This is a genomic window from Brevibacterium sp. HMSC08F02, from assembly GCF_001807555.1.
GTDB classification, from domain to species: Bacteria; Actinomycetota; Actinomycetes; order Actinomycetales; family Brevibacteriaceae; genus Brevibacterium; species Brevibacterium ravenspurgense.
Genome location: NZ_KV789361.1, coordinates 1 through 57,671 on the forward strand (window position 1 = coordinate 1; position 57,671 = coordinate 57,671).

The 57,671-nt window shown below is 61.5% G+C and carries 49 protein-coding genes and 1 tRNA gene (1 of these 50 running past the window's edge); 27 read left to right on the forward strand and 23 right to left on the reverse strand.

Annotated features, from left to right (window positions below):
* Nucleotides 1–55 precede the first annotated feature (55 nt).
* Together HMPREF3172_RS06265 and HMPREF3172_RS06270 are read right to left on the reverse strand one after the other, a co-directional pair.
* A complete protein-coding gene (locus HMPREF3172_RS06265) occupies nucleotides 56–727 on the reverse strand; it encodes a TenA family protein (protein ID WP_070516255.1) in 672 nt (223 codons plus the stop codon).
* A gap of 77 nt (nucleotides 728–804) precedes the next feature.
* Nucleotides 805–2,241 (reverse strand): L-lactate permease, encoded by a 1,437-nt coding sequence (locus tag HMPREF3172_RS06270; RefSeq protein ID WP_070516257.1) that lies wholly within the window; start codon nucleotides 2,239–2,241, stop codon nucleotides 805–807.
* Nucleotides 2,242–2,363: 122 nt separating this feature from the next.
* On the opposite strand from HMPREF3172_RS06270, the gene dusB reads away from it, so the two are divergent.
* The 3 genes from dusB to dnaG all read left to right on the forward strand — a co-directional run bounded on the left by dusB (nucleotide 2,364) and on the right by dnaG (nucleotide 6,885).
* Nucleotides 2,364–3,527: a tRNA dihydrouridine synthase DusB gene (gene dusB / locus HMPREF3172_RS06275; protein ID WP_370919342.1), complete on the forward strand. Its 1,164-nt coding sequence runs from the start codon at nucleotides 2,364–2,366 to the stop codon at nucleotides 3,525–3,527.
* Between the two features lies 1 nt (nucleotide 3,528).
* Complete coding sequence (locus HMPREF3172_RS06280) at nucleotides 3,529–4,812, forward strand: deoxyguanosinetriphosphate triphosphohydrolase (RefSeq protein ID WP_082791045.1); 1,284 nt, start codon at nucleotides 3,529–3,531, stop codon at nucleotides 4,810–4,812.
* Between the two features lie 93 nt (nucleotides 4,813–4,905).
* On the forward strand, nucleotides 4,906–6,885 hold the full coding sequence (gene dnaG / locus HMPREF3172_RS06285; RefSeq protein ID WP_070516261.1) for a DNA primase: 1,980 nt from the start codon (nucleotides 4,906–4,908) through the stop codon (nucleotides 6,883–6,885).
* Nucleotides 6,886–6,894: 9 nt separating this feature from the next.
* On the opposite strand, the gene HMPREF3172_RS06290 is transcribed toward dnaG, so the two are convergent.
* Together HMPREF3172_RS06290 and HMPREF3172_RS06295 are read right to left on the reverse strand one after the other, a co-directional pair.
* On the reverse strand, nucleotides 6,895–7,503 hold the full coding sequence (locus HMPREF3172_RS06290; protein ID WP_070516262.1) for a response regulator transcription factor: 609 nt from the start codon (nucleotides 7,501–7,503) through the stop codon (nucleotides 6,895–6,897).
* A complete protein-coding gene (locus tag HMPREF3172_RS06295) occupies nucleotides 7,500–8,759 on the reverse strand; it encodes a sensor histidine kinase (protein WP_070516264.1) in 1,260 nt (419 codons plus the stop codon). The genes HMPREF3172_RS06290 and HMPREF3172_RS06295 overlap by 4 nt, the downstream gene beginning before the upstream one ends.
* 141 nt (nucleotides 8,760–8,900) lie before the next feature.
* Here HMPREF3172_RS06295 and HMPREF3172_RS06300 point away from each other — a divergent pair, with 141 nt between their 5' ends.
* A complete protein-coding gene (locus tag HMPREF3172_RS06300) occupies nucleotides 8,901–9,521 on the forward strand; it encodes a TetR/AcrR family transcriptional regulator (RefSeq protein WP_070516266.1) in 621 nt (206 codons plus the stop codon).
* A complete protein-coding gene (locus tag HMPREF3172_RS06305) occupies nucleotides 9,518–11,131 on the forward strand; it encodes an MDR family MFS transporter (protein ID WP_070516269.1) in 1,614 nt (537 codons plus the stop codon). The genes HMPREF3172_RS06300 and HMPREF3172_RS06305 overlap by 4 nt, the downstream gene beginning before the upstream one ends.
* A gap of 30 nt (nucleotides 11,132–11,161) precedes the next feature.
* Here HMPREF3172_RS06305 and glpK read toward each other — a convergent pair whose 3' ends face one another.
* The 6 genes from glpK to HMPREF3172_RS06335 form a co-directional block, all read right to left on the reverse strand.
* Nucleotides 11,162–12,637 carry a glycerol kinase GlpK gene (gene glpK / locus HMPREF3172_RS06310; RefSeq protein ID WP_070516270.1) on the reverse strand — a complete coding sequence of 492 codons (1,476 nt, stop codon included), beginning with the start codon at nucleotides 12,635–12,637 and terminating at the stop codon, nucleotides 11,162–11,164.
* Nucleotides 12,638–12,639: 2 nt separating this feature from the next.
* Nucleotides 12,640–14,073 (reverse strand): glyceraldehyde-3-phosphate dehydrogenase, encoded by a 1,434-nt coding sequence (locus HMPREF3172_RS06315; protein WP_070516272.1) that lies wholly within the window; start codon nucleotides 14,071–14,073, stop codon nucleotides 12,640–12,642.
* Between the two features lie 39 nt (nucleotides 14,074–14,112).
* Nucleotides 14,113–14,796, reverse strand: coding sequence for a DNA-3-methyladenine glycosylase (locus HMPREF3172_RS06320; RefSeq protein ID WP_370919345.1), 684 nt, complete (start codon nucleotides 14,794–14,796; stop codon nucleotides 14,113–14,115).
* Nucleotides 14,793–15,830 carry a YhjD/YihY/BrkB family envelope integrity protein gene (locus HMPREF3172_RS06325; protein WP_019175197.1) on the reverse strand — a complete coding sequence of 346 codons (1,038 nt, stop codon included), beginning with the start codon at nucleotides 15,828–15,830 and terminating at the stop codon, nucleotides 14,793–14,795. Before HMPREF3172_RS06325 ends, HMPREF3172_RS06320 begins: the two co-directional genes overlap by 4 nt.
* Before the next feature lie 10 nt (nucleotides 15,831–15,840).
* Entirely contained in the window at nucleotides 15,841–16,950 is a 1,110-nt protein-coding gene (ppk2, locus tag HMPREF3172_RS06330) for a polyphosphate kinase 2 (RefSeq protein WP_218078840.1), read from the reverse strand.
* Between the two features lie 86 nt (nucleotides 16,951–17,036).
* Complete coding sequence (locus tag HMPREF3172_RS06335; RefSeq protein ID WP_070516276.1) at nucleotides 17,037–18,839, reverse strand: AMP-dependent synthetase/ligase; 1,803 nt, start codon at nucleotides 18,837–18,839, stop codon at nucleotides 17,037–17,039.
* A 135-nt stretch (nucleotides 18,840–18,974) separates the two neighbouring features.
* Here HMPREF3172_RS06335 and leuS point away from each other — a divergent pair, with 135 nt between their 5' ends.
* Nucleotides 18,975–21,848, forward strand: a complete 2,874-nt coding sequence (gene leuS / locus HMPREF3172_RS06340; protein WP_070516278.1) for a leucine--tRNA ligase — start codon at nucleotides 18,975–18,977, stop codon at nucleotides 21,846–21,848.
* A 118-nt stretch (nucleotides 21,849–21,966) separates the two neighbouring features.
* Nucleotides 21,967–22,794, forward strand: coding sequence for an ammonia-dependent NAD(+) synthetase (gene nadE / locus HMPREF3172_RS06345; RefSeq protein WP_070423556.1), 828 nt, complete (start codon nucleotides 21,967–21,969; stop codon nucleotides 22,792–22,794).
* A gap of 19 nt (nucleotides 22,795–22,813) precedes the next feature.
* Here nadE and HMPREF3172_RS06350 read toward each other — a convergent pair whose 3' ends face one another.
* The 3 genes from HMPREF3172_RS06350 to HMPREF3172_RS06360 are packed head-to-tail and all read right to left on the reverse strand — an operon-like array spanning nucleotide 22,814 to nucleotide 24,293.
* Complete coding sequence (locus HMPREF3172_RS06350) at nucleotides 22,814–23,179, reverse strand: fluoride efflux transporter FluC (RefSeq protein WP_070516279.1); 366 nt, start codon at nucleotides 23,177–23,179, stop codon at nucleotides 22,814–22,816.
* On the reverse strand, nucleotides 23,176–23,601 hold the full coding sequence (locus HMPREF3172_RS06355; protein WP_070516280.1) for a FluC/FEX family fluoride channel: 426 nt from the start codon (nucleotides 23,599–23,601) through the stop codon (nucleotides 23,176–23,178). Before HMPREF3172_RS06355 ends, HMPREF3172_RS06350 begins: the two co-directional genes overlap by 4 nt.
* Entirely contained in the window at nucleotides 23,598–24,293 is a 696-nt protein-coding gene (locus HMPREF3172_RS06360; RefSeq protein ID WP_070516282.1) for a hypothetical protein, read from the reverse strand. Before HMPREF3172_RS06360 ends, HMPREF3172_RS06355 begins: the two co-directional genes overlap by 4 nt.
* 72 nt (nucleotides 24,294–24,365) lie before the next feature.
* Between HMPREF3172_RS06360 and HMPREF3172_RS06365 the strand changes: the two genes are divergently transcribed.
* From HMPREF3172_RS06365 to holA, 5 genes are all read left to right on the forward strand, one after another.
* Complete coding sequence (locus HMPREF3172_RS06365; protein ID WP_082784644.1) at nucleotides 24,366–25,721, forward strand: UDP-glucose dehydrogenase family protein; 1,356 nt, start codon at nucleotides 24,366–24,368, stop codon at nucleotides 25,719–25,721.
* 109 nt (nucleotides 25,722–25,830) lie between these two features.
* Nucleotides 25,831–26,778, forward strand: coding sequence for a DegV family protein (locus tag HMPREF3172_RS06370; protein WP_070516284.1), 948 nt, complete (start codon nucleotides 25,831–25,833; stop codon nucleotides 26,776–26,778).
* Between the two features lie 109 nt (nucleotides 26,779–26,887).
* Nucleotides 26,888–27,604 carry a ComEA family DNA-binding protein gene (locus HMPREF3172_RS06375; RefSeq protein ID WP_070516286.1) on the forward strand — a complete coding sequence of 239 codons (717 nt, stop codon included), beginning with the start codon at nucleotides 26,888–26,890 and terminating at the stop codon, nucleotides 27,602–27,604.
* A 46-nt stretch (nucleotides 27,605–27,650) separates the two neighbouring features.
* Entirely contained in the window at nucleotides 27,651–29,852 is a 2,202-nt protein-coding gene (locus tag HMPREF3172_RS06380; protein ID WP_070516287.1) for a ComEC/Rec2 family competence protein, read from the forward strand.
* Nucleotides 29,853–29,861: 9 nt separating this feature from the next.
* Complete coding sequence (holA, locus tag HMPREF3172_RS06385) at nucleotides 29,862–30,848, forward strand: DNA polymerase III subunit delta (RefSeq protein WP_070516289.1); 987 nt, start codon at nucleotides 29,862–29,864, stop codon at nucleotides 30,846–30,848.
* Nucleotides 30,849–30,965: 117 nt separating this feature from the next.
* Here the strand turns inward: holA and rpsT are convergent, their stop codons facing one another.
* A complete protein-coding gene (gene rpsT / locus HMPREF3172_RS06390) occupies nucleotides 30,966–31,232 on the reverse strand; it encodes a 30S ribosomal protein S20 (protein ID WP_061941135.1) in 267 nt (88 codons plus the stop codon).
* Between the two features lie 249 nt (nucleotides 31,233–31,481).
* A complete protein-coding gene (locus HMPREF3172_RS06395) occupies nucleotides 31,482–32,213 on the reverse strand; it encodes a type II toxin-antitoxin system PemK/MazF family toxin (protein ID WP_070516291.1) in 732 nt (243 codons plus the stop codon).
* Between the two features lie 71 nt (nucleotides 32,214–32,284).
* On the opposite strand from HMPREF3172_RS06395, the gene lepA reads away from it, so the two are divergent.
* Together lepA and hemW are read left to right on the forward strand one after the other, a co-directional pair.
* The gene (gene lepA / locus HMPREF3172_RS06400; protein WP_070516293.1) at nucleotides 32,285–34,147 is read left to right on the forward strand and encodes a translation elongation factor 4; all 1,863 of its coding nucleotides are present in this window, start codon (nucleotides 32,285–32,287) and stop codon (nucleotides 34,145–34,147) included.
* Between the two features lie 15 nt (nucleotides 34,148–34,162).
* Nucleotides 34,163–35,377 carry a radical SAM family heme chaperone HemW gene (gene hemW / locus HMPREF3172_RS06405; protein WP_070516295.1) on the forward strand — a complete coding sequence of 405 codons (1,215 nt, stop codon included), beginning with the start codon at nucleotides 34,163–34,165 and terminating at the stop codon, nucleotides 35,375–35,377.
* 228 nt (nucleotides 35,378–35,605) lie between these two features.
* Here the strand turns inward: hemW and HMPREF3172_RS06410 are convergent, their stop codons facing one another.
* A complete protein-coding gene (locus tag HMPREF3172_RS06410; protein ID WP_070516296.1) occupies nucleotides 35,606–37,231 on the reverse strand; it encodes an ABC-F family ATP-binding cassette domain-containing protein in 1,626 nt (541 codons plus the stop codon).
* 304 nt (nucleotides 37,232–37,535) lie between these two features.
* Here HMPREF3172_RS06410 and HMPREF3172_RS06415 point away from each other — a divergent pair.
* Nucleotides 37,536–37,608: transfer RNA gene (locus HMPREF3172_RS06415), tRNA-Ala, on the forward strand.
* A 555-nt stretch (nucleotides 37,609–38,163) separates the two neighbouring features.
* Nucleotides 38,164–39,395, forward strand: a protein-coding gene (locus tag HMPREF3172_RS06425) for an IS3 family transposase (protein ID WP_141741595.1) whose coding sequence is annotated in 2 segments (ribosomal slippage) — nucleotides 38,164–38,455 and nucleotides 38,455–39,395 — 1,233 coding nt in all. Because the reading frame shifts where the segments join, the coding sequence is not laid out codon by codon here.
* On the opposite strand, the gene HMPREF3172_RS06430 is transcribed toward HMPREF3172_RS06425, so the two are convergent.
* On the reverse strand, nucleotides 39,381–39,731 hold the full coding sequence (locus HMPREF3172_RS06430) for a hypothetical protein (RefSeq protein ID WP_218078931.1): 351 nt from the start codon (nucleotides 39,729–39,731) through the stop codon (nucleotides 39,381–39,383). The genes HMPREF3172_RS06425 and HMPREF3172_RS06430 overlap by 15 nt on opposite strands.
* A gap of 176 nt (nucleotides 39,732–39,907) precedes the next feature.
* On the opposite strand from HMPREF3172_RS06430, the gene HMPREF3172_RS06435 reads away from it, so the two are divergent.
* The 4 genes from HMPREF3172_RS06435 to HMPREF3172_RS06440 all read left to right on the forward strand — a co-directional run bounded on the left by HMPREF3172_RS06435 (nucleotide 39,908) and on the right by HMPREF3172_RS06440 (nucleotide 43,373).
* Nucleotides 39,908–40,453 (forward strand): DUF6423 family protein, encoded by a 546-nt coding sequence (locus HMPREF3172_RS06435; RefSeq protein ID WP_141741597.1) that lies wholly within the window; start codon nucleotides 39,908–39,910, stop codon nucleotides 40,451–40,453.
* Nucleotides 40,454–40,715: 262 nt separating this feature from the next.
* Complete coding sequence (locus HMPREF3172_RS10570) at nucleotides 40,716–41,693, forward strand: FAD/NAD(P)-binding protein (RefSeq protein WP_218078932.1); 978 nt, start codon at nucleotides 40,716–40,718, stop codon at nucleotides 41,691–41,693.
* Entirely contained in the window at nucleotides 41,693–42,094 is a 402-nt protein-coding gene (locus tag HMPREF3172_RS10425) for a hypothetical protein (RefSeq protein WP_141741599.1), read from the forward strand. Before HMPREF3172_RS10570 ends, HMPREF3172_RS10425 begins: the two co-directional genes overlap by 1 nt.
* Before the next feature lie 28 nt (nucleotides 42,095–42,122).
* Nucleotides 42,123–43,373 (forward strand): MFS transporter, encoded by a 1,251-nt coding sequence (locus tag HMPREF3172_RS06440; protein ID WP_061943113.1) that lies wholly within the window; start codon nucleotides 42,123–42,125, stop codon nucleotides 43,371–43,373.
* Nucleotides 43,374–43,667: 294 nt separating this feature from the next.
* On the opposite strand, the gene HMPREF3172_RS10675 is transcribed toward HMPREF3172_RS06440, so the two are convergent.
* Entirely contained in the window at nucleotides 43,668–43,946 is a 279-nt protein-coding gene (locus HMPREF3172_RS10675; RefSeq protein WP_070516305.1) for a hypothetical protein, read from the reverse strand.
* Between the two features lie 117 nt (nucleotides 43,947–44,063).
* On the opposite strand from HMPREF3172_RS10675, the gene HMPREF3172_RS10680 reads away from it, so the two are divergent.
* Nucleotides 44,064–44,591 carry a GNAT family N-acetyltransferase gene (locus HMPREF3172_RS10680; protein WP_070516306.1) on the forward strand — a complete coding sequence of 176 codons (528 nt, stop codon included), beginning with the start codon at nucleotides 44,064–44,066 and terminating at the stop codon, nucleotides 44,589–44,591.
* A 22-nt stretch (nucleotides 44,592–44,613) separates the two neighbouring features.
* On the opposite strand, the gene HMPREF3172_RS06455 is transcribed toward HMPREF3172_RS10680, so the two are convergent.
* The 3 genes from HMPREF3172_RS06455 to HMPREF3172_RS06465 all read right to left on the reverse strand — a co-directional run bounded on the left by HMPREF3172_RS06455 (nucleotide 44,614) and on the right by HMPREF3172_RS06465 (nucleotide 47,697).
* On the reverse strand, nucleotides 44,614–45,885 hold the full coding sequence (locus HMPREF3172_RS06455; RefSeq protein WP_070516308.1) for an ATP-binding protein: 1,272 nt from the start codon (nucleotides 45,883–45,885) through the stop codon (nucleotides 44,614–44,616).
* A gap of 139 nt (nucleotides 45,886–46,024) precedes the next feature.
* Nucleotides 46,025–47,029 carry an isopenicillin N synthase family dioxygenase gene (locus HMPREF3172_RS06460; protein WP_070516310.1) on the reverse strand — a complete coding sequence of 335 codons (1,005 nt, stop codon included), beginning with the start codon at nucleotides 47,027–47,029 and terminating at the stop codon, nucleotides 46,025–46,027.
* Nucleotides 47,030–47,217: 188 nt separating this feature from the next.
* Nucleotides 47,218–47,697, reverse strand: coding sequence for a hypothetical protein (locus tag HMPREF3172_RS06465; RefSeq protein ID WP_070516312.1), 480 nt, complete (start codon nucleotides 47,695–47,697; stop codon nucleotides 47,218–47,220).
* A gap of 299 nt (nucleotides 47,698–47,996) precedes the next feature.
* Between HMPREF3172_RS06465 and HMPREF3172_RS06470 the strand changes: the two genes are divergently transcribed.
* The gene (locus HMPREF3172_RS06470) at nucleotides 47,997–51,776 is read left to right on the forward strand and encodes a phosphodiester glycosidase family protein (RefSeq protein WP_070516314.1); all 3,780 of its coding nucleotides are present in this window, start codon (nucleotides 47,997–47,999) and stop codon (nucleotides 51,774–51,776) included.
* A 79-nt stretch (nucleotides 51,777–51,855) separates the two neighbouring features.
* Here HMPREF3172_RS06470 and HMPREF3172_RS06475 read toward each other — a convergent pair whose 3' ends face one another.
* A complete protein-coding gene (locus HMPREF3172_RS06475) occupies nucleotides 51,856–52,395 on the reverse strand; it encodes a GNAT family N-acetyltransferase (protein ID WP_070516316.1) in 540 nt (179 codons plus the stop codon).
* Entirely contained in the window at nucleotides 52,395–53,243 is an 849-nt protein-coding gene (locus HMPREF3172_RS06480) for a DUF3097 domain-containing protein (RefSeq protein WP_070516636.1), read from the reverse strand. Before HMPREF3172_RS06480 ends, HMPREF3172_RS06475 begins: the two co-directional genes overlap by 1 nt.
* Nucleotides 53,244–53,442: 199 nt before the next feature.
* Here HMPREF3172_RS06480 and hrcA point away from each other — a divergent pair, with 199 nt between their 5' ends.
* The 5 genes from hrcA to ybeY form a co-directional block, all read left to right on the forward strand.
* Nucleotides 53,443–54,447, forward strand: coding sequence for a heat-inducible transcriptional repressor HrcA (gene hrcA, locus HMPREF3172_RS06485; protein WP_070516318.1), 1,005 nt, complete (start codon nucleotides 53,443–53,445; stop codon nucleotides 54,445–54,447).
* Nucleotides 54,448–54,543: 96 nt separating this feature from the next.
* Nucleotides 54,544–55,650: a molecular chaperone DnaJ gene (gene dnaJ, locus HMPREF3172_RS06490; protein ID WP_070516320.1), complete on the forward strand. Its 1,107-nt coding sequence runs from the start codon at nucleotides 54,544–54,546 to the stop codon at nucleotides 55,648–55,650.
* Entirely contained in the window at nucleotides 55,647–56,420 is a 774-nt protein-coding gene (locus HMPREF3172_RS06495) for a 16S rRNA (uracil(1498)-N(3))-methyltransferase (RefSeq protein ID WP_070516322.1), read from the forward strand. The genes dnaJ and HMPREF3172_RS06495 overlap by 4 nt, the downstream gene beginning before the upstream one ends.
* A 34-nt stretch (nucleotides 56,421–56,454) precedes the next feature.
* On the forward strand, nucleotides 56,455–57,405 hold the full coding sequence (locus HMPREF3172_RS06500) for a PhoH family protein (protein WP_040377231.1): 951 nt from the start codon (nucleotides 56,455–56,457) through the stop codon (nucleotides 57,403–57,405).
* 15 nt (nucleotides 57,406–57,420) lie between these two features.
* Nucleotides 57,421–57,671, forward strand: partial view of an rRNA maturation RNase YbeY gene (ybeY, locus tag HMPREF3172_RS06505; RefSeq protein ID WP_070427925.1) — the 5' portion only. 226 nt of this gene lie beyond the right edge of the window; only the first 251 of its 477 coding nucleotides appear in the window; its start codon is at nucleotides 57,421–57,423; its stop codon lies off the right edge, out of view.

Sequence of the window (57,671 nt, forward strand, 5' to 3'; positions counted from 1 at the left end):
CGGCCCGGTGACGTGAGTACGTCACCGGGCCGGCGCCTCGTGGTTTTAAGGAGGGTCAGTAGGCTGCGTCGAAAAACGCCCGTTCCACGGCGACACACTCACAGAAGAGGTTCGTCAGACGGTCCCGTTCTGCACTGTCGGTCGGCCAGACCTCTTCCAGTTCGTCCAGCAGGAACTGTGCCCAGGAGCGGAAGTCCTCACCTCGGTGCAGGTCAATCCAATCGAGGTGCAGCCATGAGTCCGGTTCGCGCAGATCCGTGCGTTCGCCCCAGTCCAGGTAGAGCCATTCGGCAACCAGCAGCACGGTGAGCATCTGCGCGTAGTTCTGTGACTGTGCGGCGTCGTGCATGAGCCGGTTGAAATCACGCGTCGGCTGCTTCCACGCCTCCTGGCGGCGCTGCAGGTTTTCTCCGCCGAGGGCATCGAGTGCGCGTGTGAAGTAGGTGTCTTCATCAGCTGCGAGCATGCCCAGCTGGGCGGCGTAGCGGATTTTGGATTCGGGCTTCGGCGCCGTGGCAACACAGCCGCCGAGCAGCGCGACGAAATCGGTGAAGAACGTGTAGTCCTGTTCGACGTAGGTGCGCAGGACAGCCTCGTCGACGGTCCCGGCAAACAGTTCGCGGACGAAACGGTGATCAACTGCGGCAGCCCAGTCGGCTTCGGCGGCAGTGCGCAGTGCATCTCCCACGCCGTGCGGTGAAACGGTCAGTGTTGTGGTGTAGCTCATATGTGAATCCTAGCGCTTGTGTCCGTGACGAACACGCGGCCGACCAACGGGTCAAGGGCAGCGGTCCACGCGGCAGATCAGGCCGCGACGAACGTGAGTGCGACAGCAAGGACCGCGGTGAGAATGAGCGTGTTGACGCTCACCGCGACACTCAGGGTTCGGGTCACGGGACGCTGATCGGTGGCGGCATTGGCTCCGGCCATCTGCATGCCCAGCAGAATGCGCGGGGGAGAAGCGATGATTGCCAAAGAACCGGCCACATTGGCCGCAGCGATCGTCACAAGCACATTCGCACCGCTGCCAGAGGCCATCGCCGCGATTGTCTGGGCGAACATCGCGTTCGAACCGGTGGTGCTGCCCACCAGATAGGCCCCAACAGTGTTGAGCGCCGGAGCTGGCCACACCCCGAGAACAGAAGCCGCCTGGCCCAGTGCGGTGCTCATTCCGGTGACAGTCATGATCCAGCCGAGAACCATAAAACCGGCCGTTGAGACTCCCACCGGAACCCAGCGGCGGGCAGCTGCGGGCACCTCGGGAAGCAGAGCGCGGCCCCGCCAGATGAAGAAAACGGTCGCACACGCCGCAGCCAGCCACACGGGCGGCCAAATGAGAACAGCGGTCAGCGTGTTCTCCCACACTCCGTGGGCGGCGTAGGAGACAAGCAAGCCGCCGGTGAGAACCGCGTAGGGCACACCCGCAATTGCCGTGGCCCGCGTTGCCGGAAGCCTGCCGGTGCGAATCCGGAAGAACACAAACAGCGCGAGCAACACCGCAAGACCGCCGAGAACACCGGCAACGGCGGTGCCGATGAGCAGATTGACCGTCAGCACCGAAACCCACAGGAGCGCGGCTGAAGCTAACACGGCGAGCGCGCTGCCAAACCCGGGACGGTGGTCGGAAGACTGGCCGGGCTCACCGCCGGCAAACCGCATTGTCAGCCACACGAGTACCGCAACAAGCAGGAGAGTCGGCCCGTTGAAAAGGGCGGAGAACACACCGATGTCCTGAAACGTCTGTCCCGAAAGCTGCGCGGCGATTGACGTGCCGGGGCCCAGTGCGCCCCAGGCCACCGCATTGAGACCCAGCATGCCCAAGATCACCGCTTTTGCCGGGGCAAAGCCCAAAGCACGCAGAATCGGCACGCCTACTGTCACGCCGACCCCGTAGCCGGTGACTGACTCGGCAAAGGGTACGACACCGAACACAACGGCTGCCGCCCCCAGTGTCGGGGTAGGCACAGACTCAGAAAGGAAGCGGGAAAGCTCCGCCATGGCCCCCGAACGCTCCAGCAGTGCGGCCAACAACATGCCGAACAGCAGAATGAGCAGAACCTGAAGAGTCAGCAGGCCATACTCGTCGGCCTCGCCGAGGTGGTGCCACGACAGCCCGCCCGTGGCCACTCCGATGACGACAGCGACAGCAGCAGAAGCCAGGGCAGCGGTGACGGCACCTCGTCCCAGCAGAAGAATGCCGACCGCGGTGAGAACCGGAAGGGCCATGAGGAAGAGGGACATAGCGTCACACTAGCCCTCCCGAAGTCTGCTGAACAGAGAAAGCGCACGACTCAGTCATGTTTCGCCCCCTCCGGCACACACCGGAGGTGCCGTGGATTTGCCCCGCCTGGGATAATGTGCCCGTGACTGTGACTGTGACTGAGAAGACGAAGCTGCGAATCGGCGACATCGAACTGGATTCCCCGGTGGTGCTCGCCCCGATGGCCGGCATCACCAACACCGCGTTCCGCAGGCTGTGCCGCGAATACGGTGCCGGACTGTACGTGACCGAAATGGTCACCAGCCGCGCCCTCATCGAACGCAACGACAAGAGCATGCGGATCATCCAGCACGAAGATTGGGAAACGCCGCGCTCAGTTCAGCTGTACGGGGTCGACCCCGAAACCATGGGTGCGGCCGTGCGGATGCTCGTCGAAGAAGACAGGGCGGACCACATCGACCTCAACTTCGGCTGCCCCGTCCCGAAAGTCACCCGCAAGGGCGGCGGTTCCGCTCTGCCGTGGAAGCTCGACCTGTTCAGCGACATCGTCCACACCACCGTGCGCGAAGCCGACAAGGGCGACATCCCGCTGACCATCAAACTGCGCAAAGGCGTTGACGCCGACCACCTGACATACCTCGACGCGGCACGCATCGGCATTGACGCGGGCGTGGCAGCCATGACGCTGCACGGACGCACCACCGCCGATCTCTATTCAGGAAAAGCCGACTGGGACGCCATCGCCAGGCTCAAAGACTTCGTCGGCGACCGCGTGCCGGTGCTCGGCAACGGAGACATCTTCGCCGCTGAAGACGCACAGGCCATGATGGCCACAACCGGCTGCGACGGCGTCGTCATCGGACGCGGCTGCCAGGGACGGCCGTGGCTGTTCGGCGACCTGCAGAACGCCCTGAACGGCTCTGATGAACGTCACCGCCCCACCCTGGGGGAAGTCGCCGACATCGTGTACCGCCACGGCGAATACCTGCGCGACTACTATGACGACGAATTCTTCGGCGTACGCGATCTGCGCAAACACATGGCCTGGTACTTCAAGGGGTATCCGGTCGGCGGAACCCTGCGCCCCCGCCTGGCCATGGTGTCCAGCCTCGAAGAGCTGCGCAGCTTCCTTGACGAACTCGACCATTCCGCGCCCTACCCGGGGGCTGCTGCGGAAGGTGTGCGCGGACGCACCGGACGCGCTCGCCGCCCCCACCTGCCCGACGGCTGGCTGGACGACCGGATCTTCGACCACGAAGCCCACGCGGACATTTCCGAAGCTGAACTCGACATTTCCGGAGGCTGATGTGTCACTGACCGGCGGTGTTGCCGAATACGACGACCACTCGCGCGAACGGTGGGTTGTCGAACCCCGAAAGAACCCGCGCCGTTCGGCCTTTCAGCGCGACCGCGGACGGCTCCTGCACTCGTCGGCACTGCGCCGGCTGTCCGCAAAAACCCAGGTCGTCTCACCCGGAACTGATGACTTTGTGCGCAACCGCCTGACCCACTCCCTCGAGGTGGGGCAGGTGGGCCGCGAACTGGCCCGGTACCTCGGGTGCGACCCCGACATCGTCGAAACAGCGTCACTGGCCCACGACCTCGGCCACCCGCCGTTTGGGCACAACGGCGAAACCATCCTCGATGACTTCGCCAAGGACATAGGCGGCTTCGAGGGCAACGCGCAGACACTGCGGATCCTCACTCGCCTAGAGCCGAAGGTCTTCACCGACCAGGGCGGACCGGCGGGACTCAACCTGACGCGCGCAACCCTCGACGCCTGCATCAAATACCCGTGGTCGCGGGAGAACGCGCCCACACCGGACAAAGCGGGTGCCCCCGTGCGCAAGTTCGGAGCCTACGAAGACGACAGCACGGTCTTCGAATTCATCCGCGACGGCAGAACGGGAACACAGCGCTGCATTGAGGCCCAACTGATGGATCTCGCCGATGACATCGCGTACTCCGTCCACGACGTCGAAGACGCGGTCAACTCCGGCCACCTGGTGTTCGAAGCCTACGAAAACGATCACGCCATGGCCGGCCTGATCGACATCACGCGGTCCTGGTATCTGCCGGGGGCACGCGACGAAGACATCATCGATGCGCTCGACCGCCTGCGCTCCACCGCCTACTGGCCTAGGGAGCGCTTTGACGGGTCCCGCCGTGCGCAGGCTGCCATGAAGCACCTGACAAGCCAGCTCATCGGCCGGTTCGTCGGTGCGGCCGAAGCAGCAACCCGCGAAGGCTACGGCTGGGAGCCGCTGGGCCGCTATCAGGGCAACCTCGTCGTGCCGCAGACGACCGAACACGAAATCGCGGTGCTCAAAGGTCTGGCAACCGTCACGGTCATGGTTGCCGAAGAGCGCATGCAGACCCAGCGCATCCAAGGCCGAGTGCTGAGTGCGCTGTGCGAATACTTCAGCGAAAAGCCCGAAGCCATGGACACCATGTTCTGGATGGACTACCGGGATTCCGACAGCGACGACGGGAAAGTCCGCGCCGTCATCGACCAAGTGGCAAGCCTGACCGACCACTCAGCGTGGTCGGCCTACCATGCAATGCAGGAGGACACCGGCAGCCTTCTGTAAGCCGCCGTTCAGGTCTGCTGCGCAGGTACGCTGCCCGGACAGGTGAGCGTGTAGGCAGGCGCCGGGGACAGGATTCTTAAGGGGGAGGACGCAATGGCAGGGCTGATAGTGCGCGAGGACATCGACGAGGTGCGCTCGCGCGTACGGATCGACGATGTTGTCGGTGAGTACGTCACCCTGCGCAGTGCGGGGGTCGATTCGATGAAGGGCCTGTGTCCCTTCCACGACGAAAAGACCCCGTCCTTCCACGTAAGGCCGAGCTCGGGGTACTACCACTGCTTCGGCTGCGGCGAAAGCGGCGACGCCTACACGTTCCTGCAGAAGATGGACGGCTGCACATTCACAGAAGCCGTCGAACGGCTGGCTGAGCGCGCCGGCATGCAGCTGCGCTACGAAAAGGGCAGCGGACCGGACAGACGCGAGGCCGGTCAGCGGGCCCGGCTGTTTGAGGCGCACAAAGAGGCTCAGGACTTCTTCCGGGCGAACATCCGCTCACCCGAAGCTGAAAAAGCCCGCCGCTACATGGCTGAGCGCGGCTTCGACGAAGGCGCACTCACGTCCTTTGGCGTGGGCTATGCGCCGCGCGGTTGGGACAATCTCAGCAAGCACCTGCGCTCACGCGGTTTCCTCGACAAAGAGCTGACCGCGGGAGGGCTGGCCGCGGAAGGCCGCCGAGGCGGAGTCTACGACCGCTTCCGAGGTCGCCTGGTCTGGCCGATCCGGGATGTGACGGGACGTGTGATTGGCTTTGGGGCGCGCAAACTGTACGACGATGACGAAGGTCCCAAGTACCTCAACACCCCCGAAACTCCGCTCTACCGCAAAAACCAAGTGCTCTACGGGCTGGACCGGGCGAAAAGGGCGATCGCCAAGGACGGCCGGGCGGTCGTCGTTGAGGGGTACACGGATGTTATGGCCGCTCACCTGGCCGGCATTGACTGCGCGGTTGCAACCTGCGGTACGGCGTTCGGAGCTGAGCACACCAAGATCATCCGCCGCCTCATGGGGGATGCTGCATCGAAAACGGGTGAGGTCATCTTCACCTTCGACGGCGACGAGGCAGGCCAGCAGGCAGCTCTGCGCGCGTTTCGCGAAGACAGCGAATTCACTGCAGACACTTTTGTTGCGGTCGAGCGCTCCGGACTCGATCCTGCGGATATCCGTCTGCAGAAGGGCGACGGCGCGCTGCGCGACCTCATTGAGTCCCGCCGACCGCTTTTTGAATTCGCGCTCACGAAGGCAATCGCCGACTACGACCTCGACACTGTTGAGGGGCGCGTGAAGGCTCTGCGCGAAGCCGCACCGATTGTCGCTGCTATTCGCGACCGTGGTATGCGGCCGGGCTATGAGCGCTGGCTCTCGGGCCGGCTGGGTATGACCTTCGACGAAATCCGCGACGCCGTGCAACGTGCCGCCGCGGCGAACCGACCTGCCGCCCAGCCGGGACGCGATCAGCAGAACCGCGGCTGGCAGCAGCAGGCGCCTCGCGGGGGAGGCCAGCAGGCGGGCAGCTACTCCAGTCAGCAGCGCGGCTACGCGGAGGATCCAGGCGCCCGGATTGCCAGTGACGTCGAGTCCTATCAGCGGGAAATCGGCGGGACCGAACAGGACTCGACCGGTTTCCGCATTGAGCGCGGCGCACTGCAGGTGGCGCTGCAGAAACCGGACTTCATCAACGTCAGGCTGTTTGACCGGCTCAAGCCCGAAGCCTTCAACGATCCGGGCAGCCGCGCCGTCTTCCAGGCCATGCAGGCCGCCGGCGGTATGGCCTGGGCAGTGCAGAATCCGCAGAACTGGCCCGAGCGCGTGATCGAAAACGCTGATGAACGGGCAAAGCAGATCGTGGCGGAACTCGTGGTGCGAGCTCTTCCGGCACAGAAGGAAGACGAGGTGGAGCGCTACTGCCGCTCGATTGTTGCGCGGCTTTTCGACAAGGACATTGTGCGCATTGCCGGGCTTCTGCACTCGCAGCTGCTGCGCACCGATCCGAGCGATGTAGAAACCTCGGCCAAGCTGCTGGAACAGCTGCAGGTGCTCGAACGTCAGCGGGCCAGGCTGCGCCAGCACATGTGATGTACAGCCTCAGCTGATGAGGCCCAGCTCCCGGGCTCTTTTCGCGGCTGCAGTCCGGTTGTCGACGTCGAGCTTGTCGAAAATGCGGCTGACGTGGGTTTTTACGGTTGCCAGTGAAATGAACAGCTCACCGGCGATATCGCTGTTGGTGCGCCCGGCTGCCAGCAGGCGGACGATCTCGGTTTCGCGTTCGGACAGTTCGCTGTGGGACATGCGGGTGCGCTGCATGAGCGCTGTTGCCGCGGCATCGGACATGACCGGCTGCCCCGCGGCGGCCCGCCGGATGCCATCCAGAAGGGTCTGTGCGGGGGAATCCTTGAGCAGATAGCCCGCCGCACCCGAATCGACCGCCCGGTAGACCAGCGACTGGGTGTCGAAAGTCGTGAGAATGAGCACGGGAGGGCCGTCGGGCAGGGCTTTTATGAGCTCGATGCCGTCACCGTCAGGCATCTGCAGATCAGAGACGACCAGGTCTACATCGACAGTGCGCAGGCGGTTCAGAGCATCTGTGCCGGATTCGGCGACGTCGACAACGTCAATGTCGTCAGCGCTGGAAATGACGGCCGCCAGCCCGGCGCGCACGACAGGGTGGTCATCAACCAGAAGAACGCGAATCACGGTGTTCCCTCCTGCCGGGCGGTCTGGGCGTTCAGGGGAGCCGAGGTGCCTGCCGGACGGGCGAGAGAATCTCCTGTGATCGGGACGAAGACGCTCACTTCGGTGCCTGCACCGGGGGATGAGCGAACGGTCATGGAACCGCCGAGTTCCTCTGTGCGCTCATTGAGCGAATTCAGTCCGTAGCCGTAGTGGCTGCCGGCGAATCCCTTGCCGTTGTCAACGACATCGAGGCCGACGGCCGTTCCCCAGTAGTGCAGGCTCACGGATACGTAGTCGGCTTCGGAGTGCAGGACAGCATTCGACAGAAGTGACTGCCCGGCACGCGAAAAGAAATATTCAAGTGACGGCGCCAGACCGATTTTTGCGCCCTCGGAGGAAAACTCGGCGCGCAGGGGAGTGCCGATGGCCGCAGCTGCAGCTTCAACGGTCGTGCAGGCTTCCGCGAGTTCTGCTTCGGCGGAGCCTCCGCCCAGTTCTTCACCCGCGAGGAAACCGCGGACTGTTGTCAGGCTGTGCGAGGCTGTGTTTTCGATTGTCGACAGGTCGCCCTGCAGTTCCTGCACGTCGTTGCGGTTCTGTCCGGCGCGGGAGATGAGCACAATCGACAGCAGGCTCTGAGCAATTGTGTCGTGGAACTCTGCGGCAACTTTCTGCCGCTCAGCCAGGCGGCCCTCCTGCTGCTGAGACAGGGCGAGCTTCGCCTGCGCGGCGCGCAGCTCATCAAATGCCGCCCGCGTGCGCACGGCTTCGTCGACAAGCTTTGCGTACACCGCCGAAATGGTGACGGCCACGATCGCGCCGACGAGCGGTCCGATGATGACTCCGGGGGTGAATGCGGAGTGCAGAACGCTGCTGCCGGCGATGACGACGAGCATCCCCACAATGGCTGCTGCCGCGCCGATTGGAGGCCACGCGTAGAGGACGAGGAAGAACAGCGGAAAGGACACCCACACAAAGCTTTCGCCCGACATCGCCAGCCCGGCCCACAGGACGAGGATGGAAGCCAGCCACCACGTGGTCAAAGACCGCGGGTCAAAGGATGACTGCCCTTTGGCGAAGCGGATTTCGCTGAGAGTCCCCACAAAGTACAGGCAGGCGGTGAACGCTGCTGTCAGAAGAATGCAGATGAGCGGCGCAAGCTGGGTCTGTTCGATGAACGTCCGCAGGATGCCGACGCCCAGCAGCGCCGCGAAGCTCAAATGCAGGATGATGCGCAGCATCGAAAGGATGTGGGGAATGGAGGACTCTTGAGCCATGTCCCCAAGAATACGGGAGTGCTATGTGAGCATCCTGGTGCCCAAGGAGGGTGCAGAGCGCATCCCCATCAACTCGCCTCGTGAGCAATATCCCAAATGTTGCAGTTGATGTAACTTTGCAGTGAGTGCATAATTGTCTGCGTGACTGAACAGGATTCGCTGCGCGTACGCAAACAGAACGCCACCCGATCGGCGCTGCATGCAGCGGCAGTCGAACTCGTCTACGCAGGGTCCTTAGAAACGGTGACGACCGCGCAGATCGCCGAAGCCGCAGGCGTGTCACCGCGCACGTTCTTCAACTACTACGACACAAAAGAAGACGCCATCATCGGGCTGAGCGATCAGACCCTCAACCCGCAGCGGCTGGCTGAATACGTCGCAGACTGTCCACTGGCGGGCAGCCCGCTGGAAGACGTATCAGCGGTCATGCGGTCGGTGTACAGCCGCATTGGGGGTGATGACGTCGACAAAGACAAGCGCAAGGCGATTCTGCGTCGCTACCCGATGTTGGTGCGGCGCAACGTCGAGATTGCCCGCGGCATCGAAATGCACTTGGCAGAACAGATCGCGGATCGCGTTGAAAGCCTCGGCGTGCAGCTGCCCGACGGTGATCGCACGGTTGTAGGCCGCATGATCATTCGCGTGTGCTCTGTACCCCTGGCTCTGGCCTACCAGCTCAGCGGAGAAGGCCAGGAGGAATTCGACCGGACTTTCGCCGACACGGTGGACCTGTGCAGACAGCTTTTGGAAAGGATGAAATGACAGACGACACGACCGTCGCCGGTGCCGACGCGAACCCCGCTGAGCCCATGTCGCGGGGCGCTGTTCTGTGGGTGTTCGTCGGACTGCTCGTGTCGATGTTCATGTTCTCGCTGAACCAGACGGTGCTGGCGACAGCGCTGCCGACAATTGTCGGTGAGCTCGACGGCTGGGACAGCATGCTGTGGGTCTCAACCGCGTTCATGCTTGCATCGACCGCAACGATGCCCGCCTACGGGAAGATCGGCGACCTCTTCGGCCGCAAACCCCTGTTCCTCGTGGCCATTTCGATCTTCATACTGGGCTCCGTCATCGCTTTGTTCGCAGATTCAATGGCAATGCTCATCACCGGACGCGTTTTTCAGGGCCTTGGCGGGGGAGGGCTCATGACGCTCTCCCAGGCGATCATCGCAACCATCGTGCCTGCGCGCAGCCGCGGCAAGTACATGGGCATCATGGGTTCGGCCTTTGCTGTGTCCTCGGTTGCCGGGCCGCTGCTGGGCGGCTGGATCACGGAGGGGCCGGGCTGGCGGTGGGCTTTTGCCATCAACCTGCCGCTGGGAGCGCTCGCGATTCTGACGGCGGCTTTCCTGCTCAAACTGCCGCACCAGAAAGCAGACGAACGTCCCCGCATCGATGGGGCCGGCATGATGCTCATTGCCGTGTTCACCACCTGCCTCGTGCTGATGTCGGCGTGGGGCGGTCACCAGTACGAGTGGACCGATCCGGTCATCATCGGCCTGGGAGCCGCATCGCTGGTTTCAGCGGTGACCTTCGTATTCGTCGAACTCAAGGTGACCGAACCTATTGTGCCCATGTCGCTGTTTGCGGACCGCAACTTCACGCTGAGCACAATTGCCGGTGTATTCATCGGCGTGGCAATGTTCGGCGTTCTTTCGTACATGCCGACCTACCTGCAGATGGTGCACGGTGTTGAGGCCGCCCGCGCAGGGCTCATGATGACGCCGATGATGGGCTTTATGCTCCTGGTCTCCACCGGAATCGGCTTCGTCGTGTCCCGCTGGGGGCGCTACAAGATCTACCCGATCATCGGGACTGTCATCATCGGGCTGGCACTTTTCTTCATGTCGCGCATGCACTCGGACGACTCCGCCGTCATTCCGATTGCGCTGCTGGCACTGCTGGGCGTAGGAATCGGCTTGTCGATGCAGCTGCTGGTCCTGATCGTGCAGAATTCCTTCCCATTGAGCATGGTCGGCACCGCAACGGCGTCGAACAACTTCTTCCGCCAGATCGGCGCGACACTGGGCATGTCGGTCATCGGATCAGTCTTCACAGCCAGGCTCATGACGAACCTCGCAGAATCCCTTCCCGCAAAGGCTAAGGGTGCGGCAGACGCTTCGGCTCAGCTGACTCCGGCGAAAGCGGCTGAACTCCCCGCACCCATACACGATGCGGTCATTGCGTCCTACAACGACGCACTCGTGCCGATCTTCCTGTGGGTCGTTCCGCTGCTGGCCATCGCAACGGTCATCCTGCTGTTCATCAAGGAGATTCCGCTGGCCACAACGGTGGGCAAACAGGGAAGTACACGCACAACCCTCGAAGACAGCTCCGAGGTGAGCTCCGCCTCGTCAGCGGGAGCGCGCTGACCGAAGATCAGCGCGCACCCAGCCGAAAGATCAGACCCAGCCGAGGGAGCACTCGACCGCCTGAGACCAGCGGGTCATCCGGGCCTGTGCCCAGTCGCGATCACGTTCAGGTTCGAATGTCCGGTCAGCTGACCACAGCTGGGTGAGCTCGGTGAGATCCGAGTAGAGACCACAGCCGAGTCCCGCTGCGAACGCAGCTCCCAAGGCGGTCGATTCCGAGGTGGAGGACCGGATGACGGGGGTGCCCAGGAGGTCCGCTTGGAACTGCATGAGCAGATTGTTCAGGCTCATACCGCCGTCGGCGCGGATTTCGCTGATGTCATAGCCGGAATCAGCGCGCATGGCATCGAGAACTTCCGCTGTCTGGTAGGCGGTTGACTCCAAAGCGGCGCGGGCAATGTGCCCACGGCCGGCAAAGCGGGTCAGCCCCACCAGAACGCCGCGTGCATCCGGCCGCCAGTGGGGAGCCAGGAGGCCGGAGAAAGCCGGCACCAGGTAGACGTCGCCGTTGTCGCTGACAGAGCGGGCCAACGGCTCGATTTCATCTGAGGAGCGCACCAGGCCCAAATTGTCACGCAGCCACTGAATGAGCGAACCCGCCACCGCAATGGAGCCTTCCAGCGCGTAGGTCAGCTCACTGCCTTCGCGTCCGTAGGCGACGGTCGATACGAGTCCGCTGTCCGAGCTCGGGATGTCGGTACCGGTGTTGGTCAGCAGAAAACCACCCGTGCCGTACGTGTTCTTGGTGTCACCAGGCTGATAGCAGCACTGGCCGAACGCGGCGGCCTGCTGGTCGCCCAGAACACCGGTGATCGGCGTGCCGCGCAGCAGCTGGCCCTCAGAGACCTCGCCGAAGAAGCCGACCGACGGTTTGATCTCGGGAAGCATCGCCCGGGGAATTCCCGTGAGCTCGAGCATCCTGTCTGACCACTGGCCTGTGCGCAGATCCATGAGCATGGTGCGCGAAGCGTTTGTGACGTCCGTTGCGTGCACCCCGCCGGTCAGATTCCAGATGAGCCACGAATCAATCGTGCCGAAGGCCAGTTCCCCAGCTTCGGCACGGGCCCGCAGACCGTCGTGCTCGCGCAGCATCCACATGAGCTTGACGGCCGAAAAATACGTGTTGACGGGCAGGCCCGTGATGGCGCGGATTTCATCGGTGTGTTCAATGAGTTCTTCGGCGATGTCGGTGCCGCGGCCGTCCTGCCAGACAATCGCGGGGCCAACGGGAACACCCGTCTGCCGGTCCCACACGACCGTGGTTTCACGCTGATTGGTGATGCCGAGCGCGCGGATATCGTCTTTTGTCAGACGCGCACGGCCCAAAGCTGCGCCGATCACCTGACTGGAGGTCAGCCAGATCTCCTGGGCGTCGTGTTCAACCCAGCCGGGCTGCGGGAAGCTTTGCGTGAATTCGGTGGACGCAGAAGCGACCGTGCGGCCATCTTCAGCGAAGATGACCGCACGGGTGCTCGTCGTCCCCTCATCGAGGGCGAGCAGGTACATGATCAGTCGTTGCCGGGCAGCGAGGGTGCCTGAACCCCGGCCATGACGGCGAGGCAGCGGACAACCTGCCACGAATAGCCGTACTCGTTGTCGTACCAGACGTAGACGACGGCGCGGTCGCCGTCGACGATCGTGGCCAGGCCGTCGACGATGCCGGCGCGGTGCGAGCCGACGAAGTCAGTCGAGACGACCTCGGGGCTTGCGATGTAGTCGATCTGGTTGCGCAGCGGCGAATCCAGTGAAACATCGCGCAGGTGGGTGTTGAGTTCGTCCTTGGTGGTGGCCTTGTCCAGGTTGAGGTTGAGGATGGCCATCGAAACGTCCGGGGTGGGAACGCGGATGGCGTTGCCGGACAGCTTGCCCTCGAGTTCCGGCAGGGCCTTGGACACGGCCTTTGCAGCACCGGTTTCGGTCAGAACCATGTTCAGACCGGCTGCGCGGCCGCGACGTGCTCCCTTGTGGAAGTTGTCGATGAGGTTCTGGTCGTTGGTGAACGCGTGCACGGTTTCGACGTGGCCGTTGCGGATGCCGAAGCGGTCGTTGATGACCTTGAGCGTGGGCGTGATGGCGTTCGTGGTGCACGATGCTGCCGACAGGATGGTGTCGCCCTCTTCGATGTCTGCGGTGTTGACACCGTAGACGATGTTCTTGATGTCGCCCTTGCCGGGAGCAGTGAGGATGACCTTGCTGACACCCTTCGACTTCAGGTGCTGGCCCAGGCCGGCCTCGTCGCGCCACACGCCGGTGTTGTCGACGACGATGGCATCGTTGATGCCGTATTCCGTGTAGTCGACGCTGGCGGGGTCAGACGAGTAGATGACGTTGATGAGAACGCCGTTTGCCTGGATGGTGCTGTTCTCTTCGTCGACGACGATGTTGCCGTCGAACTTGCCGTGAATCGAGTCGCGGCGCAGCAGCGAGGCGCGCTTGATGATGTCGTCATCAGATCCCTTGCGGACCACGATGGCACGCAGGTTCAGGCCGTTGCCGCCGGCCTGCTGGACGAGGATGCGGGCCAGCAGACGGCCGATGCGGCCGAAGCCGTAGAGCACGACGTCACGCGGTGCGGGTGACTTGCCTGCCTTGCCGACGGCGTCGGCGAGTTCGCTGCGGAGGTAGTCTTCGAGGTCGCCACCCTGGAAGCCAGCGGTCAGGCGGCCCAGGTCGATGGTGCTTTCACCCAGTTCGAGGGTTTCGAGGACGCCGGCGATTTCAGCTGCGGTGCTGAGGTCGAGTTCGACTCCGTTGTTGTGGTGGCGCGCGTAGCGGGCGGCTTTGATGATGCCGTTGACCGACTTGTTCTGCAGTGTGCGACCGAAGATGGTCAGCTGTACGCGGTTGTTCCGGTAGAGGCGGCCGACAGCGGGAAGAAGCTGTTCAGCGGCTTCTGCTTTTGCGTTCCATTCGCTCAGGCGCTTCTCGGTAAGCTCACTCACCCTGGGGGTTCCTTCCTTTGGCTGATGATCGCCCCCATTCTACTGGGGATGCGGTCCTATCGCCCAGCGGCTCGCAGGGCGGATGTCGCGTCCGGGGCGGAATTGTGAAACCGTCGGTTCGTCCTCAAGCCAGAAGCGCCACGGGAACACCTCCGGGTCGCCTCCTTCGCCGCCGACTCCCACGCGGGGGCCGTGTCTTACGAGGTGCCGGTCGGGTTGGTCGATTCCCATGTGCAGGTGCCACGGGCCGGGGCTGAGCAGGTCCGCTCCGTCGTCGCTGCGGTCTGCTCCGAGTGCCTGTGCGAGGTTGCCGGGGCCGGAGGCCAGGAGCCGGTGGGCGACGGGCGTGGTTCTGCGTGCCATGCGGCGCTGCCCGGCGAGGTCTGTGCCTTCGAGGATTTCGCCGGAGCGGATGAGCACCCCTGTGCCGCATCCCGCACGGTCGGCCACGATGTTGATTGAGAAGTGCATTCCGTAGATGAAATAGCAGTACAGGTGCCCTCCGGAGCGGAACATGGTCTGATTGCGCTGGGTCCGGCCGCGAAAAGCGTGAGAACCGGGGTCCGCGCTGCCGACGTAGGCTTCGACCTCGGTGATGCGCAGTGCAACGGTTCCGTCAGTGCTCGTGTTGATGAGAACTCGGCCAAGAAGATCCGGGGCGAGGGAAAGGGCAGGGCGGCGGAAGAAGCCTTCCTCCGCCCTGGATCCGTATGTGTTGATCAGTGCTTCTCTTCGTAGCGTTTGAGTCCCAGAATGGTTGCTGCGACGATGCCGGTTCCGACGACCAGTGCGCCCAGGTGGGCGGCCGCCGACGGCGGTTCGACGTTTTCACGTTCAGCAACTGCCTGCGGGTCTTCGCTGACGCGGCCAAACACGGGAGCTTCCGCGGTGGTTCCCATCCAGGCCGCGACCACCAGGATGATGCGGGCAAACAGGTTCATCGACAGCATGATCGCGATGACCGGTCCGAACAGTGCCGCGGTGGGCGAACCGGAGAACATCGAAATGAGCACGGTCGCCAGGTTGAGCAGAAGCGTCAGGGCGATTGCACCGAACAGGGAGCCGAGCATGAGCGTGTTCTTCGGCAGAGGCTTCGCCGGGATCGACCAGAAGATGAACATGAACAGCACCCAGCCCAGGCCCAGCGTCAGCAGGATCGTGACGATGTTGAGCACCGGTGCCGCCCAGCCGGGCAGCTGGAACAGTTCGGCGATGAACGACTGCAGGCCGGTGCCGATCACGGTGCCGGCGATCGTCAGCCCCGTGAGGATGAGAATCCCGATGAGCGTTCCGATGTTCGTGATGACGCGAACGGGGAACGACTGCTTGGGAATCTCGTCCATGTCGGCAGCCAGCTGCGAGCGGATCGCGTCCTTGAGGTTGCCGATGAATCCCTGGGCGGTGTAGAGCGCCGAGAGAATACCGACGATGCCGACGGCCTTCCAGTTGGAGATGAAGTTCGTCAGCATCGCGGCCATTTCATCACTGGAGCCAAGCGAGCTTTCGATGTAGTCGTTGACGGTGTCGACCAGTTCTGGACGGACAACATCGAGGAAGAACCCGAGCGCGGAGAAGGCGAACATGAGGATCGGGATCATGGCGAGCACGAGGAAGTACGTGATCGCAGCGCCGAACTGGTTGCCCAAACGGGCTCCGAAACGGCTCATCGCCCGAATGAGGTGGGCGATGGCCGGACGGGCCGTCAGCGGGACCGAATATTCGTCTTCGCTTTTCTTGTCCGTCAGAAGCTGAGTCATAGGTTCCTAATCAGATTTCGAGGGTGTCGAACCGCACGCCGGGAGTTTCACCCGAATCGTAGATGTCGAAGCGGGACCCGAGGATGAGCGGGTCGGGTGCGGTTGCGATCTCTTCGTCCTTGCCAGGGTAGTCAAACTGGTTGAGAACGTGGCGAATAGCCTCGAGGCGGGCGCGCTTCTTGTCGTTCGACTTCACAACCGTCCACGGTGCTGCGGCGGTGTCGGTGTAGAAGAACATGGCCTCCTTGGCCTCGGTGTAGGAGTCCCACTTGTCGAGGCTGGCGAGGTCAGTCGGGGAGAGCTTCCACTGGCGAACCGGGTCGTTGCTGCGCGATGCGAAGCGGTGCAGCTGTTCTTCACGGCCGACGGAGAACCAGAACTTGACCAGGTGGATTCCGGAGTTGACGAGCATGTTCTCAAACTGCGGGGCCGAGCGGGTGAACTCGAGGTACTCTTCCGGCGTGCAGTAGCCCATGACGCGCTCGACACCGGCGCGGTTGTACCAGGAGCGGTCGAACAGCACCATTTCGCCGGCTGCCGGCAGGTGGTAGACGTAGCGCTGGAAGTACCACTGGGTCTGTTCGCGCTCAGTCGGCTTTTCCAAGGCGACGACGCGGGCACCGCGCGGGTTGAGGTGCTCCATGAACCGCTTGATGGTTCCGCCCTTGCCGGCTGCGTCGCGGCCTTCGAAGATGATGACGAGCTTCTGGCCGCTTTCCTTGATCCAGGTCTGCAGCTTCAGCAGTTCGATCTGCAGTGCGCGCTTGGTCCGCTCGTATTCCTTGCGGCCGAGCTTTTCGTCGTACGGGTAGTTGATCTTCCACGCGTCCGACTTCGGCCCCTTGCGCTTTTCCAGGCTGTTGCGCAGCGAGCGAATCGAGTCGATTTCGTTGGCGAAGTCCGGCACACCCTGGGGTGTGAGTTCGAACTTGGCATCAGCGTCAGACTTTGCGGCCTGTGCCGTTTCGGTCGACTGCGACTTGTCAGCCGCAGGGGCCGAGGTGTCGGGCTTGTCAGCGGCTGCTGCGGGCTTCTTGGCGGCCGGCTTCGCGGTGGCGCCTTCCGGTTTCTGCACGGGAGTGGCGGAGGGCTTGCGCGGGTCTTTGTTCTGAGCGTTCATAGTTCCATCTTAAGAGAATTCACAGGGTTCATGGAGCGTCTGTTCATGGATCAGAAGCGTGCGTCTTGCCGCGTGATCTCAGATGATCATTCGGCTGGTCTGTGCTGTGCGTAGATGTCGTCGATGGCCTCAGCGAAGTCGCGCGTGACCAGGTGGCGCTTGACCGACTGCTTGGCCGACAGGTAGCCGTTCTCGACAGTCAGTTCGACCGGCAGAATACGGAAGGAGCGAATCGACTCCGCGCGGGACACCGTCTTATTTGCCCGGTCGATAACCTTTTGAACAGCGTGCTGCACCCGTTCGTGCTTGGCTGCTTCCTCAAGGCTCATTTCCGGCAGGCCCTTGCTTTCGAGCCAACCGGGAAGCATTTCCGAATCGAGGAAGATGAGCGCGGAAACGAACTTCTGTCCCTCGCCGATGACGACCGGCTGGCCGACCACAGGGTGGCGCCTGATGATGTCTTCCAAGGGCGCCGGTGCGACGTTCTTGCCGCCGGCGGTGACGATGAGCTCCTTTTTGCGGCCGGTGATGGTGATGAATCCGTCTTCGTCAATCGATCCCATGTCCCCGGTGCGGAACCAGCCGTCGACGAAGCTGTTCTTGGTGGCTTCGTCGTTGTGCAGGTAGTCCTTGAACACGCACACGCCCTTGGCGAGCATTTCACCGTCGGGTGCCAGCGCGACAGAACAGCCCGGCAGGGGAGTGCCGACCGTGCCGATACGGCTGCGCCCCGGGGTGTTGACGCTGATGGGCGCAGTGGTCTCCGTCAGACCGTAGCCTTCCAGGACATCGATGCCGACGCCGGCGAAGAAGTGACCCAGGCGAGAGCCCAGCGGGCCCCCGCCAGACACGGCGTGTGCCGCCTGGCCGCCGAGGATGTTGCGCAGCTTGCTGTAGACAAGCTTGTCGAAAACTGCGTGCTGCAGTTTCAGGCCCAGTGGCACCTTGCCTTTGGACTTGGCCTCCGAGAAGGCGACGGCGACGTTTTCGGCAGCGCTGAAGATCTTTCCCTTGCCGGAGGACTCAGCGTTCTGCAGAGCGGCGTTGAACACCTTTTCGAAGACGCGGGGCACGCCCAGGATGAAGGTGGGGCGGAACAGGCCGAGCGATTCGGTGAGTTTGGTCAGATCGGCTTCGTGAGCCAGTACGACGCCCTGGATGATGCACGCCGTCTGGATGAAGCGGGCGAAAACGTGTGCTGTGGGCAAGAACAGCAGGCAGCGGGCTCCGGTGTAGAAAACTTCCGGAACGTGGGCGCGGGCCGCCTGCACCGTCTGTACGAAGTTGGCGTGGGTGAGTTCGCAGCCGCGCGATTTGCCGGTGGTGCCGGAGGTGTAGATGATCGTGGCGACATCAGCCTGCTGGACTGCGGAGCGGTGCTGTGTGAGTTCGTCGTCGCTGACCGAACGGCCTTCGGCGACGAGCTCGGGGCAGCCGTTGTCCCAGACGACGACCTCGATGTCACCGGCTGCGGCTTCGCGCAGGCGCTGGGCGTATTCCTCGTCTTGTGCAGCGGCGATCGTGACGCCGGCGTCTTCGAGGATCCATGCGACCTGGTCACGGCTTGACGTGTCGTAGAAAGGGACCGAAATGCCGCCGGCGAAGCTGATGGCGAAGTCCATGACGGTCCAGTCGTAGCTGGTGGGCCCGAAGATGCCCACGCGCACGCCGGGGCCGACTCCGCGCTTCATGAGTCCTTTTGCGCGCGCCAGGATGTCGGACAGGAATTCGCGGGCGCTCACTTCTTCTTCGCGGCCGCTCTCAAGACGGCTGAGCAGATGCGCGTGGGGGTCGATTTCCACTCGTGCGATCAGGGCGTCGGGGATGGTCGACACGGTGTCAAGCTCGAACTCGAGCGGCGTCGACGACATCGGCATCATCAGCGTCATGCAATCTCCTTCGAATTGTTACTGCCATCGTATTGGTGATCTCGCGCCTGTGCACCTTTCGGACACGGTGAGCGTTCGCTTGCGCCTGTGCATAGAATTGGCCGCGACCCACCCTGTTCACCTGGAAGGACCCCGATGACGTCTACGTCGCCCAAGCCCGCCTCTTTTCGATACGACGCGGCTCTTGCCGAAAAGATCGAACAGAAGTGGCAGCGTCGGTGGCAGGAGCAGCAGACCTTCGCCGCTCCGAACCCCACGGGTGATCTCGCCGAGCCGATCAACGGGTTTTCGGCGAAAGACCGCGAACCGGTCTACATCATGGACATGTTCCCGTACCCTTCGGGCGCTGGCCTTCACGTGGGACACCCGCTGGGCTACGTGTCGACTGACACCTACGGCCGGTTCCTGCGCATGCGCGGCAAGAACGTCATGCACGCCCTGGGCTATGACGCCTTCGGCCTGCCGGCCGAACAGTACGCACTGCAGACAGGTCAGCACCCGCGTGTGACGACGGACGCTGCCATCGCCAACATGCAGAAGCAGCTGTTCCGCATGGGCCTGGCACACGACCCTCGCCGTTCTTTTGCCACGACGGACCCGGAGTTCGTCAAGTGGACGCAGTGGATCTTCCTGCAGATCTTCAATTCCTGGTACGACCCTGAAGCTGAGGGCGGACGAGGTGCCGCCCGCCCGATCTCGGAACTGGTCTCCCAGTTCGAGCAGGGGCGGGACACCGGCCGCGGTCCGTGGGCCGAGCTCAGCGCTGCCGAACGCGAAGACGTGCTGCAGGACTACCGCCTGGCCTATGTTTCGGAATCCCCGGTCAACTGGTGCCCGGGTCTGGGAACGGTGCTGGCGAACGAAGAGGTCACTGCCGAAGGCCTTTCGGAGCGCGGGAACTTCCCGGTGTACACCCGCAGCCTGCGTCAGTGGAACATGCGCATCACCGCCTATGCCGACCGTCTGGCCGATGATCTTGACAAGGTCGACTGGCCGGACGCGATCAAGGCCATGCAGCGCAACTGGATCGGCCGTTCGACGGGTGCTTTCCTGCGCTATGAACCGCAGACAGAGGGCCTGGAGCGCATTGAGGTCTACACGACCCGCGCCGACACGCTGTTCGGCGGAACGTTCCTCGTTCTGTCACCGGAGCACCCGCTCGTCGAGTCCTACACGGCCGAGCAGTGGCCGGCCGACACTCCCGACAGCTGGAAGGGCGGCAAGGACACTCCTGCTGCCGCAGTAGAGGAGTACCAGCGCTGGGCTGCCGGGCGCACCCCCGTGGAGCGTCAGCAGGACAAGAACAAGACCGGTGTGTTTACCGGCACCTATTCGACGAACCCGGCAACGGGCAAGCGCATCCCCGTCTTCATTGCCGACTACGTGCTCATGGGATACGGCACGGGAGCCGTCATGGGCGTTCCCGCTGAAGACCCCCGCGACTGGGACTTCGCGAAGGTGTTCGACCTGCCCTACATCCGCACGGTCCAGCCGGATGCCGACCACGACGAAGACTCGGCCTATCAGGGTGAAGGCGAGAAGATCAACTCCGCCAACGCCGACATCGACATCAACGGCATGGAGGTCGAAGCCGCCAAGGCCGCAGTTGTCGAATGGCTGGCGGGCCAGGGTCTGGCCGAAGAGGCCACGCAGTACCGTCTGCGCGACTGGCTGTTCTCCCGTCAGCGCTACTGGGGTGAGCCTTTCCCCATCGTGTACGACGAAGACGGCATCCCGCACGCACTTCCGGAAGACCAGCTGCCGGTCGACCTGCCGGAAATGGACGACTTCTCGCCGCGCACCTTCGACGCGGACGACGTTGCCTCTGAACCGGAACCGCCGCTTGGACGCAAGGAAGCGTGGGTCAACGTCACCCTCGACCTGGGCGATGGGCCCAAGCAGTACCGCCGGGAAACCAACACGATGCCCAACTGGGCCGGATCGTCCTGGTACCAGCTGCGCTACGCGGACCCGAAGAACGACAGCGTTCTGGTCGACCCGCAGAACGAGGCGTACTGGCTTGGCCCGACAGCTGAGCGGCCCGCCGGGGGTGCTGGCCTGTACGTCGGCGGTGTTGAACACGCAGTTCTGCACCTGCTGTACGCCCGCTTCTGGCACAAGGTGCTGTTCGACCTCGGCCACATCTCTTCGTCTGAGCCGTTCCACCGCCTGGTGAACCAGGGCTACATTCAGGCTTATGCCTACACGGATTCCCGCGGGGTCTACGTGCCGGCCGCAGAAGTCGAAGAGCGCACGGATGAGGCCGGTGAAACCACCTACTGGTTCGACGGCGAAGAGGTGAACCGCGAATACGGCAAGATGGGCAAATCGCTCAAGAACGTCGTCACCCCGGATGAAATGTATGCCGCCTTCGGTGCCGACACCTTCCGTGTCTATGAAATGTCGATGGGCCCGCTGGTCATGTCCCGGCCGTGGGAGACCCGCGCGGTTGTCGGCTCGCAGCGCTTCCTGCAGCGCCTGTGGCGCCTGGTCGTGGATGAAGACTCAGGTGAACTGCTGGTCACCGATGACGCCCCGGACGAAGAGACCCTGCGGGCCATGCACACCGCGATTGCCGGTGTCACGGAGGACATGGAGAACATGCACTTCAACACCGCGGTGGCGAAGCTCATTGTTCTCACCAACCACCTGACCAAGTCGGGGAAGGCACCTCGGGAGGCTGTTGAGGCCCTCGTACAGATGACCGGCCCGCTGGCACCGCACATTGCGGAAGAGCTGTGGGAGCGCTTGGGGCATGAAGAAACCCTGGCCTACCGCGCCTTCCCGGAAGCTGACGAACGCTACCTCAAGGCCGAAACCGTGACTGCAGTCGTGCAGGTCAAGGGCAAAGTCCGCGACCGGCTCGAAGTTCCTGCAGACATCACGGAAGAAGAGCTTGAGAAGCTCGCCATCGAATCGCCGGGAGCCCAGCGGGCACTGGCCGGTGCAGGCCTGCGCCGCGTGATCGTCAAGGCCCCCAAGCTCGTCAACCTGGTGCCGGACGCCTAAGCTCCCGACGCCCTTTTGTGACGCAGGCCGTCTGCTGTTGTGAAACTCACACCTGCAGACGGCCTGTTTGTGCGCTGTTTAATTGGTGTGAATTCTTCTTCGGGCTACCGTGGAGCTCATGACTAGGCTTGCTGATGAGATCCGGGCTTCCCTGGTAGTAAGGCCGACCATTGAACCGCGCGACGAAATTGCTGTGCGCGTGCAGTTCCTTGTCGACTACTGCCTGACAACGGGGGCCCGCGGTTTTGTGCTGGGCATTTCCGGCGGCCAGGATTCCACACTTGCCGGCCGTATGTGCCAGATGGCAGCGGAGAAGCTGCGCTCACTGGGCGAAGACGTCACCTTCACCGCTGTGCGGCTGCCCTACCGCGTCCAGTCAGACCACGAAGACGTGCAGCTGGCCATGGAGTTCATCCAGCCTGACAAAGACGTTGACTTCAACATCGGCAACTCCGTTGATGCTCTCGCAGACGAATTCACCGAAACTCTCGGCGAACCGATGAGCGATTTCAACCGCGGCAACGTGAAAGCCCGCATCCGCATGACCGCCCAGTACGCAATCGCCGGTGCCGCTGGCCAGCTGGTTGTCGGCTCCGACCACGCGGCAGAAGCAGTCACAGGCTTCTACACGAAGTTCGGTGACGGAGGAGCGGACGTCATGCCCCTGTACGGGCTGACCAAACGCCAGGGCCGTGCCCTTTTGGAAGAAATGGAAGCTCCCGCCCGCCTGTACGAGAAGACACCGACAGCTGACCTGCTGGACGACGCGCCGGGACAGTCCGACGAAGACGCGCTCGGTGTGAGCTACGAGGAGATTGACACCTACCTCGAAGGCGGCGAAGTCCCCGACGACGTCGCGATGAAAATCGAACAGCTCTTTATGCGCAGCAGGCACAAGCGCACCGTGCCGGTAACACCGCAGACCGACTGGTGGATTCGCTGCTGAGTTCGCGTGCCCAAAGGCCTCAGCCGGACAGCAGGTAGAACACCCAGGCGCCCGCACCGCAGAAGATCGCGGTGGCCGCGAGGTAGCTGATCGCTAGAGCAATCCGGCGAGTAGACAGCATCTGCACGACTGACACCATGAGTGTTGAGAACGTTGTGAAGCCCCCGAGGAAACCGGTCGAGAGCACGGTGAGCGGCACCTCGTTCCCAGTAAGACCGGCCGCGGCGGCTCCGGCAGCACAGCTGCCGACCAGGTTGACAGCAAAGATGCCGACAGGCCACGCGGGAGAGCGGAACAGGCGCGTGAGAGCGCTGTCGAGCAGATAACGCGCGACCGCACCCAGACCGCCCGCGGCGCACACGGCGAAGAAAACAAACCCGGTCATGCTTGACCCGTGAAACGGTGCCCGGCGACCAATCCTGCGACCGCTGCCGCAAGCCCCGCCAAGATTGTCAGCAGCGGGTAGAACGCGGAGTTGGTCAGCACACTGTGCACGGCAATTGCGGACGTGCTGGAGAGTGCACCAGCCAGTCCCGTGCCGAGGGCCAGGCGAACAAGCGGGTGCGCGGTGAAACGCGATGTCAGGGCGAAGCCAAGCAGACCGCACGCCACGGTATTGGCGGCAAGCAGTGCCGGGCCTTCTGCAAACAGCAGGCCCAGTCCTGCGCGAAGAGCAGTGCCGGCCATACCGCCGATGAAAACCGCCGCCAACCTGCTCAGCAGGTGCGGAGGTGTGGCAGAGGGGTGCGCTGTGGTGCCGCGGCTCTCAGGGCCGGGTGGGTCGGCTGCGTAGGAAGCGGAAGTCACAGGAGGTCGGCTTCGAGTGCGGCTCGTTCAAATGCCGAACGCGCAGTCAGCAGGTCCTGGGCGAGAACATCGCCGCGTGCTGCGGCCGCCGAAAATTCGCGCCATCCGCCTTCCCGAGCGTCGCCCGGGGTGATCGACAGGATGCCGTCAGCTTCCGCGGTTTCAGCCTTGAGCCATTCGCGCAGGTCGCGTGCGGCACGGAAAACACTCATAAAAGCAGAGTGGACCGCCGCATCCGAGAACGACTGCTTGGCTGAGGAGCTGAGAAAGCCGTCAAGCTGGGCAGCACCTTGGGCCGGGAGGTCCTGGCCGCGATCAATGCGGAGGTTCTCCATCAGCGGGCTGTCAGCGGCAAAGGTCTCGAGGAGCTTCTGTGCGGCGGGGGCATCAGGCTGGTCGTCTTCTGGCAGTTCGGCCGCGTAGTAGATGGTGTTCTCAGCACTGCGGGCTTCCGCGACTTCGGCATTGAGAGCGTCAATGCGGTTCTGCGTGCGCGCCCATTCTGCGCCGATGCCGACGATGCCGGCCACAACGACCAGGCCCGCGACGACGATGATGAGGCCGAGGACAACAGCTGCGGTACCGGGGAAGATGACAGCCGCGACGATTCCCACAGCCACGATGACGACACCGGCGACCGCAATGAGCAGCGCCGGCAGGGAATTCACGAGAAAGTCGGTAAAACGCTTCACACCGTCAACCTTAGTACGGACACCCGTGGGACTATGGGAGGCAGAACTGATCACCTGCGAGGAGAGGGTCAATTGACTCACATTTCGGTCATCGGCTGTGGTTATCTCGGAGCGGTGCACGCCGCTGCTATGGCTTCTGTCGGACACACCGTCGTCGGAGTCGACACGGACAAGCAGAAGCTGCAGAAGCTGGAAAACTACCAGCCGCCGTTCTTTGAACCCGGACTTGCTGAGCTTCTGGAAGCCGGGCAGGCCGATCATTCAGCCGGGCAGGAAGGTGCGGACGGAACAGCGCAGCGCCTGCTGTTCACTTCGGATATCTCTCGTGCCGCCGAAGCCACGGTCCACTTCATCTGTGTGGGCACACCGCAGTCGAAAGACAGCAACGCGGCCGACATGACCTATGTGAACTCTGCGATCATCGACCTTATGCCCCACCTCAAACCCGGAGACCTGGTTGTCGGCAAGTCGACCGTGCCCGTGGGGTCGGCCGCCGCACTGGCAAAGAAGATCGCCCCGACGGGAGCGAAACTCGCCTGGAACCCGGAGTTTCTGCGCGAAGGCCACGCGGTCGAAGACACCCTGCGCCCAGACAGAATCATCTACGGGGTCGAAAGCGGCAGCGAAGACGATCCGGCCGTGGCAATCCTCGACGAGGTGTACGCACACAATCTGGGTGAAGAGGAAACAACCCCGCGGCTCATCATGGACTACCAGACGGCGGAACTGGTCAAGACTGCCGCGAATTCGTTCCTCGCGACCAAGATTTCGTTTATCAACGCCATGGCCGAACTGTGCGAAACCGCCGGCGGTGACGTTGCCGTGCTGGCGGATGCGATCGGCATGGACAAGCGCATTGGGCGTCGGTTCCTCAACGCCGGCCTGGGCTTCGGCGGCGGCTGCCTGCCGAAGGACATTCGCGCCTTCATCGCCCGTGCTGACGAACTCGGTGTTGAACAGGCCGTGAGCTTCCTGCGGGAAGTCGACAGCATCAACCTGCGCAGGCGCGCCCGCATGATCGACCTGACGCGCGAAGCACTTGGTGGTGACCTCACCGGCAAGCGGATCACGGTTCTCGGCATTGCTTTCAAACCGAACACGGACGATGTTCGCGACTCGCCTGCTCTCGATGTTGCCGAACGCCTGGAGCAGGCAGGCGCGAAGGTCGTCATCACCGACCCCGAGGCGATTGAAAACGCACGCCTTCGCGACCCGGAGCTGACCTACACGCCGGACCTGACCGAAGCTCTTACCGGAGCTGACGGTGTCGTCTTGCTGACGGAATGGAAACAGTACAAGGACCTCGACCCGGTCGCTGCGGGCGAACTCGTTGCGCAGAAGATCATTGTGGACGGCCGCAACGTCGTCGACCGCAAGGCCTACCGCGAAGCCGGCTGGACGGTCCGCGGTCTGGGCAGGCAGGAATGAGCTTGGGTTTCATCAGCGGGCGCGGGGGCTGTGGGGTCGGTCGCGGGAATCGCGGGAGTCGTGGCTGCGAGGTGGATGGTCGCGGGGTAGATCGGCGCGGAGGTGCGCTGTGATCGGCCTGATCCTCGACTCTACCGTGCGACTGAGCGACTCTGACCGCGAAGTAATCACCGAGGCGTTCGCCGGTCGGGTGCGCACAGTCGACCTCACGGTCACGGTTGACGATGACGAGTTCCGGGATTCGCAGCTGGAACCGTCTGAACTGTGCTCGCGTATGCGCGGCGGAAGCACGGCGCGGACATCCATGCCCGCCGTCGAAGACTTCGCCGTTGAGATTCGCGAACTGCTGGACGACGGAGCCGACGGGGTCATCATCATCACGCTGTCGGCAGAAATGTCCGGCACCTATAAGGCCGCGGCTGCCGCGGCCGCACAGGTTGCACAGGAACGGGGTCTTCCGGCTGGCGGCGGTGCTGGGGCGGATGGCGTTCGGCCAGGCGAGGCCGTGGGCATCCGGGTGATTGACTCGCGCACCGCCAGCGCGGGCTCCGTCGGCATCGCCCACTGGGCGGCCGCATATGCGCATTTGGGACTGGCAGCTTGTAGCGATGCCGCAGAGAAAGCCGCCGCACAGTACAGCGCAACTTTCTTTGTCCCCGAAACACTCGAGTACCTGCACAGGGGAGGAAGAATCGGCGGCGCGGCGGCTTTGTTCGGACGCGCACTGAAGATCGTGCCCGTCTTGCAGGTCGACGAAGGCCGCGTTGAACCGGCAGCCAGGGTCCGCACCACCGCAAAGGCCGCACGTCGCGCAGTCGACGAGGCCGTGGCCGCCGTGGACGCGATGCGGACGCTTGACGGGGCGGAAAACCTGCGGGTGCAGGCGACCGTTATGCACCCCGAGGCCACAGACGGTGAAGCCAGCACGCTGTTTCGCGCCATTCTTGAGGCCGCACAGGCTCAATGGGATGACGTGGACACGGCGGTTCTGTCGACTGTTGTGACAGCCCATGTGGGTCCAGGCGCTGCTGGCGTAGAAGTGCGACTGGTTCCCTAAACAGCTCCTGCAACTTCAGGCGGGCACTTCTGTGTCTGCCGCTGTGGATGGTTTCGCACTGTCCACAGGCACCCTCCGCTGGGCTTGGCGACGGGGTTGAATGCGGTGCATGAAACGCTCACCAGAAGACAGACTGGGTGCCCTGCGGGAAAACTCAGCGCAGGGCTGGCAGCCCGACGACGACGTCGATGACATCGCCGACCTGCTGCCCAAAAGCCGCCCGCTCCCGCGGCGGATGGTTATTGTGTCGCTTATGATCATCGTCCTCATCGCCCTCTGTGTTTTCGGTTTCCTCAGGACACGCGGAACCAGCCAGCCTGAGGCAGCGCAGATCACTGCGCAGCCGACCGAAAAGGCAAGCGTGCAGGTGCACGTCGCAGGGGCTGTGAAGAAGCCGGGTGTTGTCACCCTCGACGGACAAGCACGGGTGGTTGATGCTCTCGACGCCGCCGGAGGGACGAAGAAGAACGCTGATCTCACCCAGGTGAATCTCGCCAGGGTCGTCAAAGACGGTGAACAGATCGTTGTACCGGAAATCGCTGACGATGCCGGTGCAAACGCACTGCAGACGGCACAGGGCACAGCCGGAGGCGGCACCGGTTCCGCGGCCGGCGGCACAGCGGCGGGTGCGGGCCAGAAGATCAACATCAATTCCGCCTCGGCAGCTGAACTTGAGAACCTGCCCGGTATCGGACCGGTTACGGCAGCCGCGATCGTGGCGTACCGCGAGGAGAAAGGGCCTTTTGCCTCGGTGGATGCGCTGACAGAGGTGTCAGGCATCGGGGAGGCCACCCTTGAGAAGATCAAGCCGAACGCCACCGTCTGAGCATCTTTTTCGATATGCGCTGAAGTATCCCGTCACACTCCGCCTGGTGGCAACGGCTGCGGCCGTGTGGGTGTGTGCTGCTCTTCCCGGCCCCGATTGGACGATCCTGCTGGGCTCCGGGGCATTTGCACTCATTGCTGTTGGCCTGTGGGCGTGGACTGCGCGGTCATCCGGCGGCGTGCAGAAGACAGCGCTCGTAGCGGTGACGTGTGTTGTCGTTGGGATGGCCGCAGTGGGTGTCAGCACGGTGCGCATGCTCGGCACACCAGACGGAGGCGACCTGTCGGGGCAGGTCAAGATCGTCAGCGATCCGGTCCAGAGCGCTTCGGGGTGGTGGCGAGCGGCGGCCTCAACAGATGACGGCCCGGTCACCCTGTTGTCACGTGAAGAACTCCCCGAAGCCGGCAGCACAGCCCAGGCGGAACTGTCGCTCAAGCGCGCAGGGGCGCAGGCAACCGGTTTCGTCACCGCGCTTGAAGATGTGCGCGAACCGGTTGGCGCGTGGCGCATCAGGCGGGACGTGCGACAGGAGTTCCACGCGGCGGTGTCAGCAGGCAGTGAAGGTGCGGGGTTGGTGCCCGGTCTGGTGGTCGGCAATCGGACCACGGCCGATGACGCGCTGTTGGAAGACATGAAGATCGCCTCGCTGACCCACGTGTCGGCGGTCTCGGGTACGCACTTGGCGATTGTTGCGATGACCGCACTGTGGCTGGCCCGCTGGATCAGCCATCGTCCGCTGGCATCGACTGCAGTGGCCGTCGTGATCGTGGCAGGGTTCGTCTTCATTGTGGGTCCGGCGCCGTCGGTCATCCGTGCCGCGGGCATGGGGCTCGTGGGAGCCTACGCCGTTGTGCGCGGAACCGGTAAGCGCAGTCTGGCGCTCATAGCGGCGGCAGTCATCGGCGTCATCATCATCCGACCAGAGCTGTCCACATCGATCGGATTCATCTTGTCGGTGTGTGCTGCCGGTGCGCTGATTGTGCTGAGTCAGCCGATGACAACCGCACTGTGTCGGTTCATGCCGTCTTTTGCTGCGAATCTCCTCGCGGTTCCGGTGTGTGCCCAGCTGGGTGTTTTCCCGGTTCTGCTGACAATCGACAGTCAGCCGAACCTGTGGTCGATACCGGCAAACATCGTGGCGGTTCCCGCACTGGGGCCGATTGTCATCGGAGGGCTGGCAGTGCTGGCATCCGGGGGTCTGCACGTACTCACTGGCTGGGCCGTTTTCGGACACTTCGCTGATGGTGTGGGTTGGCTGCTCCAGTGGCCGGCCCAGTGGATTGTCGTGGTCTCACACGTGGCCGCGGCTTTGCCCGGTTCTGTGCTGCCGTGGGCAGAGGGAATCGCGGGCGTCATTCTGGCTGCCCTACTTGGAATGGCCATTGGTGTTGCTGTCCTTGGCTTTCGGAAAACCAAGATTCGCTGGGTCGCGTCCGCTGTCGCTGTCTGTGCGCTGGCAGCCGGGATGGGGCTGCCTTTTATTCACCGTCCCGCTGGTGACTGGACGGTCGCGTTCTGCGATGTGGGGCAGGGCAGTGCGACGGTGGTCCGGCTCAGTGCCGCACACTCCCTGCTGATCGATGCCGGACCGGACGAGGTGAAACTCGCCGAATGTCTGTCTGCACTGGGAGTGCGGCAGACGAGTGTCATCATCAGCCACTTCGACGCCGACCACTACGCGGGCCTGCGCGCTGCCACGACGGATGGGCGGACAGTCGAAGCAGTGTGGACATCCGCTCCGAGCCTCGCGGACCCCAGAGTAAGCGAAGTGCAGACTCTCACGGGTCACGAGGTGCAGGGGCTTTCAGACGGCATGGCCTTTTCAGCCGGTGATATCCGGTGGGAAGTACTGTGGCCGCCGCCCGCGATGGCCGAGCAGGCCGACGGACGCAATCAGATCTCAGCTGTCATCAAGGTTGAAACGGCCGGAGTCTCAGTTCTTGTCACAGGCGACGTCGAAGAAGACGGGCAGAGAGCCATGGCTGCTGAGAACATAGATGCCGACATCCTCACCGCACCCCACCACGGTTCCCGGTTCATCGATGAGGGTTTCTTCACCCAGGTGGGAGCCTCCGCCGGGATAGTGTCTGTCGGAGCTGACAATCGCTATGGCCACCCAACACAACAGGCGCTTGATGCTTTCGGCCCTGTGCCGGTGCTGCGCACAGACGAATGCGGCACCGTCGTACTCCGCCGGGACGGACAGCTGACAGGCCTCGGCGGGTGCACAGCAGCCGTGAACCGCTAGGCTGATCCCGTGGCAGCGAAGAAAACCCTCACCCCGTGGCACCGAGCCAAACCGGCTCCCATCGTGCTGATTTCCGGGCCGGAAGCCGTTCTTGCCAGAAAAGCCCAAGACACCGTGCTGAGTAAGGCGAAGAAAACCCACGGGGATGACATCACCCACCTCGACGCCAGTTCGTACCAACCGGGTGAGCTTGCACAGGCGGCTGCACCGTCGCTGTTCACTACCCGCGGGATAGTGGTGGTCGAAAACTGCGCCACCATGAACGACGCCTTCTTAGACGACGCGCTCGCCTACGCGGCTGAACCCTCCGATGACATGGTCGTCATCCTCAAACATTCAGGCGGCAACAGGGGAGCGCGGCTGATCAAGGCGCTCGAAAAAGCAGAGTTTCCCCGCATTGACGCATCGGCCCTGAAATCAGAAGCCGACAAGAACGCCTTTGCCGAAGGCGAATTCAAACGTGCCGGACGTTCCATTCGCCCGGATGCGCTCGCGGCCCTGATGGATGCACTCGGATCAGATGTTTCTGAACTCGACCAGGGTATCCGCCAGCTGCTTGCAGATACGGAAGGCGAGATCACCCACCAGATCGTCGACCGTTACTACGGCGGTCGGGTCGAAGCGACGGGCTTCAAAGTCGCTGACGCGGCATGTTCCGGCAATACTGGGCAAGCGCTCGCGCTGACCCGTCACGCACTGTCAGCGGGAACTGATCCCGTGCCGATTGTTGCTGCTATTGCTCTGAAGCTTCGTCAGCTGGCGAAAGTTCAGGGCCTTAGCGGTTCATCGGGACAGTTGGCGGCGGAACTCAAGATGGCGCCGTGGCAGGTGGATCGGGCACGCAGGCAGGTGCGCCAGTGGAACGAGGCGGAACTCGGCCGGGCTCTTCTCAGTGTGGCTGCCGCTGACGCAGCCGTGAAGGGCGGGGGACGGGACCCCGAGTTCGCCGTGGAAACCCTCGTGCGGGAAGTCGCCCAAGCAGCCCGCAGGCGCTGAAGCGAACCCCGGCACTGAACTACGACTGTCTCCGGCCGCAACCCACCCCAAGCACCCCAAAAAACAGCACGAAAAAAGGGGACGAACCACACGGTTCGTCCCCTTTTGTCGGCTTTATCAGGCCTTGAGCGCGTTCACTGCCTTAGCCAGGCGCGACTTGCGGTTTGCTGCGTTCTTCTTGTGCAGCACACCCTTGCTCACTGCCTTGTCGATCTTGCGCGAGGCAACCTGCAGGGCTGCCTGTGCTTCGTCAGCGTTGCCAGCTTCGATAGCTGCGCGGACGTTGCGGATGTGACCGCGAACTTCGCTGCGCACAGCGCGGTTGCGCAGGCGAGCCTTTTCGTTGGTCTTGTTCCGCTTGATCTGAGACTTGATATTTGCCACTTCAACACTCTTCTGTCGAATTCAATAGGTCGTGAGGGCTTCCCGATAATCGATGCGCCCTCAGCGGGGAAAGCGTCCGGCGCCTGAACATCAGGAGTACATCCGCCCGACCATGGTGAGACACACACCTTGGCGGACATACGGCCAAAAGCTTAGCGGTTTGCGGGTCCGAACGCTAATTGCCACGGTGCGTCGGCGCGGTTGTCTCCACCACACGCGGGGCTTCTTCGCCGCCCCACAGAGCCGTTGTCAGCCCTGCCCACCGGTGTCGATGTTCTCCACGATCTTCGAATACAGCGTCATGGGCATGATGGAGCCCTCGCGTCGCACAGCGTTGGGGGCAATGCGGATGACCCGGTCCAAGCGGATTTCAGACGGCCGGTTTTTAGAATCCCAATCGCCGGAGCCGATGTTGATCCACGGTGTTCCGTCGTTCTGCCGGATTTCGCCGACATTGCCGGGCACGTGGTCTTGTGAGGTGAGCATGAGCCCCAGCAGCCATGAACCGTCGTGGCCAACAAGCAGCACTGGCCTGTCTTTGCCCTTCGTGGAGTCCTCTTCGTAGGGAACCCACGCCCACACGACTTCACCGGGGTCTGGATTGCCGTCGAGGTCAGGGGAGTAGACGGGGCGGACCGTGCCGGTAAAGTCGCCGGGGTAGCCGCCGGAAGGTCGTTTGGGGAACCCCTGTTTGATCGGCTGCTTCTCAGCCCGCCTGGCGATCGAGAAGTCGTCGCGTTTCTTCTGACTGCCACCGCGTTTCTGCGGGCTTGTCTTCTGCTTATCGGCCCGCCCGGGCGAGCTGCCGGGACCGCGGTGAGTTCCGCCTCGTGAGTCTGGCGAGGTGGAGGTCCCGCCTCCCAGGAGGAGGTCGGCTGCCAGCCTACCCACCTGTTCTTGGTCGACGCTGCGGCTGAGCGCGTTGATTCCTGCGCGCAGCCCCCTGCGGATGAGGCGCTGTGAGAAGTTGGAGTTCGCCATGTGTCAACGATAAGCGCTGACTGGGCGTATGAGACAATGAGGAGCTGTTTGAGACCCACAAAGGAGCGTTCATGCCTCAGGTGAGCGATACTGCTGCCCAGCGGATTCAGGTGGCGTCCACCGACCCTGCGAATATCCGCAACTTCTGCATCATCGCCCACATCGACCACGGTAAGTCGACTCTTGCCGACCGTATGCTGCAGATGACCGGGGTGGTGCAGCCGCGTGAAATGCGCGCCCAGTACCTCGACCGGATGGACATCGAGCGCGAGCGCGGCATCACGATCAAGTCGCAGGCGGTGCGCATGCCGTGGATGACGGATGACGGCGAACCGTTTGCACTCAACATGATCGACACTCCCGGCCACGTGGACTTCTCCTACGAGGTTTCGCGTTCGCTGGCCGCATGTGAAGGTGCGCTTCTGCTGGTCGACTCGGCGCAGGGCATTGAAGCCCAGACACTGGCGAACCTCTACATGGCGATGGAGCACGACCTGACGATTGTTCCCGTGCTCAACAAGATCGACCTGCCGGCGGCGAACCCAGACAAATACGCGGAGGAACTGGCCAACCTCATCGGTGTTGAGCCCGAAGACTGCCTGCGCGTGTCCGGTAAGACCGGTGAAGGTGTGGAGGATGTTCTCGACCGGATTGTCAGCGACATTCCCGCACCTGAGGGCAATAAGGACGCCCCGGCGCGTGCCATGATCTTCGACTCCGTGTATGACACCTATCGCGGTGTTGTCACGTACGTTCGCGTGGTCGACGGCAAGTTGGCTCCGCGCGAAAAGATCCAGATGTTCTCGACCGGATCGACGCACGAAACCCTCGAGATCGGCGTGTCCTCGCCTGAGCCCAAACCGTCGAAGGGCCTGGGAGTTGGTGAGGTCGGCTACCTCATCACGGGTGTCAAGGACGTGCGCCAGTCGAAGGTCGGTGACACGATCACGACCGCCGCGGACCCTGCTGAAGAGGCGCTCGAGGGCTACCAGGAACCCAAGCCGATGGTGTTCTCCGGTCTGTTCCCGATTGACGGTTCGGACTACCCGGTGCTGCGTGATGCGCTGGAGAAGCTGCAGCTCAACGACGCTGCGCTGACCTTCGAGCCCGAAACGTCTGCGGCTCTTGGCTTCGGCTTCCGCTGCGGCTACCTGGGTCTGCTGCACTTGGAGATTGTGCGCGACCGTCTGGAGCGCGAATACGATCTTTCGCTCATTTCGACCGCACCGTCTGTTGTGTATCAAGTGACGATGGAAGACGGCACCGAGTACACGGTGACCAACCCCAGCGAATACCCGGAAGGCAAGATCAAGGAAGTCCGCGAACCGGTGGTCGCGGCAACGATCCTCACCCCTTCGGACTTCGTTGGTCCCGTCATGGAGCTGTGCCAGAGCAAGCGCGGCCAGATGAACGGCATGGACTATCTGTCGGAAGACCGCGTAGAGCTGCGCTACCGCATGCCGCTGGCTGAAATCGTGTTCGATTTCTTCGACCAGCTGAAGTCCCGCACCCGCGGCTATGCCTCTCTTGACTACCAGGATGACGGCGATCAGGCCGCCAACCTCGTCAAGGTCGACATTCTGCTGCACGGTGATCATGTGGATGCGTTCTCTGCGATTGTCCACCGTGATGATGCCTACCACTACGGCGTGAAGATGGCTGGGAAGCTCAAGGAGCTCATTCCCAGGCAGCAGTTCGAAGTTCCCGTGCAAGCGGCTATCGGTTCGCGCATCATTGCGCGTGAGACTATTCGCGCTATCCGCAAGGACGTTCTTTCTAAGTGCTACGGCGGTGACATCAGCCGTAAGCGCAAGCTGCTTGAGAAGCAGAAGGAAGGCAAGAAGCGCATGAAGATGGTCGGAACCGTTGAAGTTCCGCAGGAAGCGTTCATTGCCGCACTGTCGTCGGATGCTGCCGGCGGCGGGAAGAACTGACGGAAGAGCTGATCGGTGCCGGCACAGCCTGACGGCGACGTTCCTCCGCTTGACGGTTCTCTGCCTGCCTCCGCGCAGGCTGGGGCCGAATCACGTACACTCAGTGCCTATATTCACGTGCCCTATTGCCGGGTGCGCTGCGGCTACTGCGATTTCAACACGTATACGGCCGAGGAACTCGGTCCGGGTGCCAATCGTTCCGATTGGGCGGGGAATCTAGCTCACGAGGTGGAGCTCGCCTCCCGCGTTCTCGCTGACTTTCCGGCCAGGCCGGTGAGCACCGTGTTCTTCGGCGGGGGCACGCCGACCCTTCTGCCAGCCGCTGATTTGGCCTTCGCGCTTGAGCGAGTCCGAGACGCTTTTGGCCTGGCGACTGACGCTGAGGTAACGACTGAAGCGAACCCGGACACTCTGAGCCCCGAATATGTGGCCCAGTTGGCGGAGGCTGGTTTTACGCGCGTGTCCATGGGTATGCAGTCGGCGGTTCCGCACGTGCTGGCAACACTGGATCGCACACATAATCCAGAGCAGGTTCCCAAGGCTGTTCAGTGGGTTAAGGACACCGGTATGCAGGTGTCAGTTGACCTTATCTACGGCACACCGGGGGAGTCCGCCGCGGACTGGCAGCGCTCAGTTGAAGCGGCCGTCGCGATGGAACCGGACCATATTTCGGCGTATTCGCTCATTGTCGAACCGGGCACGAAGATGGGTGCGCAGGTTCGCCGTGGTGAGCTTCCCATGCCCGATGAAGATGATCTGGCAGATAAGTACGCGGCTGCTGATGCTGCATTTTCTGACGCAGGTCTGCACTGGTACGAGGTGAGCAACTGGGCTTGCAGTGCTGACCACGAGTGTCGTCACAACAATGCCTACTGGACGGGCCAGGACTGGTGGGGTTTTGGTGCCGGGGCACACTCGCACATTGGGGGAGTGCGCTTCTGGAATGCCAAGCACCCGCGTGCCTGGGCTGATCGGCTGGGCCAGGGGCAGTCACCAGCGATTGGCCGTGAGGTGCTCGATGCGGATACTCGCAGGTTGGAAGACCTCATGCTGCGAGCCAGGATTCGGCAGGGCATGCGTTTGAGTGAGCTGCCTGCCGGCACTGGGGTGCTGCTGGAACAGTTTGCCAAGCAGGGGCTTGTCGTGCCGGATGAGGAATGGTTCGCACTGACAATGCGCGGTCGGCTCATGGCGGATTTCATTGTCCGCGAGCTGTCGGAATACCTGTAATTTCAAAGGTGGGTCAGCGGTGTTGCCGAGAGTGAACCGTGCGCAGTTCGTGTTAATCTAGTTCTACTAGATCCCCCACGCCTCTCCACGGAAGCGCACTTGGGGGATTTTTGTTCCCCGCAGGAACAATGAACGCGCCGCCCGGTTCAAGGTGCACGAGCCAGCCCGTTTATGAAAAGCCGGTGGCGCCTCGTGATTTTTCTTTGTCGAGGGCAGTTGGGCCGGGGCTTATGCTTCCAGGCTGAGTCGCCTGCCCTGCCAGTGGTCGATCAGCCAACGGTCGTGGCTAGTGATGACAAGAGTGCCCGCCCAACTGCCCAATGCTTTTTCTAAGGCTTCGAGAGTATCGAGGTCAAGGTAGTTTGTCGGTTCATCAATGAGGAGGATCGTAGGCCGGTCCGCAAGGGCGACAGCGAGTTGAGCCCGGCGCTGATTGCCGTCGGACAGTTGGGAAATCGGTGTTGTCCACATGGACGGGTGAAGGATTCCTCGTCCGGTGGGACCCACTCCGCTGTGCCAGCTATCGTCTGTGAAGCCGGGGTCGCCGCATTTTGGCAGCCTCTGGGGAACCAGCGCAATGTCGTCGTCCCTGGTGATCGATCCTGATGCCGGTGTGTCCGCAGGCGGCTTGCCATCGGCAATCCAGCCGATCAGTGTGCTTTTACCTGAACCGTTTGGGCCGGTGATCAGCAGATGATCTCCGTAGGACAGATCGAAAGTCGTTGGCGACAGCCTGCCGATTATTGTTGCATCGCGGACCGCGATTGCCGACCCTGCCGGTTCATCACCTGAACGCGCAGGAAACGAAAGTTCGTACAGCCGAGGTTTGCGCACTTCGTGTTCAGCTAGGTGTTCTAAACGTCGATCGTCGTTTCGGGTGCGACGGATCGCCGTTGCGGCGGCCCGATCGGCGAAGAACTTCTTCGCTTTGCCCTGTGCAGTCGCAAGACGCACACCGCCGCGGGCGATCTTTTGACTGCCCTGTCGGTGTTCCTCAATGCTGCGTTTCTCTTCCTGTTGAGCAGCGTGAAGGGCACGGTGTGCGCGGCGGGCTTTGTCTTTCGCTTGGAGATAGTCCGTGTAGTTCCCAGAGTTTTTGTGCAGACCCCCTGGTTCAGCGGTGCCGTCAGCACGCGAGAGCTCGTTCCACACCACAGTGTCCAAGTCATAGAGCACTGTGGCGACAGACTCGATGAAAGCCCGGTCGTGGCTGGCGATAAGCACCGGTCCGTGCCAACCCAGAAGCACTTCGGTGAGGAACTCGACGGCATCGGCGTCTAAGTGGTTGGTCGGTTCATCGAGGACAAGAACAGGGGGCCGGAGCACAAGCAGCGCGGCCAGCTGCAGCCGCGCTCGTTGACCAGGGGAGAGCTCTCTAAGGCGCAGGGATTCGGCGTTTTCGTCTGCAACGGTGAGCCCTAAACCGCTGAGTGTTTTGTTCAGACGAGCGTCAATCGACCACGCCTCGCGGCTTTCGAGTTCGCTCAGCAATCGGTCGTAGCGCGCGGCAACTGAGCCGGAGTTTTCGTCTTCAAACTGCTCGGTGACGGACTCGAATTCGGATACGAGGTTCCGCAGAGGCGAAAGTGAGGCTTCCAAGCTTGCGGAAACAGTCTGCTCGAGATCGTCAAAACAGGACTGAATCGAGGCAGGAGGCGTGGACGCGGGAACCTCGACTTGCCCAGCATCGGGGGCAAGGTGGCCTTGGGCAATAGCGAGCAGGGTTGATTTTCCTGAACCGTTCGGACCTACGAGGCAGGCACGTTCACCTGGGCCGACAGTCAGATTGATCTGCGAGAGCAGGGGTTTGCTTGAGTATGAAAAGGAAACGTTATCAAGGACGATAGAAGGCATAGTGATCTCCAGTGAGCGGAAAACGCGGACGGCGTCTCAGCGTTGCTGAGTGAAGATCACAGAACCATTCGTTGAACGTACTCCTGAGCAGAAGGCGCATAGCTGAGTTGCGCTGTTGCTGAAAGCGGGACGAAGCCGCCGAATAACAAATTCAACGTACCAAGGGCACACCAAGATTTCAACGGAACTTACCTGCTGGCTTGTGTGCTGGCAGTTCTTGCGATCTTGCCGCTTCAGCAGGAAGAGGACTATGCCTGGTGCCCCTGACAGAGTGCACAACTCGAGGAGTACAGTGGAGCCCAAAGGGGCCGTAGCTCAGTTGGGAGAGCGTCTCGTTCGCATCGAGAAGGTCAGGGGTTCGATTCCCCTCGGCTCCACGTTGTGTGAAGTCCCGGGACATCGTTCACTCGATGTTCCGGGATTTTTTTGTGTGTGGGGCGGCTGATGTGTCGGGTCATCGTTCCCCGCTGTAGGTGCTGCACACCCCAAGCTGGAGCATGTGCCCTGATCTGCAGAACCCGCTGAAACGTGCGGGCTGGCTCTTGCCGCCGCGGCTGCTGGATGGCTGACTATTCCGCGTCTCCGCACCGTTAACGACTAATCCACGCTTGAGTCGCACGGAGACTCCCTTGAGCGACAGAAACTCCCGTCAGCAGTTGTTGCTACGGCGCAGAACCCGGCTCAAGGGTGTCGGGCCGTCCGCATATGGGTGGGAACTATGTCGTGGGACACCAGCACGCCGATTCTCAGCGGCAGGGGTGAACGATGTCCTGAAACCAGACACCTCGGCTCCACGTCAGATGAGAAAATCGAAACTTGCCCCGCCTGATGGCGGGGCAGTTTTGTTTCTGCGGTGACTTGGGCCGGGGCATCGATGCTGGTGAACCGTCCTGGGTTTCGTTCCGTTCTACTGATTGAAGGAGAATTGGATTATGCCAACTGTCTATACCCAGGAGTTCAAGCAGCGGGCGTTGCGTTTGATGGAGGATCATCTTCACCACACGCAGTGCTCGCAGTGGTCGGCCGCCCAGGAGGTGGGAACGAAACTTGGGATCTCACCGCATACGATGCGCGGGTGGCTGAAGCAGGCCAGACGTGATGCCGGCACTGAGCCGGGCGCGACAACGGATGAACTTGAAGAGCTGCGCCGGTTACGGCGTGAGAACCGTGAGCTGCGACGGGCGAACGAGATCCTCAAAACTGCCTCCGCGTTTTTTGCAGCCGAGCCAGGCCGCCTCTCGCCGAAATGATCGCCTACATCGATATGTACCGTGATCAGTTCGGGGTCGAGCTCATCTGCCGCACACTTGCAGCACGCGAGGGTGGATTCATGACGTCGCGTGGTTATCGGGCAGCGAAGACCCGCCCGGCCTGCGAACGCCAGATCCGTGATCGGGAATTGACCGTGGTGATCAAGGACCTGCATGCCCGCAACTACGGGGTCTACGGCGTTCGCAAAATGTGGCACGCGATGCGCCGAAGCGGCTGGAAGATCGGCCGTGACCAGGTCGCACGGTTGATGCGTCAGGCCGGAATCAGCGGCGTGGTTCGTGGCCGGAAACCGCGCACCACGGTACCCGGGCGCACACCGGATGAGCGCCCGGATCTGGTGATGCGAGACTTCAAAGCACCGGCCCCGAACCGGCTGTGGGTCGCTGACATCACGTGTGTGCGCACATCGTATGGCTTCGTGTACACCGCGTTCGTCATCGATGCGTACTCCCGCCGCATCGCCGGCTGGGCGACCAGATCATCGATGACGACGCACGCGCTGTCCTTAGAAGCGCTAGAGCACGCGCTGAACACCGCGACCACAGGCATTGCTGAACTGGTCCATCACTCCGATCGTGGATCGCAATACGTTGCCATTGCCTACACTGAACGCCTCATCACCGCAGGAATCACCCCATCAGTCGGAACAGTCGGCGATAGCTACGACAATGCCCTCGCCGAAACCGTCAACGGCCTGTACAAGGCCGAGCTGATCTACTCCCAGCCGGCCTGGAGCAGCCTGACCGATGTCGAGTTCGCAACCATGAACTGGGTCCACTGGTGGAACACCACCCGGCTACACGAAGCACTGGGCTACAAAACACCAGCAGAAGTCGAAGCCCAATACGCCGAAAGCCTCAGCAACGATGAACTGTCTTTACCAACCATCTAGGAACGAAACCCAGGACGGTTCACCTTCGGCTTCCATCTGGTCAAGCCAGTCACCCATAGAGGCCGCGAGGTATTTCCCGCAGATTCCACCACTGGCCGCCCAGACTTTCTGGAGTACTTTACGGGCATCGTAGGAGTACTTATAGGCCTTGGTGCGGCGCCGATCGATCACCGCGATCGTGGCAGTAGCCCGGCCTTTGGGCTGACGCAACCGCGCCCGCAGCTGTTGCCGGGCATGGTCCCGGTTCCACCCGGTCACCGCGACCACCTGGTCCAAGATGATGGTCTTCTCCTTCTTCGAAGCCGGTGCATAAGCCGCAGCGTACTTCTTCGTCACCTCATACCTGGCCTTCAATGACAATCCCTCACGATCCATACCCCATGGTCGCCATACACCCACAAATTTCGCGGGGAAAAATACATGAGGCACGGACCCTGTTCACCCGGGGACTTTCCATGAGTCTCGTCGTCAGTTAGACTAGCGTTGAACCCGTCTAATACGATGGAGCCAAAATGACGACAGATTCGGTATTCAACGCACTTTCGGGTTTGCCTGAGCGCGTCCGCGCAACAGAAATTCAAATGGCGGCAGTAGCGTACTTGGAGACGAGAACTATATTCGTGTCAGGCGTACTGGAAACATCTGACAGGGCTGTGATGGTGACGTATGATCTGCCAACGGTTGGCGAGTGGAACTTTGTAAAAACCGAGACGAATTTGTCTGACCAGGTGTGGAGCTCTTGGATCATGAGTGTTGATGAGGGCGGGCGCTTTATTGAGAATCCTGAAAGGCCAAATCGCTCGTTGCAGTTTGCGAAGTCTGCGTTGAGTAGCGACGGAAAGAGGCTTGGATTCTATGACGGTGAGGTTCGTCCCGGCGAGTCAATCCTAAAGCAATTCACGATCGACAGTCCTTCGCGACGTTTCTATATGTCGCACGGAAAAAGGGGCAAACCCGACTTCCTACCTTCAGAGGTTGAGCTTCTGGATGAGATTGAAAATGGGTATGAGCTAGATCCAGCATATGAACTCTTCGTACCTGTCGAAATTCGATTCTGAATGTGGGAATTCATTCCGCTACCACTTCACGCCTCCAACTGAACTCCTTGATAGTCCTCTAGGGCGGTTTTCGGAATCTCTTGAGTGCTGTAAACCATTCTCGGAGGTGCAGGACGAATTCACTTCGCATACGGAATGCACGATAGTCGGTGGGGGGTTATCTGCGATAACTTTAGCTTGCTACTTATGGCATTCTGGGATTGACTTTCGAATAATTGATCCGTCTACAGATCTGGCTTCAGAGTTTAGGCAGCGAGTGTTTGTGACAGGTCAGCGAGTTATGCGCTCGCCTTACGAGCACTATGTCGGTTGTCGCAGAGTTTATGACTATTCTTTACTTGACTTTGCGAAGCTAAGATATTCTTCTCTAACCAGCCGTGAGCGGGAGCAAGTGTTACTCGCCACCGCTGGTCATAGAAGTGTCGTTCCAGTTGATGTCTTCTTGGCTCACCTTGCGCACCAGATTAGAATCCATGAGTTATGTCAGCATCATATTGTTGATACTGTTGACTCGATACGTCGAAGCTGTAACGACGTGATTGCTAGGCTCAAATCGGGAAGGGAACTGAGAAGTTCTTTTATCGTTTACGCGACAGGGGAACGAGCGCGAACGATCGACAGCCGTGATCACCGATTGGTTGCATGCTATTCAGATAAACTTACTTGTATTGGGAACTCACGAGTTTTGGTCGTGGGAGCAGGGCAGACGGCTGCAAATGTCGTTCAATCTCTCGTTGAAAAGGGTTGTAGTGTTGACTTAGCTTTTCCGAAGTCGGAAATTCTTTTCCGTTGTGTTGATTCCACTCCGCACTTTTTCAGGCCAGCAGGTCGCATAGAAGCGTTGCGGAACTTGGATGATGTACGGTTTCCGTCTTCTATGATGATTGAGTACGAAGATCGTTTTCTGAACTATATCGACAGTGGAGATCTTCGTCTTCTCACGGAATCAACTCTTAAAGTGCACGGAAAGAGTAACGAACTTGTACTCGTTCGAGCAGGCGAACTGGTTGATCTCACACCGTATCAGTACATTGTTCCATGCATCGGTTTAGAACAGCAAACTGTTTTTATCAATAATCGAGTTGCAGATTTCGACTGTGCTATTGGGGAAAGAGAATTTGTTATTGGAGCAGGTGCGCGGAGTAGCGTTGGGCCGATTGCTCGCAATATCGATGGCCACAGGGTTGCTGCCGAACGAATTACTGCCGCGATTACCGAGAGAATGCCGAGTGTGCAGTAGTGAGTGACGATGTGCGGTACAGTGGTATTCTCAGTGAGCTGGACGATCAATCTCCGGTTTCTTTTGAAGAAAAAATCCTCATCAGTACTCCTAAAAATCGATTGGCTCTTGCGGTACTTCACGGCTGGACGTGTTGTGAAGTTGAGCCGTCTCATCTGCACATTCATCTTCTTGATGCCGAGATGATGGAACATAAGATGCGAGAGTCGGATTTCTTTGAAGCGAGGAGCGAGGTTATTGCCCGCATATCCGAGCTGCACCTAGAGACGTCGGTGACAGCATTCAATGGGAGATACCACTACGATGTTTATCGGTCATTGGTGTCTAAATTGTCTTCGCATAATGTAGACGCGTGTTCATCAAGACTCATTGCTACAGCTTTGATGTATCTTACGAGGTGATTTGATGTATCTTACGAGGTGAGGTTTTATGTCGCAGGAGACGAGGCGCGTTTATCGTAGGCTTTATTCGACAACGCTTATTAACCTTATCGCTGATGCGGTTGTGCAGGTAGCGCTTCCATTGGCGTTTTTGTCTGCCACGGGTTCGGTTTCTCTGGCTGCGCTACTAGCTGGAGCGACGTTGCTAACCCAGCTGATTCTTACTCTCCCGTTAGCGGCTGTTGCTGACATGCTGCCGCGTCGCCCAATTGTGATCGCGGGCTACGTGGTTGAGGCTAGCTGCCTTGCGTTATTGGGAGTAATGCTATGGTTCGGGGTGGCAAACGCAATCGTTTTCATAGGCGTCGGGTGCATTCGGGGTGCTGCTTCACAGTTCGGGGTTGCTGCCAGTGCCGGCTATATTCCACAGTTGCTGGGTAGGGAGTCGATGCTGCATTTCAACTCTCGGGTGGAGACCATTGAAGGTGTCGCAGCCATCGGTGGGCCGACTCTTGCCGGTGGGATCGTGGGTTTGCTTGGCGGCCCAATTGCTCTAGCTGTGCCTGCTTTGATGTCTGCGCTCAATGCTGTGCTTTATCGGGTACTGCCGGATCGTCCTGCGCCCTCAGCAACAACGATGAGTATGACTCGTGCGATGTCTCCGCGACGTATTCTCTCGCAGATTTCTGACGGATTTACCTATGTGCGTCGCTCTCGTTTGCTCGTATCTGCGCAGCTCGTCCAGTTTGCTTTGGGGGCAACCACCGCGGGATATATCTACGGGGTTGTGGTGTATCTGAAGTCCTCGCTGGATGTTCCTTCGTGGCAAGTCGGGTTCATCCTTGCAGCTTCGGGCGTAGGTGGCATTGCCGCCTCGTTACTGTTAGAGCGGTTTATCCCCATTGAGTACTACAGGATCGTCATCATCATCGCTTTGCTGGGCGTATTAGCGATCCTCATCGGATTTACATTCGTAGAAAATCTCTTCATCTTAGCGGCTGGCTTATTCTTGCTAGACTGCTGCTGGGTAGCAGTGTTCATTTACGTGGGAACACTCAGCCAATACGTAACCAATGATGAGCATCTGGCTCGCGTGGACTCGGTTGAAACGCTCGTGTTCTTGGGTGCATCGAGCCTCTCGACACTACTAGCTGGCGCAATTATCCCCACTCACGGAGTTACCTGGTATCTGACAGCGATCTCGGTGGCGACTCTGCCTGCGATAGCAAGCTTAATATTCGTACCTAAGACCATACCCGCCAGAGGTGATGAGCCACGTAGAGATACCTCGCATACGTAGATCCAACGCGAGTTGTGATCAAAGGCTTTGAAGACGCATTAAGAACAAACCGTTCGCTCTAGGATTTCAAAGGCTGCATCGCGGAGAATGCTCTTTGACAACGTATCTTTGTATGCCCGCCATCTGGTAACTGCCCCCAAATCACCGCATATGCACCCACCCGCGCTACTCTTGCACCCACCTAGCCGTTCCATGCACCCACCTAGAGCCTTGTATCAAAATGAACGTCTAAATAACTTTGTGAAGCCCCCGGGGGCCCCGTTCACTCGATGTCCCCCCCCCCGGGACGCCTGCTTAGTCGTCTTCCGAAAGCGTGAACGAAAGCCAGTCGGCAATTTCGTCGCGCAGCTGCTCATCAGTCGGCAGAGGGCCAAACAACATCAGCTTCAGCGTTTCGATCCAATAGGTGAATCTGCTGTTCGCCGCGACGTATGCACTCGAAGAGAACCCACTGGGGAACTCCTCGCTCGGGCACGTCAGCCAATCCACGTGCTGGGTCCGCGGGGTGGCGACAACGCGAAAACGGTGGCCGTCGACCTCGAGGTAGGTTGTGCGGCGTCTGCGGAGCTTCATGCATCTCGTTGTATCACGGGTGTCCAAAACGCGATAGATTCCAGTTCTGGCTTTGATGCGGCGCAAAACGCACGAAGCAATCAGCACCCGGAACCAAGCCGCGAAAGGAAACTCGCGTTGACACCGACTCTCCGCCGACTGCGCACTTCCGATGTGACCGCTGTTTTGGACGCATTCTTGTCCGCCCCGGATATGGCCCGGCAAGGCGATGTGACAACCCTTGCGGATGCTGAGCGCTATGTCGGCAAACTGTGCGAAGCTTCTTCGCGCCACCGGCCGTGGGCAGTCTGCGACAGCGATTCCCTTGTCGGTGTGGTCTGTGTGACCGTCGACGAAGAGAACCGTTCTGGCTGGTTCTGGTACTGGATGACTGCACGAGCCCGCGGCCGAGGCTGGACAAGTAGGGCAGCCGCCACCGTGGCAGATTGGGCACTCGACCACGAAGGCTTGGAGCGGCTTGAACTCGGCCACCGGGTGAACAACCCTGCATCCGGACATGTGGCGCGATCCGCTGGCTTCATCAAAGAGGGCACCGAGCGAGCAAAGTTCCTCATTGACGGCCAGCGGATCGACGTTGACACCTACGGGAGGCTGACAGCTGACCCGCGCCCTAAATACGACAGCATCCCTATGCGGATTGAATAATGACGGCTGTGAACCTGTGCCTTCAACACAGCAGTGCGAGTGGGACAACGGCCACACCGTCCGGTCTTCGGTAAGCATCTGTGCCCGTTGTGACCACGACCTTGTCCGCCAAGCGCGGACCGATGTGATCGCCCAACCAATGCAGGTGGCGAACGTCCCTGTCCGTGGGTGTTGGCTTCAACTTCACTTCGAAGGCAACGACCCTGCCGTCGTACCGTTCAAGAATCAGGTCGATCTCCTGTGCTCCGCCTTGTGTGCGCAGATGTGAGACCTTCGCCTCGGAAGCCTGTCCAGCCGCGCGAACAGTGAGAGTGACCAGCGATTCGAAGAGCTGGCCAAACAGCTCCCACGAGCCGGGCTCGCCGGAGGCAAGGATGTTGGGCGTAAGACCGAGCAGAGCAGCCGCAATGCCGGGATCAAATATCTGATGCTTCGGGGCAGCAGTGAGCTTTTTGAATGGGGAGGGGTTGGGGAACCATGCCGGTACCGGATCCAACAGCCACAGTTTGCTGAGGATGTCGCGGTAACCCAGAGCCGAATCTTTGGAGATTTTGGCAGCGTCACCCGGAGAGGCAGCATTCAGAATTTTGGTGTACGAAGTGGTGGTTGAGGATGCCGCTGCGTATGCCGCCCACCATGCACGCAGCGATTCTGGTTTGCGCACCAGGAGTCCCTGCTCTGGAACGTCGCGGTCGATAACGCGCTGGACATAGGCGTCGATGAGCTGGCGACGAAGCCGGGCTGGCTGTCGGCAGACGCCCGGCAGTCCGGTAGCGGACAGTGCTTCAGCATAGTCTGTCAGCGAATAGTCTGTGTGGCCGGAGATTGTGGCTGTGCCTGTGAAGAGCTTAGCGATTTTGACCGTTGGTGAGGTGTCAGCGCGCTCAGACAGGGCGAGTGGTCGCATCCGTAGGCTGATCACACGTCCGGCGCCTGAGTGCGTATCGACGCCCTGCTTGGGTGTGGCGCTTCCGGTCAGCAGGTAGCGCGTGGTTACCTGCTTGTCTACATTCCTCCTCACCGCATCCCAAACTTGAGGCAAGTGCTGCCATTCATCGATGCACAGTGTGTCTTCGGCAACCAATAGGGCGTCCATGTCAGCCCGAAGGAGCTCCCGTTCGCTGTCACGGTCGAGGAAGTATGTTCGATTCGCTCGCCTTGTGGCCGTCTCGGACTTGCCCACTGCTTTTGGTCCGTCGATGGCGATGGCAGATGCCCCCGTCAGCTCGTCCAATTCAAGGTCGATGTAGCGCGGGAGATACGAGGGGCTGTCAGTCGGGTAGTCGATGGCCATAGTCTGAACAATAGCAGGCTAACCGCCGATTTATCGAGGAGATAACCGCCAACTTATCGCCTCGTTACCAGGCGGTTTATCGGCCTGTTAGCCGCTAATTTATCGGCCCGGTGCCTGAACAGACACTTCACCGCGCCCCTCACTGCGCTCCGGCGAGGTGGGGGTAGTGCTTCTCTGTCACATTGGGGTGGCTGCGCAGGCGGGAAGCGAAGGCGTTGTCGCCGTAGACGGTGTGCAGGACATCGAGTTCGTCGACCGAAACCCCGCGGGCGTTCGAGGCAAGTTCCGGAGGGAGGTTGACTGCCGGCAGCTGCGCGCTCAGTGCTGGGTTGTAGAAGAACGGCACCGAGATCCTGTCTTCACCGGGCTTAGTCGGCAGCACACGGTGGAGCGTGGCTTTGAGGTAGCCGTCGGTTGCGACCTCCAGCAGTTTGCCGATGCTGACGACGAAGGTGTTCTCAATCGGATCAGCGTCGATCCAGCCGTCATCTGTCAGCACCTGCAGTCCCGAAGTTCCCGGCTGTGGGTACAGCAGCGTGAGAGTGCCGGAGTCACGGTGTTCGCCCACGCCCTGCGTGACCGAGTCATCAACGGCTGCGGGGTAGCGGACGATCTTGATGAACGATTCGGGCTCATTCGCAAATGCGGGTGCGAAGTGATCAGCCGGCTGGCCCAGACTCTGCGCCCATTCGCTCAGCAGCTTGTCGCCGACCTCCGTCAGCTGCTTAAACCAGCTGTCGGTGATGGTTTTGAGCTCCGGGAGTGACTCCGGGTACTGGTTGGGGCCGCGTAGGTTGTCGTAATCGTGTTCCGGTTCGGCAATGGCGGGTCGGTCAGCGCCGATGTCGATCTGTTCGCGCCAGTCGACAACACCTCGCGTGTGTTCGCCGCCGGTGCGGGTGTACCCACGGAAGTGCTTGGAGTGAGTGTTCTCAATCGCGAGCTTTTGTTCTTCCGGCAGGTCGAAGAACTTCTGCGAGACTTCGAGAATCTGCGCGAAATCCTCAGCGGGAATTCCGTGGCCGGTCAGGTAGAAGAACCCGATTTCGTGTGTCACCCGGCGCAGTTCTTCGCGGAACTGCTCGGCGGTTGCCGGATCGTCGGCCAGGCTGAGATCAAGGATGGGCAGCTGTTTCGCGGTCATGGGTGCCTCTGCATTCTTCGGTGGAATTGCTCAACAACGCCGACGCTAGACACGTACGAGGCGCCCACGGGGTTCCGCTGTCACGGCCGGAAAGATTCCGTCATCTGGGGGGTGGTTTCTTTGACACTCTGTGACAGACGATGACTGAAATGGCAGGCCGACTCCAGCCTCAACCTCTCACCCTCCGCTCAGAGCCCGCCGAAGGAAACCCCCGGCTCGGGGTGAGAAGTCACGAGGTGCGGAATCTGGGGGAGCGCTCCGTCATCGCGGATGAAGGTGCACAGAACCGCGGCGGCATCATCGAGTCCGGCCTCTTCGCTGTTGCGGCCCTTCTTTGTGGGCAGCCCGTAGATGAGCGGCTCATTGCCAGTGAGCACTTCCGGCTGATAGCAGCGCTCACCCTTGTACAGCGCTTGCGCGCTCAGCGCTGGGTCACCGGACTTCTGCACGACTGCGAATCCCCATTCCTCCAGTCCCGCTAGTGCTGAACGGACCTGCTCGAAAGAGCCGATCGCAGCCGGGTTCTCTCCATCGATGAGCAGCTCCCACCCATCGGGCGCCTGCGCTGTGAAATCAAAATCCACTGCGGGTACCGGGCTCGCGTCAGGGGAATCGCCAAGCGGAGCCGCCGCCGGCTCGCTGTGCTTCTTCTTGAAAATGGAGAACATCGTGACCTCTCTGTCGGTGGACAGTCAGTCTTTCACCGGTCGCACCTTTGAACTGCCCGTTGCTCGCATCTCCCGCCGTCCTTCACGGGGAGTTCACCACGATGTCACTCACGAGGTGCCGCCGGCACACTTTCCGAGCCCGGTTTACGGGATGCTCGCCTGGGTTCTCCCTGCATCATCGTCGCAGGTCAGGCGGTCTGCGAGTGGTTACGCGATATTCATCTGCGAGTGATCTGAGTGACGCTTCGCCCTTTTACGGTTTCAAAGCACCCACACATTGTTTTCCCAGGAAGGCTTTGATGCGCTCTCCAGCTGCTGAGCACACAGACATCGCCCATCCCGGTTCACTGAAGCGGCAGACCATTCGCGCTCGCATTATTGCGCTGCTTGCGGTCTTTGCGCTTCTCACACCGGGGCTGACCGCACTCGAAACATGGCAGGCCGCACCTGCTGCCGCAGAGGTCACCGACGAACAGCTGTCCAAGGGCGGCGTACTGCGGACCTCGGAAACCCAGCCGGTTGCTCCCGGCCTGGACCTGACAACCTTCTCCCGCCTCGAACAGCCAGGCTGGAACGAAGGCAGCGTTCTCACCGCTGATCTCAGCGAGTCAACACTGTCGACGGACCTGCGCGACACTGGGACGGTAACGGGACGCGCACCGCTGGACGACGTCATGCACCAGGGTCCGCGCGGAAAAGAAGCTGTTGCTGCAGTCAACGGCACCTTCTTCGACATCAACCACTCCGACGCCCCGATCTACACATCGGTCAGCAGCGACGGCCTGCGCGCAGGAAATTCGAAGCCTCAGCCATCCCTGACGATCGATCAGGGCCGTGCAGCAGTCCAGCAGCTTTCCGCAACGGGCACCGCAACACTGCCCGAAGGCAAGAAGCACGAACTCGCCGGCATGAACACCCCGCAGCTGGCAGCGGACGGAATCGGCATCTACACCTCGGCGTGGGGTGACTACACCCTCGACCGCCCGGTCGGAGCGCCGGACAAGAAGGCTAAGAAGATCGCCGCGGCCGTTATCGAAGACGGCACCGTCACGGAAACCACCGACATTGTCGACAGCTTCGGCAAACGCCGCGTGGCCGATGGCACCCAGGTGCTCATCGGCCGTGAAGCAGGAGCAGAGACCATCGCCCAGCTGGAAGAGGGCGACAAGGTTGAAATCGAAGTCGGACCGTCTGAAGACGTCGACCTCGGCATCGCAGGATCACACCAGATCCTCACCAACGGCACCGTGCCGAAGATGACCGACAGCCTCGCAACGGGCACCCACCCGCGCACCGCCGTCGGCATCAGCAAAGACGGAACCGAACTGTACGTCATGGTCCTCGACGGCCGCTCAAACAAGTCACGCGGTATGAACCTCACCGAAATCGGTGAACTGCTGCGTGACATGGGTGCGCACAACGCGCTCAATCTCGACGGCGGAGGATCGTCCGCCATGTCCGCCCGCGTTGCGGGTGATGACGGTCCGAAGATCTGGAACACACCCTCGGACGGACAGGTGCGTGAGGTTCCCAACGCCCTCGTCTTCTACTCCTCCGCAAAGTCCGACGACACCTCGGATGTCCAGGTGAGCCTCGGTCTGAAAGGCGAGGACGCGGTGTTCCCAGGGCTCACCCGCACCGTCAAGGGCACGGGTCTGTCCTCCAACCTGTCCCCGGCTGAAGCCGCAGGAAAGTTCAGCGCAGACGCGCCCCTGAAGGTCGCCGCGACTGACAAGAACACAGCCCGCATCACTGGTGAAGAACGCGGAACCGGCACGGTCACCTACAGTGCGGGTGACAAGAACGACGAAACAAAGCTGCGGGTGCTCGGCAAAGCCATCGCACTGCGCGCCTCGGAGAAGTCACTCAGCCTGCCAGACGCTGACGCCAGCGCGAAGATCACCCTCACCGGTCTCGATGCTGACGGCCAGCGGGCGCGCATCGAAACCGCCGATGTCAAAGTCAGCACCACTGGGGGAGTAGAAGTCGAAGACGACGGACTGGCCACCTGGACCGTTAAGGCGACAGGCGAAACACCCACGGGCAAGATCACCTTCACCGTCGGCGACCTCAGCACCACTGTGACAGTCGCCTACGGAACCAAGGACACTGGCGTGTGGGACTTCTCGGACCCCGAGAACTTCGAAACCGCGAATGCACGCGCGTCCGGCGAGATCGCCAAAGCAGAAGGCCAGGACGGCAAGCCTGCCATCGGCATGAAGTACGACTTCACATCCTCGGCAGCCACCCGCGGCTTCTACCTGGGCTCGAAGGAAACCGAACCCGTCGACGGCACAGCCATCGGCTTCAGTCTCGACGTGAAAAGTGACGGCACCGGGGCGTGGCCCCGCCTGCAGGTGACCGACGCCAATGGCACAGTCGCCAACCTCGACGGGGACCACCTCGAAGAAGAAGGCTGGCAGAAGGTCAGGTTCGCCGTTCCGGAGGGCCTTGCACAGCCACTGACAGTCGACCGCATCCGCATCATGGAAACCCGACCGGAAGCCCAGTACAAGGGCGACATCGCGGTCTCCAACCTCCAGGTGACAACAGTGCCGACTGCGGAAGGCGAAAAGGACTCCGCAATCCACGACCCGGCACTGCTTGCCCACGGAAGCACGGCAGACCGCCTCCAGCGGATCGCCGTGATGAGCGATGCGCAGTTCATCGCCGAACAGCCTGATTCTGCAGCCGTTGAAGGCGCCCGCCGCACTTTGCGTGAAATCCGCGAAGCTAAGCCTGACCTGCTCATCATCGACGGTGACTTCGTGGACGAAGGGTCGAAGGAGGACTTCGACCTGGCGAAGAAGATCCTCGACGAAGAGTGGGATAAGAACATTCCGCACATCTACGTGCCCGGCAACCACGAAATCATGGGCAGCAAAGACATCGGCGTGTTCGAAAAGGAGATCGGCCCGGCAACAACTTCGCAGGACCTCGATGGCACCCGCGTGATCACGCTCAACACCGCTGGCGGTTCGCTGCGCAGCGGCGGAATCGACCAGATCGAAAAGCTTGAAAAGCAGCTGGACGAAGTCGCGGCTGATGACAAGCTGACGGGTGTCACGGTGTTCTTCCACCATCCGCCGAACGATCCGCTGCCCACCAAGAGCAGCCAGCTGTCGGATCAGCGTGAAGCTCGTGCGTTTGAGAAGCTCATGGCTGATTTCAAACGCTCTTCAGGTAAGTCGGCCGCGGTCATCAACGGTCACGTCGGTGCTTTCCACGGTTCGGCTGTTGAGGGTGTGACCTATCTGATCAACGGAAACTCGGGTAAGAACCCGGCGGGAACACCGGAAACGGGCGGCTTCACCGGCTGGACGATGCTCGGCATCGACCCGGCCAAGGGCAAGGTCGGAAAGAACCCATCACCGCAGGACCGCGTGAACTGGCTGGCAGCTGAAACCCGCCCCTGGGCTGACGAGGTGTCTCTCGAAGCTGCCGGTGCTGTTCCGCTCGGTGAGAGCGGCTCGGCTTCCGCGTCCTTTAAGCAGGACGGTCGGACCGTTCCGGTGGCTTGGCCTGTTACCGCTCAGTGGGGCGGCGACGGCGTGCAGGTCGTCGATGGCAGCCAGCAGTTCGAGCGTGCGGCAGCTCAGGACGCTGTCATTCGATTCAATCCGTCCACCGGCGAGATCACAGCTCTTCGCCCGGGAACGGCAAAGCTGAGCGTGACCGTCAATGGCCGTACTGCCACCCAGCAGGTGACAGTTCCTGCAGCTGATAACGAACAGCCGGAGCCGGAAGCGCCGGAGAACCCTGACGAAGGTGAAGAACCGGGTGAATCAGAGCCGGGCGGCTCTGACTCGGACGGTTCGGAAGGTGACGAACCGGGTGACGCCGGCGATGGTCAGTCGGGTGGCGGCACCTCGGAAGACTCGACCGGCAGCGACACCGCAGATGACAGTGGTTCAGGTGACGGTGCTTCGGCAGAGGCGTCGTCCACTGGTCCGGGTGCTCAGTCTGGTGCACTCCCGCGTACGGGAACAGAAGTTGCCGCACTGTTGGTGCTTGCGCTGGTGGGCATCGGCACGGGCAGTGTGCTGCTGATGGGTACGAGGCGCAAAGCTAAGCACTGACGTGTGTGCCGATAGGCGCTCCTAATGGCAGGGCAGTCACCTCTGACGGTGGCTGCCCTGCTGCATTGTGCGGTTGCATTCAGTCCTTGCCTGGAACAGCGGAATACACCGCGAGGTCGCGGACCTCGCCGCGAAGCACTTCGCCGTTGCGGCGGATGCCCTCGAATGTGAACCCCGCTTTCTCAGCAACCTTGCGTGACGCTGCATTGTCGGGGTGGACGCAGATTTCAACCCGCTGTGCGCCGCGCGCAAAGGCGAAATCTGTCACAATCCGCACAGCAGCTGTCATGAGTCCCTGTTCGCGTGCCCACGGGGCAGACATGTAGCCCAACGACACGTAATGGGCAGTATGGACGCGCATATCAATCTGGCCTGAGTATCGGCCAGGGTGTTCTGCTGTTGGGGAGGTGATGACCCACGAGGGTTCCGGTGGGTTCGCGCACCAGTCAAGCGCCATGTCACGGGTGTAGTGCTGGGGGACCTGCGTCCATTCGAGCACGGCGGGGTCGGTGCAGGTGGCCACAAGGTCGTTTGCGTCATCCAGTCGGTACGGGCGGAGAGTCACAGCACCGTCAGACAGTTCACCGGCATTGAGGAAACGGTTTTCGCTGTGCGCCATCAGTGCCTGCCTACGGTCACGAAGTCAATGAGTTCTTCGACTCGACCTGACAGGGTCCAGTCGACATCCCCGATGGACCTCACTGAACCGAGAATCCGCTGCCAGGCTCGTGCCGTGTCGGTGTGGTCGGCGTGCGGCCAGCCGATCTGGCGCAGAACACCCAGCTTCCAATCTTCTCCGCGCGGCACCTGCGGCCATTCGGCAATCCCAACAACAGACGGCTTCACGGCCTGCCAAATATCGACGTACGGGTGACCCGTGACTCGCACGTGCTCAGCCCACGGCTGCCTGGCGACTTCGCTGACGATCCGCGTTTCCTTTGTGCCCTCGATTAGGTGGTCGGCAAGTACTCCAACCCGGTGCTCGGCATCCGGTTGGAACTCGACGAGCGCCTCCATGAGGTCATCCAGGCCGCCTAGGGGTTCCACAACAACCCCCTCGACCCGCAGGTCGTCACCCCAGATCTTTTCGACCAGCTCCGCATCGTGCTTTCCCTCAACCCAGATACGGCTGCCCCGGGCGACTCGCGCCTTGGTCTGCACGGCACGGCTTCCCGAGGCGGTGCGTCCGGGCTGTTTCTGTGCGGTTGGTCGCGGGCGCACGAGCTCCACCGGCCTGCCCTCGAGCAGGTAGCCGAAGCCCAGGGGGAACGCCTGCGTGCGACCGTGCCGGTCTTCGAGGTGGATGAGGAAACCGCCGTTGGTCTTCTCGAGCTTCACAATGGCTCCGACGTAGCCGGTCTCAACCTCTTCAACGACCATTCCGCGTTTGACCTCAACCTGTTGGGTCTGAGGTCGTTGGTGGGTGCGGCCAGAAGAGAGGACATCGCGTCCATAGCGGTCAGACATGACGACCACGGTACCCGCGTACCGGCGCCACTGGTCGCATTGTCGTGCGTGGTTTTGCTCGCAGGGTCGACATCCGCAGAGGTGGGGCGTTTGTATAGATGTGCGCGCATCACTAGAATTGGCACTCTAGGACTGAGAGTGCCAAGGCGGTGCGGCTGACACGCGCCGCCTGGTTGGGTGCAGATGGGAGCGATCCGGGATGAACGACGAGCGGCGCAGCAGAGTTCTGCGGGCCATCGTCGAAGACTATGTGGCCACCAACGAACCGGTCGGCTCGAAAGCCCTTGTCGAACGTCACAAACTCGGTGTTTCCTCAGCCACCATCCGCAACGACATGGCGGCACTCGAACAAGAAGGCCTCATCGCACAGCCCCACACATCGGCCGGCCGCATCCCGACCGATGCGGGCTACCGAGCCTTCGTTGACCGCATCGACGACGTCAAACCGCTCTCCAGCGCAGAAAAGCGGGCCATTTCCCAGATCCTGTCCAGCACACAGAGCATTGACGACACCCTCGCGCAGACAGTCCGACTGCTGTCGCGGCTGACACACCAAGTGGCCCTCATCCAATACCCGGTGCGCGCACAGACCACCATCCGGCGCATCGAACTGGTGCAGCTGAGCCCCGAGCGGATCCTCGTCATCCTCATCACCGACACCGGTGAAGTCGAACAGCGCATAGTCGAAGTGCTCGACCCGGTTGACGAAGACGATGTCCGGGGCATGAGGCGTGCCTTCAACGAGGAGCTGGAAGACACGCGGCTCGACGCTGTTGAAGACACCCTCAGCGGACTCGCAGTGCCTGCGGCACTTGCTCAGACTGCAACCGCAATCGCCGAACGGCTGGTGGAACTTGCCCGCAGCAAACGGCAGGACCGGCTGATCATGGCAGGCGCCGCCAACCTCGCCCGAGCAGGCAGTGAGTTCGGCACCCATATGGGTCCGCTGCTCGAAGCAATCGAAGAACAGGTTGTGCTGCTGAAACTGCTCGCGGACATGCAGGCTGACGGAATTGCCGTGCAGATCGGCAGTGAGAACCGCTTCGAAGCGCTTGCCGGAGCATCACTCATCGCAACCGGCTACGGAACAGAAGACACAACCGCCTCACTGGCAGTGCTCGGCCCCACCCGCATGGACTACCCGACAACAATGGCAGCCGTCAGAGCCGTAGCGAAATACGTGTCAACCATCCTGTCGGACTGACTGCACGCTCTGACCAGCTGACCGCCCTTCCAAAGACCGCAAGCACACCACTGAACCCCGTACTTTCACAGACGCATCCGAACGAAAGAAGAAGCAGTGAGCGATCACTACGAAACACTTGGCGTTGAACGCGACGCTTCCGCAGACGACATCAAAAAGGCCTACAGGAAGCTCGCCCGCAAGTACCACCCGGACGTCAACCCCGGTCACGAAGACGAATTCAAAAAAGTCTCCGTGGCCTACGAAACATTGTCGGACCCGGATAAGCGACGCCAGTACGACATGGGCGGCTCCACCGGAGGCGCCGGTGGATTCGGCGGCTTTTCCGACCTGTTCGACACGTTCTTCGGCGGGGGAGGCCCACGCCAGGCCGGCCCGCCGAACCAGCGCGTTCGCCCCGGCCGCGACGCCCTTGTTGAACTCACGATCGACCTCGAAACCGCTGTCTTCGGCGGAAAAGAAGACATTCGCGTGCAGACGGCCGTCACGTGCGAAACCTGCCACGGCGGCGGTGCCCGCGAAGGCACCAAACCCGAAACCTGCGGCCTGTGCCACGGAGCGGGCACCATTTCGGCTGTTCAGCGGACCATCCTGGGTGACATGCGCACCCAGCAGGTGTGCGGTAACTGCTCCGGCTACGGCGATGTCATCAAAGACCCCTGCAACAGCTGTGGCGGTGAGGGCCGTGTGCGCGAAGAGAAGACCCTCGCCGTCAAGATTCCCGCCGGCGTGCACGACGGCACCCGCATCCTCCTGTCCGGCCACGGTGAGGTCGGCCCCGGCGGCGGCCCGGCTGGTGACCTCCACATCGAAATCACCGTCCGCGAACATGACGTCTTCACTCGTGATGGCGACAACCTGCGCGCCGAACTGTCCGTGCCCATGACTACAGCGGCTCTCGGCAGCACCGTGACACTCGAAACCTTCGACGGTCCGCGTGAACTGACAATCGAACCGGGCACTCAGACCGGCACCGTGGAAACACTGGCCGGGCTCGGTGCGGGCCGCCTGCGCCGCGAAAGCCGCGGCGACCTGCTGGTGACGGTCGTCGTGCAGACGCCCACCAAACTCAACGGCGAACAGAAGAAGCTCCTGCAGCAGCTCTCACAAATGCGCGGCGAAGACTCGGCCGACCACGGTCTGCAGAAGAAGTCCAAGAGCGCCTTCAGCCGCTTCCGCGAAAGGTTCGCACACAGGTCGTGAGTCTTCCCGTCTTCTACACCGACGTCCCGCTGGGGGACGTCCGCCCCGGCCAGAGCCTGACGCTTACCGGCCAGGCACACCGTCACGCCGTGATCGTACGGCGGATGAAAGCCGGCGAAGCCCTCGAACTCACCGACGGGGCTGGTCTGCGGGTGCGCGGGGTTCTCGAATCGGCTTCTAAAGAAGCCGCTGTTCTTAAGATTGACGAGGTGGAGCGCGAGCATCCGCAGAGCCCTCGGCTTGGTCTGATCCAGGCTTTGGCTAAGGGGGACCGCGACCTAGCGGCAGTGGAAACCGCGGTCGAAGTCGGCGTCGACGTGGTCGTGCCGTGGCAGGCGCAACGCTCAATCGTGCAGTGGAAAGGCACGAAGGCCGCTAAAGCGCACGACAAATGGGCCAACCTCATCCAGGCGGCCGCCCTCCAGTCCCGGCGCGTGAACTTTCCACAGCTCGAGCAGCTGAGCTCCACCTCGTTCGCGGTCGAGAAAGCGCGCGAAGGCGCGCTCGTCATCGTTCTGCACGAAAGCGGAACCCGACCCTTCGTGCAGACTGTGCGCAGTGAGCTCAGACAGCGTGAGGCGGATGAAATCTACGTGGTCGTCGGCCCCGAGGGCGGTATCACGGACGCAGAACGACAGCAGATGGAAGAAGCCGGAGCCGTCACCGCGGTGCTCGGCCCCACGGTTCTGCGGGCATCTTCGGCGGGCCCAATCGCACTCGCGCTTGCCCAGCAGGAACTGGGACGCTGGGACCCGTCCGAAAACAGCTAGGCTGGTAGAAGAGAACTGAGGAAAGGAAGCTCTCCTGGACACTGACCAGAGCACCGCACTGTCCGTTCCCGAATCCGTCGACCTCATCGCACTGTACGGACCGCAGGATCAGAACCTGCGGACAGTCGAAAAGCTGTTCCCCGACGTCAAAATCCATGTCCGCCAGCGCACCATCCAGCTGACCGGCGACCCCACGAGTGTGGCCCGCGTGACCGAAGTGTTCGGCCACATGCGCAAAATCATCGCCAGCGGCGGCCGCCTCGACCCCGAAGCCGTATCTCGCGTGGCCGGAATGCTCGACGAGGGCCAGGACTCGGCGAAGGTCATGACCGACAACATTCTCTCCACCCGCGGCAAGACCGTGCGGCCGAAGACTTTCGGCCAGCACGAATACGTCACCTCGATCCGCGAGAACACCATCACGTTCGGGATCGGCCCGGCCGGTACCGGCAAAACGTACCTGGCGATCGCCATGGCTGTGCGCGCCCTGCAGAACCAGGAGGTCTCCCGCATCATCCTGGCCCGCCCAGCGGTCGAAGCGGGGGAGAAGCTCGGCTTCCTGCCCGGCACTCTTGACGAAAAGATCGACCCGTACGTGCGGCCGCTGTATGACGCGCTGCACGACATGATCGAAGCCGAGCGCATCTCATCGCTGCTGGACCAGGGAATCATCGAAGTGGCCCCACTGGCCTACATGCGCGGCCGCACACTCAACGACGCCTTCATCATCCTCGACGAAGCGCAGAACACCACGCCTGAACAGATGAAGATGTTCCTGACCCGCCTGGGCTTCAATTCCCGCATGGTGGTCACCGGCGACACCAGCCAGATCGACCTGCCCGGCGGAACGAACTCTGGACTCAACGTGGTTCAGTCGATCCTCGGCAATGTCGACGACATCAAATTCCACCGGCTGACCGCGAAAGACGTCGTTCGACACTCACTCGTGACGAAGATCGTCCAGGCCTACGAAGAATGGGCGTAGAAAACAGCACCGACCATGAGCATAGAAATCCACAACGAAACACCCGCGGACGTCGACCTTGAAGCGGTGCGCGGCGTAGCTGCACTCGCGTTGGAACATCTGCAGATCCACCCGGATGTTGAACTGTCCATCCAGTTCATCGACACCGAACAGATGAGCCAGCTGCACGTGCAGTGGATGGACCTTGCAGGCCCCACCGACGTCATGTCCTTCCCCATGGACGAACTGCAGCCCGGCGCTCAGGCCGGCATGCTCGGTGACATCGT

Coding starts and splice junctions, on each gene's coding strand:
- HMPREF3172_RS06265 (WP_070516255.1), bottom strand. CDS start 727: ATGAGCTACACCACAACACTGACCGTTTCACCGCACGGCGTGGGAGAT.
- HMPREF3172_RS06270 (WP_070516257.1), bottom strand. CDS start 2,241: ATGTCCCTCTTCCTCATGGCCCTTCCGGTTCTCACCGCGGTCGGCATT.
- dnaG (WP_070516261.1), top strand. CDS start 4,906: ATGGCAGGGCTGATAGTGCGCGAGGACATCGACGAGGTGCGCTCGCGC.
- HMPREF3172_RS06295 (WP_070516264.1), bottom strand. CDS start 8,759: ATGGCTCAAGAGTCCTCCATTCCCCACATCCTTTCGATGCTGCGCATC.
- HMPREF3172_RS06305 (WP_070516269.1), top strand. CDS start 9,518: ATGACAGACGACACGACCGTCGCCGGTGCCGACGCGAACCCCGCTGAG.
- glpK (WP_070516270.1), bottom strand. CDS start 12,637: ATGTACCTGCTCGCCCTCGATGAGGGGACGACGAGCACCCGTGCGGTC.
- HMPREF3172_RS06325 (WP_019175197.1), bottom strand. CDS start 15,830: ATGACTCAGCTTCTGACGGACAAGAAAAGCGAAGACGAATATTCGGTC.
- ppk2 (WP_218078840.1), bottom strand. CDS start 16,950: ATGAACGCTCAGAACAAAGACCCGCGCAAGCCCTCCGCCACTCCCGTG.
- HMPREF3172_RS06335 (WP_070516276.1), bottom strand. CDS start 18,839: ATGACGCTGATGATGCCGATGTCGTCGACGCCGCTCGAGTTCGAGCTT.
- leuS (WP_070516278.1), top strand. CDS start 18,975: ATGACGTCTACGTCGCCCAAGCCCGCCTCTTTTCGATACGACGCGGCT.
- nadE (WP_070423556.1), top strand. CDS start 21,967: ATGACTAGGCTTGCTGATGAGATCCGGGCTTCCCTGGTAGTAAGGCCG.
- HMPREF3172_RS06350 (WP_070516279.1), bottom strand. CDS start 23,179: ATGACCGGGTTTGTTTTCTTCGCCGTGTGCGCCGCGGGCGGTCTGGGT.
- HMPREF3172_RS06375 (WP_070516286.1), top strand. CDS start 26,888: ATGAAACGCTCACCAGAAGACAGACTGGGTGCCCTGCGGGAAAACTCA.
- HMPREF3172_RS06395 (WP_070516291.1), bottom strand. CDS start 32,213: ATGGCGAACTCCAACTTCTCACAGCGCCTCATCCGCAGGGGGCTGCGC.
- lepA (WP_070516293.1), top strand. CDS start 32,285: ATGCCTCAGGTGAGCGATACTGCTGCCCAGCGGATTCAGGTGGCGTCC.
- HMPREF3172_RS06410 (WP_070516296.1), bottom strand. CDS start 37,231: ATGCCTTCTATCGTCCTTGATAACGTTTCCTTTTCATACTCAAGCAAA.
- HMPREF3172_RS06435 (WP_141741597.1), top strand. CDS start 39,908: ATGACGACAGATTCGGTATTCAACGCACTTTCGGGTTTGCCTGAGCGC.
- HMPREF3172_RS06440 (WP_061943113.1), top strand. CDS start 42,123: ATGTCGCAGGAGACGAGGCGCGTTTATCGTAGGCTTTATTCGACAACG.
- HMPREF3172_RS10675 (WP_070516305.1), bottom strand. CDS start 43,946: ATGAAGCTCCGCAGACGCCGCACAACCTACCTCGAGGTCGACGGCCAC.
- HMPREF3172_RS06455 (WP_070516308.1), bottom strand. CDS start 45,885: ATGGCCATCGACTACCCGACTGACAGCCCCTCGTATCTCCCGCGCTAC.
- HMPREF3172_RS06460 (WP_070516310.1), bottom strand. CDS start 47,029: ATGACCGCGAAACAGCTGCCCATCCTTGATCTCAGCCTGGCCGACGAT.
- HMPREF3172_RS06465 (WP_070516312.1), bottom strand. CDS start 47,697: ATGTTCTCCATTTTCAAGAAGAAGCACAGCGAGCCGGCGGCGGCTCCG.
- HMPREF3172_RS06470 (WP_070516314.1), top strand. CDS start 47,997: ATGCGCTCTCCAGCTGCTGAGCACACAGACATCGCCCATCCCGGTTCA.
- HMPREF3172_RS06475 (WP_070516316.1), bottom strand. CDS start 52,395: ATGGCGCACAGCGAAAACCGTTTCCTCAATGCCGGTGAACTGTCTGAC.
- HMPREF3172_RS06480 (WP_070516636.1), bottom strand. CDS start 53,243: ATGTCTGACCGCTATGGACGCGATGTCCTCTCTTCTGGCCGCACCCAC.
- hrcA (WP_070516318.1), top strand. CDS start 53,443: ATGAACGACGAGCGGCGCAGCAGAGTTCTGCGGGCCATCGTCGAAGAC.